This window comes from Variovorax sp. FG153 (assembly GCF_057809595.1).
Window position 1 is genome coordinate 1 of record NZ_JBMDKG010000027.1, and the last position, 55,965, is coordinate 55,965.

Below are 55,965 nucleotides of genomic sequence, written 5' to 3' on the forward strand. Positions count from 1 at the left end.
GGGCGGGGCGCCCCCCCCACCTGGGCGCTGGGCACGCAACTGCTGCGCCACACGCGCATCGGGCTGCCGACGCTCACGCTCTCGTTCTGGATGACGGCGCTCACCGCGGTGGTGATGACGGTGCTGTCGGCGCTGTTCGAACGCGACCAGTGGCGCTGGCCCGGCAGCGTGACCTGGGGTTCGATCCTCTACAACGCGGTGCTGATCTTCGGCTTCGCGCACGCGGCGTGGTTCTATCTCGCGCGCGGGCTGCCGCCCGTGGCCTCCACGCTCAGCGTGATGTTCATCCCGGTGCTCGGCGTGTTCAGCGGCGCCGTGTGGCTCGGCGAGGCGGTGCACTGGCAGGACTGGGTGGCGGTGGCGCTGATGATGGTGGCGATCGCCTCGGTGCTGTGGCCCTCGCGCGCCGCGCGGACCTGAGCGATCGCCGCGCGCGCATGACCCGCGAGGTCATGGACCCGGTGCAGTCGATGCGAGACAGTACGTCCAGGCATCAACCACTGGAGAAAGCACCATGAACGGCTTCAACATCCTCCCCCTCGCGGTCGCCCTGCTGATCGGCATCGCGGCACTGGGTTCGTGCATCGGCATCGCGCTGGTGGGGCAGAAGTTCCTCGAAGGCACGACGCGCCAGCCCGAGATGGTCGACACGCTGCAGACCAAGTTCTTCCTGGTCGCGGGCGTGACCGACGGGGCCTTCATCATCGCCACCGGCATCGGCCTGTGGTTCGCGACGGCCAGCCCCTTCGGCTGATCGGCGCGAGGAAAGCGGCGCACCACGCAGGCGCCGCGCCCTCTTCGAGGGCATCGCAGGCGGCATCGATCCAGGTCGATGCCGCTTCTTTTTTTGGGGACATCGGGGCCGCGCACGAGGCGGCCACTGGCACCATTCGTGCTAGCACCGTTGACACCGAATTGTTTACGGCTAAAGTATTTAGCTATCAACGGTTCGATGCCGTTTCACCCCCATCCCTGCCGGAGAACCCGATGAGCCAACCGTCCCCGAAATCGTCCGCGCTGCCGCGCACCCTGCTTTCGCTGCTGCTGTGCGGCGCCGCGGCCTCGGCCATGGCCGCGCCGGTCAAGGTCGGCCTCGCGCTCGACATCTCGGGCCCGTTCGCGGCGCTGGGCGCCGAGGCGCGCGACGGCTTCGCGCTCGGCATCAAGCAGCTGGGCGGCAAGCTCGGAGGGCAGGAGGTGGAGTTCGTGCAGGCCGACATGGCCGGCAGCCCCGACCAGGCCAAGCAGCTGGTCGACCGCATGATCCAGCGCGACAAGATCGACCTGTTCAGCGGCCCGATCGGCTCCAACGTGGCGCTGGCCGTCGGCCCGACGCTGTTCAACGCCAAGGTGCCCTACCTCTCGGCCAACGCCGGCCCGAGCCAGTTCGCGGGCGCGCAATGCAATGCCTACTTCTTCGGCACCGCCTACCAGAACGACCAGTTCCACGAGGCCGCCGGCAAGTTCGCGCAGGACCGTGCCTTCAAGAAGATCGTGCTGATCGCGCCCAACTATCCCGCGGGCAAGGACGCGCTCGGCGGCTTCAAGCGCCAGTTCAAGGGCCAGGTGGCCGACGAGCTCTACACCAAGCTCGGCCAGATCGACTACGCGGCCGAGCTCGCGCAGCTGCGCGCCTCCAAGCCCGACTCGATCTACTTCTTCCTGCCCGGCGCGATGGGCATCAACTTCATCAAGCAGTTCGTGGGCGCGGGCCTGTCGAAGGACATCACGCTGGTCACCAGCGGCTTCTCGGCCGACGAGGACGTGATCGGCGCCGTGGGCGAGCCGATGCTGGGCCTGTTCAACACCTCGCACTGGGCGCACGACCTCGACAACGCCGCCAACAAGGCCTTCGTGGCCGCGTTCCGCAAGGAATACAACGGCCGCTACCCGTCGGTCTACGCCGCGCAGGCCTACGACGCCATCCTCGCGATGGACGCCGCCGTGAAGCAGGCCGGCGGCAACGCGCAGAACCGCGAGGCCGTGATCGCGGCGCTCAAGAAAGCCAACTACGCCTCGACGCGCGGCAACTTCAAGTACGCCAACAACCACTACCCCATCGAGAACTTCTACCTGCGCGTGATCGGCAAGGATGCGCAGGGCAAGGTCACGAACAAGCTGATCAACACCGTCTTGACCAACTACGGCGACAGCTACGCCGACAAGTGCCCGATGAAGTAAGCGGCGCCCGCGCCATTCGGATTCCCGAACTTCCGGACGCAGAGGACGCGAAGAATCCGCGAAGGACGCGAAAGAGACAGGGGAAAACTTTCGAGGTTTTCTTTCGCGTCCTTCGCGAAACCTTCGCGCCCTTCGCGTACGGCTGCCCGCATTCCACTCTCATCCAATGACCCCCATCCTCGTTCTCGAGCAGCTGCTCAACGGCCTCGGCTACGGCCTGATGCTGTTCCTGCTGGCCGCGGGCCTCACGCTGGTGTTCGGCATCATGGACGTGCTGAACCTCGCGCACGGTTCGCTGTTCATGGCCGGCGCCTACGTCGCGGCAGAGGCGCACACGCGCACCGGCTCGTTCGCCGCGGCCATCGTCATCGCGGTGGCGGTCACCGTGGTGGTGGCGCTGCTGCTCGAGGTGCTGCTGATGCGCCGCCTCTACACGCGCGACCACCTCGCGCAGGTGCTCGCGACCTTCGGCGTGATCCTGGTGGCCGACGACCTGGTCAAGATGATCTGGGGCCCGTCGCCGGTGATGGCGCCGACGCCCGCCGCGCTCTCGGGCCCGGTCGAGCTGATGGACGGCCTGCCCTATCCCTCGTACCGGCTCGTGATCCTGGTCGGCGGCATGCTGGTCGCGCTGGCGCTCTACCTGCTGGTGAACCACACGCGCATCGGCATGCGGGTGCGCGCGGGCGCTTCCGACCGGCCGATGGCCGAACTGATGGGCGTGCGCGTGGGCCGCATCTTCAACGGCGTGTTCCTGCTCGGCGCGGCACTCGCCGCGCTGGCCGGCGCGCTGATGGGCCCGATCGTCGCGGTGCAGGTCGGCATGGGCGAACAGATCCTGATCCCGGCGCTGGTGGTGCTGGTGATCGGCGGCATCGGCTCGGTGCGCGGCGCCTTCGTGGCCGCGCTGCTGGTGGGCATCGTCGACACCATCGGCCGCGCCTTCGTGCCGATGCTGCTGCGCGCCACGCTGCCGCCGGCCACCGCGGCCGACCTCGGCCCGCTGGTGGCAGAGGTCGCGATGTACGCGCTGATGGTGGCGGTCCTTCTCTTCAGGCCCTCGGGCCTCTTCTCGGCACGCGCATGAAAACCCGTCACATCGGCCTCGGGCTGCTCCTGCTGCTGCTCGCGGCCTTTCCCCTGATCGCACCGCTGTTCGGCCTCGAGTTCTACATCGGCTTCGTGCGCCGCGTGCTGATCGTCGCGCTGGCCGCGGCCAGCCTCAACTTCATCCTCGGCTTCGGCGGCATGGTCGCGCTCGGCCATGCGGGCTTCATCGGCGTGGGTGCCTACACGGTGGTGGCTCTCAGCGACGCCGGCACGACCTCGGCCTGGGTGCTGTGGCCCGCGGCCGTGGTGGCCGCCGGCCTGGCCGCCGCGCTGATCGGCACGGTGGCGCTGCGCACGCGCGGCGTCTACTTCATCATGACCACGCTGGCCTTCGCGCAGATGCTGTACTTCGTCGCGGTCTCGCTGCGCAAGTACGGCGGCGACGACGGCTACACGCTGATGAGCCGCCCCACCCTGCTGCCGGGCCTCGACCTCGGCAACGAGAGCAACTTCTACTGGGTGGTGCTGGCGCTGGTGGCGCTCGCGCTGTGGTGGCTGCAGCGCGCCACGCAGTCGCGCTTCGGCCATGCGCTGATGGGCATCCGCGACAACGAGACGCGCATGCGCGCGCTCGGCTACCCGGTGTTCCGGCTGCAGCTCGCGGCCTTCGCGATCGCGGGCGCCATCGCCGGCCTGGCGGGCGCGCTGCTCGCGGGCGGCAACGGCTTCGTGAGCCCGGCCACCATGCACTGGACGCAGTCGGCCACGCTGCTGGTGATGGTCGTGATCGGCGGCCTCGGCCGCAGCTGGGGCGGGCCGGTGGGTGCCGCCGTGTGGCTGCTGCTCGAGGAGGCGCTCAAGCAGCACACCGAACACTGGCACATGCCGCTGGGCCTGCTGCTGATCGCCGTCGCCCTGTGGGCGCCCCAGGGACTGGCCGCGCTGTCGCGCCGCCGCGCACCGCTTGCAAAGGCCACGCCATGAGCCTGTTCAGGATCGAAGGACTGGTCAAGCGCTTCGGCGGCCTGCTGGCGACCGACCATGTGAGCCTCACGGTGGAGCGCGGCGAAGTGCATGCGCTGATCGGCCCCAACGGCGCGGGCAAGACCACGCTGGTGAATCTCATCACCGGCCTGCTCAAGGCCGATGCGGGCCGCATCCTGCTCGACGAGAAGGACATCACCGGCTTCAAGGACCACCAGCGCGTGGCCGCGGGCATGTCGCGCTGCTTCCAGGTCACGCGCGTGTTCGCCAAGGACACGGTGCACGACAACCTGATGCTGGCCGCGCAGGCGCACGCGGGCAGCAGCCTGCGCTTCCTCGCGCCGCGCTCGCGCGAGAAGGACCTGGCCGACCGCGCCGCCGCGCTGGCCGAGCGCGTGGGTCTGGCGCGCGAGCGCGACCGCATCGCCGGCACGCTGCCGCACGGCGCGCAGCGCGCACTCGACGTGGCCCTCGCGCTCGCGGCCGAACCCAAGCTGCTGCTGCTCGACGAGCCGATGGCCGGCATGGGCCCCGACGAGTCGGCTCGCATGGTGGACCTGATCGAGTCGCTGCGCGCCTCGATGGCGATCCTGCTGATCGAGCACGACATGGACGCCGTGTTCCGCCTCGCCAGCCGGCTCACGGTGCTGGTGCAGGGCCGCGTGCTGATGAGCGGCACGGCCGACGAGGTGCGCGGGCATCCCGACGTGCAGGCGGTCTACCTGGGCACCGAAGCGGAAGGTCACGCATGAGTTCGACGACATTGCTCGAGGCCAAGGCCATCGAAGCGGGCTACGGCGCCAGCCAGGTGCTGTTCGGCATCGACCTGCGCATCGGCGCGGGCGAGGTGCTCGCGCTGCTGGGCCGCAACGGCATGGGCAAGAGCACCCTGCTCAAGGTCATCACCGGCATGCTCGCGCCGATGCGCGGCGAGCTGCGCTTCGGCGGCGCGGCCATCGGTGGTCACAAGCCCGACGCCATCGCGCGCCGCGGCGTGGCCATCGTGCCCGAGGGCCGGCACGTGTTCCCCAATCTCAGCGTCGACGAGCACCTGCGCGCCTTCGCGCGCCCGCGCCCCGGCAGCGCGCCGCGCTGGACCGTCGAGGCGCTCTACGGCCTGTTCCCGCGCCTCGCGGAGCGCAAGGCCAACGCGGGCAACCAGCTCTCGGGCGGCGAGCAGCAGATGCTGGCGATCGCGCGCGCGCTGTCCACGCATCCGCGCCTCCTGATCCTCGACGAGGCCACCGAAGGCCTGGCGCCCGTGATCCGCGAGGAGATCTGGCACTGCATCGCCACGCTCAAGTCCGAGGGCGAGGCGATCCTGGTGGTCGACAAGTACGTGCAGCGCCTGCTGCCGCTGGCCGACCGGCACGTGATCCTCGAGCGCGGGCGCGTGGTGTGGCAGGGCGACTCGGCCGCGCTCGATGCCGACCGTTCGCTGTGGACGCGCTACCTGGGCGTGTAGGTCTTCCTTATCCGCGCGGACGGCAGGCCAGGAAGCTGGCCCAGCGCACGTCCTCGCGGCCGATCCACTGCCGCTCCCAATCCAGTCGCAGCCCGGTCGCCGCGAGCTGCGCGGCGAACCGGTCGCGGTCCCAGTACACGGTCTGGTAATCGCCGTTGGTCTCGCCCTCGCCGATGCGCATGCCCGCGAGGAAGACGCCGCCGGGCGCGAGCGCGTCGAACACCTTGCGCAGCACCGGCGCGATCTGCGCGCGATCGACATGGATCAGCACGGCCATCGCGAGAATGGCGTCGTAGGGCCCGCCCAGCGGGTCGGTGACCACGTTGAGCAGCGCGCCCTGCTTGCCGCGCTCGGCCTGCAGGTCGAGAAAGGCCTGCGTGGCATCGGTGCGCCGCACGCTCACGCCCAGGGACTCGACGAAGTCGGCATCGCGCCCCGTGCCCGAGCCGACCTCGAGCACGCTGCCGCCCGCGGGCATGCACGCCACCATGCGGCGCAGCGCGTCCTCGATCTCGGGCGGCGGATGGTCCGCCACGATCGCGTCGTAGTCGCGCGCGGACGCCTCGTAGGACTGGAGGGTGCGCTGCATGCTGTCGAGCACCGGGGCGGGGATGTCCATGGGAGCCTTTCCGGTCCATCGGGCGCCGACGGAACGCGCAAAGGCTAGGCCCAAGGCCGCACCTTGCTCACGGGGCAATCACTTAGAACCCCTGCATGACACCGGGCACGCGCCGCACCGGCGGCAGGGTGCGCAAGGCCAGCGTCAGCACGACCGCCGCGCAGCCGGCGATGCCCACCACCATCGGCAGCGGCGTGCCGTCGGCGAACGGCGCGACCAGCGCCACCATCACCGCGCCGCCCGCGAAGTTCATCGTGCCGATCAATGCCGAGGCCGTGCCCGCGAGCGCGGCATGGCCTTCCATCGCGAGCACGAAGGCCCCGGGCACGATCAGGCCGTTGAGGCCGAAGCCGATCATCAGCAGCGCCACCAGCACGAAGAGCCGGTCCACACCCGCGAGCGTGAGCACCAGCAGCAGCCCGATGGTGGCGGCCTGCGCGATCACCGCGGTGCGCAGCACGCGCCGGATGCCGAAGCGCGCCACCAGCCGGCCGTTGGCCTGCGACAGCGCGAGCAGAGACACGGCATTGAGCGCGAACAGCACCGCGTACATGCGCGGCGAGACGCCGAAGTGCGTGCTCATCACGAAGGGCGAGTTGGCCACGTAGACGAAGAAGCTCGAGACGGTGAACGAGGCCATGAAGGCCAGTGCCATGAAATGGCGGTCGCGCAGCAGCACGCCGTAGCCGGCCATGGCGCTGCGGAAGTTGCTCGACAGCCGCGCGGTGGCGGGCCGGGTCTCGGGCAGCAGGCCCAGCAGCATCGCGAGGCCCGCGAGTCCGACGGCGGCAACGGCGACGAACACGGCGCGCCAGCCCAGGCTCTCGGCCACGAGGCTGCCGGCCAGCGGCGCGAGGATCGGCGACACGCTGTAGACCATCAGCAGCAGCGACATCATCCGCGCCGCCTCGGGCCCGGTGTACAGATCGCGCACCACGGCGCGCGGCGTGACCATGCAGGCGCAGGCGCCGAGCCCCTGCACGAAGCGCAGCGCGACCAGCACGCCCGCGTCGGGCGCGAAGGCGCAGCCGATGCTGGCGAGCATGAACAGCACGAGGCCCGCGACCATCGGCCGGCGGCGGCCGAACATGTCCGACAGCGGGCCCGCGACCAGCTGGCCGGCGCCGACCGCGATGAAGAAAGCCATCAGGCTGGCCTGCATCGCATGCGGATCGGCGCCCAGCGCGCGCCCGATGGCGGGCAGCGCGGGCAGGTACATGTCGATGGCGAAGGGGCCGATGGTGGTGAGCAGGCCCAGCACGACGGCGTGACGGAAAACTGGAGCGTTCGAGGAGGACATGCCCCGATGGTCGCGCGTCGGGCTGAATGATTGAATAATCATCAGCACTCATTTCCTATTCATTCGTACAGAATCATGGATCCCTTGTCCGATGTGCTCGCCATGCTCACGGTGAGCAGCACGCTCTCGTCGCGCTTCGAGGCGCGCGGCCGCTGGGCCTTCCGCTACGGGCACTACGCCTCGCACATCAAGCTGGGCTGCGTGCTCGAGGGGCGCTTCCGCATCCAGGTCGACGGCGCGGCCGCGCCGGTGATGCTGGAGGCCGGCGACTTCTTCCTGCTGACCAACGGCCTGCCCTTCTCGGCCGCGAGCGATCCGCCCGGGCCGCTGCAGGACGGCACGCGCCTGAGCCGCGAGCAGCGCGGCCCCGACGGGGTGCTGCGCCACGACGGGCTGGATGCGAGCGACGCGACGCGCGTGGTGCTCGCGAGCGGGCGCTTCGCGCTCTCGGGCGAGGCCGGCGAACTGCTGCTGCGCCACCTGCCGCCGCTGATCCACCTGCGCGCGAGCGATCCGGGCGCGCGGCCGCTCGTGGGCCTGCTCGACCTGATGGGCTGGGAGACGGCCGAGCTGCGCCCGGGCTCGACGCTGGCGCGCACCAACCTCGCGGCGCTGGTGCTGGTGCAGGCGCTGCGCGTGCATCTCGCGAACGCGCCGCAGCCCGAGGGCTGGCTCGGCGCGATGACCGATGCGCGCATCGGCACCGCGCTGTCGCGCATGCATGCCGACATCGCACAGCCCTGGACGGTGGAGCGCCTGGCGCGGACGGCCAGCATGTCGCGCACGGCCTTCGCGCTGCGCTTCAAGGCGCTGACAGGCTCGACGCCGCTCGACTATCTCGGCGGCTGGCGCATGACGGTGGCGCGCCATGCGCTGCGGCACGGCGACGAGGGCATCGCGCGCATCGCCGAGCGCGTGGGCTACCAGTCGGAGACGGCCTTCAGCGCGGCCTTCCGGCGCGCGGTGGGCGAGAGCCCGGGGCGCTTTCGCAGCCAGGTGCGCGCCGAGGCGGCCGCCGAAGCCTGAGCCGGCTCACTCCGGCGCCGCGTCGAGCCGCAGCACGAGGTCGCGGCTGGCCTGGTTCATGCCGCTCACGTCGACCGCGCTGCCGTGCTTGCGCAGCCGCTCGACCACCTTGCGCAGCGCCGCCACGGCGGTCACGTCCCAGAAGTGGGCCTGCGAGACGTCGATACTCACCGGCGCGCCGTCGATCTCGCGCACGTCGAAGGCATCGACCAGCATGTCGGCCGAGGCGAAGAAGACCTGGCCGCTCACGGCGAAGCGCCAGGCGCCCTCTTCGTCCTGCCGCCCCTGCACCCGCAGCAGCCGCGCCACCTTGAAGGTGAAGAAGACGCCGCTGAGCAGCACGCCGATGCCCACGCCCGCGGCCAGGTTGTCGGTGGCGACGGTGACGGCCACGGTGGCGAGCATCACGACGCTCGACAGGCGCGGATGGCGCACCAGCGTGCGCAGCGAGCCCCAGTCGAAGGTCGAGGCCGAGACCATCACCATGATCGCGACCAGCGCCGCCACCGGCACCTGCGACACCCAGGGCTTGAGCAGCACCATGAGGATCAGCAGGAAGGCCCCGGCGAACAGGGTCGAGAGCCGGCCGCGGCCGCCGTAGCGCACGTTGCTCACGGTCTGGCCGATCATTCCGCAGCCCGCGATGCCGCCGAAGCAGCTGGCCGCCACGTTCGCGAGGCCGAGGCCGCCGCACTCGCGGTTCTTCGAGCTCGGGGTGTCGGTGAGTTCGTCGACCACGCTCGCGGTCATCATCGATTCGAGCAGGCCGACCATCGCGATGGCGAAGGCGGGCAAGGCGATGATGCGCAGCGTCTCGAGGGTCAGCGGCACGGCCGGCAGCGCGAACATGGGCAAGGCATCGGGCAGCTGGCCGAGGTCGGCCACGGTCTTGAGCGGCAGGCCCAGCCACTGGCCCGCGAGCGTGACCACCACGATGCACACCAGCGGCGAGGGCACCGCGGTGGTGAGGCGCGGCAGCAGGTAGATGACCGCGAGCCCGAGGCCGACCATCGCCCAGGTAGCGGCGTTGGCGCCGATGAAGTGCGGCATCTGCGCCGCGAAGATCAGGATCGCGAGGGCGTTGACGAAGCCGGTGCGCACCGACGACGAGACGAAGCGCATCAGCACGCCCAGGCGCAGCAGCCCGAAGACGATCTGCATCGCGCCCGCGAGCAGGCCGGCCGCGAGCAGATAGGCCAGGCCGTGCGCATGCACCAGCGGCGCGGCCACCAGCGCCACCGATCCGGCCGCGGCCGAGACCATGGCGGGGCGCCCGCCGGTGAAGGCGATGACGATGCCGATGACGAAGGAGGCGAACAGGCCCACCGCGGGGTCGACGCCGGCAACGAAGGAAAAGGCGATGACCTCGGGAATGAGCGCGAAGGTGGCGACGGCGCCGGCCATCAGTTCGCGCGGAATGCTCGGGCACCACTCGGTGCGCAGGCGGCTGTAGCGGGAAGACATGGAAAAAAACGGAAAGCAGCCCGCGTGCCGGCAAGGCATCGCGGGACGTTGGAAGGCATCGCGCCGGCTGGCGGCGCAAGGGAGAAAGCGGCGGGCGCTGCCGCCGCGCTTCATTCAATGCGCCAGGCTCAAGGGGGAGTCAGCCGCGAGCAGCCCGATTGCCGGGACTGGCTGTCGCGCGCGATGCGAGCGAGCGCATAGCAGGAGGCGCGCCGGCGGGCATGCCGGCTGAAGAGAAGGACGTCCGCGCGAAGCTTGTTGGGATGGCGGGACGTCCTCGGGCACATGGGCGCCGATTGTAGGCAGCGCCCATGACGGCCTCAGACGGAGCGCGTGATGCCCCCGTCGACGCGCAGGTTCTGGCCGGTGATGTAGCCCGCGCCATCGGAAGCGAGAAAGCCGATGGTGGCGGCGATCTCGTCGCTGCGGCCATAACGTCCCATGGGGATGCGTTCGCGGAACACTTCCTTCTCGGGCAGGCTGTCGATGAAGCCGGGCAGCACGTTGTTCATGCGCACGTTGTGCTCCGCATACTGGTCGGCGAAGAGCTTGGTGAAGGCGGCGAGGCCGGCGCGGAACACGCCCGAGGTCGGAAACACGGGATCGGGTTCGAAGGCGGCGAAGGTCGAGATGTTGATGATGGCGCCGCCCCCCTGCTTGACCATGTGCGGCGTGACGAGGCGGCTGGGGCGCACGGCGCTCAGCAGGTAGACGTCCATGCCGCGGTGCCAGTCGTCGTCGGTGATTTCCAGAATGGGCGCGCGCGGGCCGTGGCCGGCGCTGTTGACGAGCACGTCGATGCGGCCCCACTCGGCGATGACGCGGTCGACGAGTGTCTTGAGGTCGTCGTTCGACTGGTTGGAGCCGGTCACGCCAATGCCGCCCAGCTCCTTCGCGAGGGCCTCGCCCTTGCCCGAGGAGGAGAGGATGGCGACGCGAAAACCGTCCTGCGCGAGCTTGCGGGCCGCGGCGGCGCCCATGCCGCTGCCGCCTGCGGTGACGATGGCTACCTTTTTTTGCTCAGAAGACATTCGGGGTCCTTGGTTTCTTGCGGAGGGTCGCATTTAGCCAAGGAATCTTCGGCTTTGCCAAGCTGGGCTTTTTTTGTTCGGGGCGCGTGCACAGGGCATCGGGTACTTCCCTCCGCGAATGTCCCCCGCCCTTCGGGCTCCTCCTTGATTTCGCTGCGGGAAGCACCCACTGCCCTGTGCACGAGAGGCGCTGCGGTGGTGCCGGCGGTTCAACAACCGCTGCGTCCAGGCGCGCGTCGATGGGGTACTCCCCGCAGCGAAATAAAGGAGGAGCCGAAGGCGGGGGACATTCGCGGAGGGGAGTACCCCATCGGCGTGAGCCCGCCCCACCCGCAAAAAACTCAAGCCGTAGGCAACGTAGCCTGCATCGAAGCCCGCCGATTGAACGCCTCGAACCACTCAGCGCTGCGAGGCGCCTGAGCACGCCAATCCACATCCGGAAACCGGAAGTCCATGTACCCCAGCGCACAGCCGAAGGCGATGGTCCCGATGTCCACACGTTCACCGAATCCGGCCGCTTCCTTCTCGAGCCATTCGAGCCCCGTGCGCACCTTCGCGAGCTGGCCGTCGGTCCAGTCGGCCCAGCGGAATTCCTGCGGACGCAGCACGTTCTCGTAGCGCGCGAGCAGCGCGGCGGCGGTCATGCCGTCGGCCAGCGAGAGTTCGGTGAGGCGTGCCCAGCGCGCCTTGCCCGAGGCGGGGAACAGCGTGCCGCCCTGCTGGTCGTTGAGGTACTCGCAGATCACGCGGCTGTCGAACAGCGCCTGGCCATCGTCGGTGAGGAAGGTCGGCACCTGGCCCAGCGGGTTGGTCGGCAGGATGGTCGCGTCGCGCTTCACCGGGCCGGCCGCGCTCGGCAGGCGCTCGATGCGCTCGGCGATGCCGAGCTCGTGCGCGACGACCATGCATTTGCGCACGAAGGGGGAAGCGGGGGAATAGAAGATCTTCATGATGGATGTGAAGTGGGTGGGGTCAGGCGTGTTCGTCATGGCCATGGGCCAGGTGCATGCCGGCGGCCCAGCCGAAGGTCAGGGCCGGTCCCAGCGTGATGCCGGGCGCAGGATACTCGCCCCCCATCACCGAGTGCATGTCGTTGCCGGCCACGTACAGGCCCGCGATCGGCGTGCCGCGCGCATCGAGCACGCGCGCATGGCCATCGGCGCGCACGCCCAGGGCCGTGCCGATGTCGCCGGGATAGACCTTGACCGCGTAGAACGGCGCCTTCGCGACCGGCGCCACGCAGGCATTGGGCTGGTGCTCGGGGTCGCCGAGGTAGCGGTTGTAGGCCGTGCTGCCCTTGCCGAAGGCCGGGTCCTCGCCGCGCGCGGCCGGTGGGTTGAACGCGGCCACGGTGCGCGCGAGGCCGTCGGGGTCGACATCGGCCTGGCGTGCCAGTGCCTCGAGCGTGTCGGCGCGGTACAGGTAGCCGGCGCGCACCAGGTGCTCGCGCGAGCGCCCGCCCGGCAGCGCGAGGCCCAGGCCCCACTTTTCCATGAAGTCGCTGTCGCACACCAGCAGCGCCGGAACGCTCGTGCCGGCCTCGTTGGCCTGGTACATGCCGCGCACGAACTCGTGGTACGAAGTCGACTCGTTGACGAAGCGCTCGCCGCGCGCATCGACCGCGATCAGCCCGGGCTTGGCGCGGTCCCACACCAGGTGCGGATAGCGCAGCATGCTGCCGTCGGGGCGCTTCATCATCGACACCGGTGCCCACAGCGCCGGGCCCGTGTGGTCGGTGCCGAGCACGCCGCCGGCCTGCCGCGCCATCGCGATGCCCTCGCCGACATTGCCCTGCGGCGACATCGAGTAGGGCCCGGTCGGTGCGGGATAGTGCTCGGCGCGCATCTGCGCATTCCACGGAAAGCCGCCGGTCGCGACCACCACGCCGCGCCGCGCCTGCAGCACGATCTCGCGGCCATCGCGCTTCACGCGCACGCCGGTCACGGCACCGCCCGCATCCTGTTCGAGCGCCAGCGCGGGCGTCTCGATCCAGAACGGGATCTTCTCCTTCAGCAGCCCGTGGAACAGCCGCCCCGCGAGCGCATTGCCCAGCAGCAGCCGCGTGCCGCGGTGGTGGCCGCCCAGGCGGTCGGCGAAGTAGCGCAGCACCAGCTTCATGCCGTGCTTCCACGACGCGAACGAGCGCGTGACCGCGAGCAGGTGCTTCACGTCGGTCATGTTGACCATCATCCCGCCGAGCACGCAGAACTCGGGCAGCGGATCGCGCAGGGTGCGGAAGTGCGGGCCGAGCAGCCGGCCGTCGAACTCGATCGGATCGAGCGAGCGGCCGCCCATCGCGGCGCCCTCGCGGTCGGGGTGGTAGTCGGGCGAGTAGGTGCGCGCGGCGAGCTGCACGTCGGTGCGCTCGCGCAGGTAGCGCAGCGCGCGCGGCCCGGCCTCGAGGAAGGCATGGCGCAGCGCCTCGTCGCCGGCCGCGCCCACCGTGTTGCGCAGGTAGGTCAGCGCCTTCTCGGGCGTGTCGGGATGGCCCGCGGCCTCGGCCTGGTCGTTGAGCGGCACCCACACCGCGCCGCCCGAGATCGCGGTCGAGCCGCCGATGCGGTCGGTCTTCTCGATCACCAGCACGTCGAGGCCCTCGAGCTTCGCCGTCAGCGCGGCCGCGAGCCCGCCCGCGCCGCTGCCGATCACGACCACGTCGTACTCGGTCTTCTCCTGCGATGGCGCCATCACGCCCCCGAGCCGCCGAGCGACTTGCCGCCGTCGACGAACAGCACCTGGCCCGTGACGAAACCGGTGGCCGGCGAGGCGAAGAAGGCCACGGCCTGCGCGATGTCCTCGGGCCGGCCGGCCGCGCCCGTGGGCTGCAGCGCGAGCTGCGCGGCGCGGCGCTCGGGCGTGAGCGCGCGCAGCAGCGGCGTGTCGATCAGGCCCGGCGCGATCGCGTTCACCAGGATGCCGCGCGGCGCGAGCTCCATCGCGCTGGCGCGCGTGTAGCCCACCAGCGCGGCCTTCGAGGCCACGTAGTGCGGATGGTTCTTCGCGCCCAGGTAGGCGCGCGAGGCGATGTTGACGATGCGCGCACCGTCGGCCATCTTGCGCGCGGCCTCCTGCGTGAGCGTGGCCACCGCGAGCAGGTTCACCTCGTACATGCGGCGGAAGTCGGCCGAGCTCACGTCCATGAAGGCGCGCTCGTCGAAGATGCCGGCGTTGTTCACCAGCGCGGCGAGCGGCGGCAGCGACTGCACCATCGCGCGCACCGCGGCCTCGTCGGTCAGGTCGATGGCGCGGTAGTCGACATCGAGGCCGGCGGCGCGCAGCACCTGGGTCTCGCGCTCGGCCAGCGCGCCGTTGTAGTCGGCCATCACCACGCGCCAGCCGTCGCGCGCCAGGCGCTCGACGATGGCGCGGCCCATGCCGCTGGCGCCGCCGGTCACCAGGACCAGCGGCTTGTCTTCTTCACTGCTGTTGTTCATCGTTGTTCCGTCGAAGCGGCGCTCAGGCCGCGAGGTAGCCGCCGTCGACCGGCAGCACCACGCCATTGACGTAGCTGGCCATCGAGGAGGCGAGGAAGACCACCGGCCCGGCGATCTCGTCGGCCTCGCCGTGGCGCTTGGTGAGCACGCGGCTCATGTACCAGTCGGTGCCGTGCTCGGTCTCGCGCTGGCCGGCCGTCATGTCGGTCACCATGAGGCCGGGCGCCACCGCGTTCACGCGCACGCCCCAGGGCGCGAGGTCGCGCGCCAGCACCTGCGTGAGCGAACGCACGCCGCCCTTGGCCACCACGTAGCCGGCCGAGGAGATGCCCGCGCCGAAGGCCACGATCGACGTCAGGTTGACGATGCTGCCGTGCGTGCGCTTGAGCGCGGGCACGAAGGCCTGCGTCACGTTGAACACGCCCTGCAGGTTGACCGACAGCACGCGGTCCCAGGCCTCGCGCGCGCCGGGCTCGTCGAACTTCGAGCGCGCGGAGATGCCGGCGTTGTTCACCAGCACGTCGATGTCGCCATGCGCCGCGGCGATGCGCGCGGCGAGCGCGTCGACCGCCGCCGCGTCGCCGACGTCGACGCTGTCGGCATCGGCGCGCCCGCCCGCGGCGCGGATCGAGGCGGCCACCCGTTGCGCGGGCTCGAGGTCGCGGTCGACCACCAGCACGTGCGCGCCTTCGGCCGCCATGCGGCGCGCGATGGCCTCGCCGAGGCCGCGCGCGGCGCCCGTGACGAGCGAGAGCTTGTCCTTCAGAAGCATGGGAATTCCTTTGCGAAAGCGGCGCCGTTCAGACGCCGAGGTAGGCGCGGCGCACGGCCTCGTCGTTGGCCAGCTGCGCGGCGGGGCCGTGCAGCGAGATCTCGCCGTTCTCGAGGATGTAGCCGTAGCTCGACACCGCGAGCGCGAGCTGCACGTTCTGCTCGACCAGCAGGATGGTGATCTTCTGTTCGCGGTGCAGCCGCTCGATGATCTCGAACATCTGCTCCACCAGCAGCGGCGACAGGCCCATCGAGGGCTCGTCGAACAGCATCACGCGCGGGCGCGCCATCACGGCGCGGCCGATCGCGAGCATCTGCTGCTCGCCGCCCGAGAGCGTGGCCGCCATCTGGCCCTGGCGCTCCTTGAGGCGCGGGAACATCGCGTACACGGCCTCGAGGTCATTGCGGATGCCCGCGCGGTCGCGCCGCAGGTAGGCGCCCAGGTCGAGGTTCTCGCGCACGCTCATGTCGCGGAACACCTGCCGGCCCTCGGGCACCTGCACGATGCCGCGCTGGACCAGCGCGTCGGAGCCCAGCCGGTCGATGCGCTCGCCGGCCAGCCGCACCTCACCCTCGGTGCAGTCGACGATGTTCGAGATGCAGTTGAGCGTGGTGGTCTTGCCCGCGCCGTTGCTGCCGAGCAGCGCGACGATCTCGCCCTCGGGCACGTCGACCGAGACATGGCTCAGCGCCTGGATGCGGCCGTAGGCGGCCGAGATGGCGCGCAACGACAACAGCGATTCAGCCATGCGCGGCCCCCTTTGCACTTCCCTTGCCCAGATAGGCCTCGATCACGCGCGCGTCGCTGCCGATCTGCGCGGGCGTTCCCTCGGCGATCTTCTCGCCGAAGGCCATGACGGTGATGCGGTCCGAGATCGACATCACGAGCTGCATCACGTGCTCGACCAGCAGCACCGTGATGCCGTCGCGCGCCACCAGCTCCTTGAGCAGCCGGTCCAGGCTCTCGATCTCGCGGTTGCGCAGGCCGGCCGCGGGCTCGTCGAGCAGCAGCAGCTTGGGGCGGATGGCCAGCGCGCGCGCCAGCTCGAGCAGCTTCTGGCGGCCGAAGTCGAGGTCGCGCGCGGGCTGGTGACGCTCGTCGGCCAGGCCCACGCGCTCGAGCAGGTGCAGCGCGAAGTCCTCGGTCTCGCGGTCGGGGCGGCGCAGCAGCCGGCCCAGCGTGCCGGTGCCGCGCGCATGGGTGCCGAGCAGCACGTTCTCGAGCACCGAGAGTTCGGCGAACAGTTCCAGGTTCTGGAAGGTGCGCGCGATGCCCAGCGAGGCCATGCGGTAGGGCGACACGCGCGTGAGCTCGCGGCCCTCGAAGACGACGCTGCCGCTGCTGGGCGTGTAGAAGCGCGAGATGCAGTTGAAGGTGGTCGACTTGCCGGCGCCGTTGGGCCCGATCAGCGCATGGATGCGGCCCTGCTCGACCTGGAACGACAGGCCGTTGACCGCCTTGAGGCCGCCGAACACCACGCTGATGTCGCGCACGTCGAGGAAAGCGGTGGCATTGGTCGTGCTCATCGCGCGCCTCCCGCCGGGGCCGCGCGGCGCGTGGCCTTGCGTGCCGCGAACAACGAGGCCATGCCCTTGGGCAGGAACATCATGAACAGCATCAGGATGCCGCCGTAGATGATCTCCTGGTAGGACGGTGCCTGGCGCAGCAGCTCCGAGGCCAGGCCGAACACGATGGCGCCCGCCACCGCGCCGCGCACCGAGCCCAGCCCGCCGACCACCACCATGGTGAGGATCAGGATCGTGGTCTGGAAGCCCAGGCTCTCGGGATGGATGAAGGAGGTGAACAGCGTGTACATGCCGCCGGCCACGCCCGCGAAGGCGGCCGACAGCACGAAGGCCGTGACCTTGACCGCGCGCGTGTTCACGCCCATCGCGATCGCCGCCACGTCGCTCTCGCGCACCGCGCGGAACGACGAGCCCAGCCGCGAGCGCGACAGCGCCACCGTGAGCCACAGCATCAGCGCCGCGATCGCGACCACGAAGGGATAGGCCTGCAGGTCGTTCATCAGCCGCAGGCCGCCGAGCGCGGCCGGCTTCATCTGCAGGCCGTTCGAGCCGTTGGTCACTTGCTCCCAGTTGAGGAACACCCACTGCATCGCCTCGCCGAAGGCGAAGGTGGCGAGCGCCAGGTAGATGTCGCGCATGCGCAGCGCCAAGAGGCCGATGACCCAGCCCAGCGCGGCCGCGAGCAGCGCGCCCGCGAGGATCGACACCACGAACGGCGGCTGCCACTGGTTGTTGATGAGCCCGGCCGTGTAGATGCCGATGCCGAAGAAGGCCGCGTGCGAGAGCGCGAACTGGCCGGTCTCGCCGATCACCAGGTGCATGCCGAGCGCGAGCACGCTGAACACCATCAGCAGGTTGACCACGTACAGCACGTAGCCGCTGGCCGCGAAGGGCAGCACCGCGAGCACCACGGCCATGGCGATCAGCACGCCGCGATCCCACCAGGGAGAAGTCGTCTGCATGCTCATACCTTCTTCACCTGCGGCTTGCCGCCGAACAGGCCCTGCGGCCGCACCAGCAGCACCACCATGATCGCGACGAAGGGTGCGACCACGATGGCGTTGGACGAGATGAACAGCCCCACCAGGTTCTCGACGATGCCGATGACGAAGCCGCCGACCACCGCGCCCGGCAGGCTGGTGAAGCCGCCGACGATGGCGGCCGCGTAGGCCAGGATCGCGATGTGGCCGATGTCGGGCGTGATCAGGATCTTGGGCGTGATCAGCAGCGCCGCGATGGCCGAGAGCAGCCCGGTCAGGGCCCAGATCTTCATGCGGATGGTGCCCAGCTTCACGCCCACGATCTGCGCGCCGCGCGGGTTCATGCCGACCGCGCGCATGGCCTGGCCGGTGCGGGTGCGCGTGAACATCAGGTACAGCAGCACCATCACCACCACGGCGGTGCCGAAGATCGCGAGGTCGAGCAGCGTGAGCGAGGCCTGGCCGATGGTGATCGGGTCCTGCGGCACCAGCGAGGGCAGCGAGCGCGGCGTGTCGCCCAGCCCGGTCTTGCGCACCAGGCCCTTGAGCAGGTAGGCGAAGCCCAGCGTGGCGATCACGAGCTGCACGCCGACGCCGCGCGAGGCGGTCACGCGCTGCATCACCACGCGCTGGAACAGCGCGGCCACGAGCGCCGTGACCGCGAGGCTCGCGAGCACCGCGCCCCAGTAGGGCCAGCCCCACACCACCAGCGGGAACAGCGCGAGGTAGCCGCCGGCCATGAAGATCTCGCCCTGCGAGAAGTTCGGCACGTCGGTGGTCTTGAAGACCATGACGATCGCCACCGCGAGCAGCGCGTAGACGCTGCCGGTGACGATGCCGGACAGCACGCCCTGCTGCACGAACAGCCAGATGTCGGAAAGGCTCATGGGATCGCAGCCGCCCTCAGGGCTTGTACTTCCACACGCTCTTGTAGCTGCCGGGCACGAGCGTCATGTTGGTTGCGTCGAACTTGATGTAGATGGCCGCCTCCTGCGCCGCGCGGTCGTCGGGGCCAAACTCGATCGGCCCGGCCATCACGCCGGAGTCGAACTTCATGGTCGACAACGCCGTGAGCACCTTCTCGCGCGTGGGGCTGGGGCCGGCCGCCTTCAGCGCATTGACCACCGCCATGGCCGAGGGAATGCCGTAGGGCATGTAGGTCTGCGGATAGCCGGGCTTGGCGGCCAGCTCGGGATAGGCCGCCTTGTACATGTCGTAGACCCACTTGAGCTTGGGGCCGCCGGGCACGTCGGCCAGCACTTCCTGGATGTAGACGTTCTTGAAGGCGTCCTTGTTGCCCACGTTCTCCACCAGCTGCTTGAGGTCGGCGGTGGAGTTCACGGCGAGCACGATCGGCTTGTTGAAGCCGAGCTCGAAGGCGCGCTTGACGATCAGGCTCACGGGCCGCGCGTAGGTGGTGAGCAGCAGCACGTCGGGGTTGGCGGCCTTGATCTTGAGCATCGGCGCCGTGACGTCGGTGATGTTCGGGTTGACCGACTGCACCTGCAGGTCGACGCCGCCGAGCGCCTTGGCCTGCGCCTGGGCCGACTCGAGGTTCCAGCCGCCGTAGGCGTCGTCGTGGTTGATGTAGCCGATCTTCTTCGCCTTCAGGTGCTCGCTCGCGAACTGCACCATCGAGCCGCCGACCGCATGCTGCGAGATCGAGAACGCGCCGTAGATGTACTTGGAAGGCGGATACAGCGCGCCGTCGCCCGAGGCGTTGAGCATCACCAGCGGAATCTTCGCGCGCTCGACGTATTCGCGCGCGCCGACCACGGCGGCCGAGCAGGAGCCGCCGTTGAGCAGGAACACCTGGTCCTGCTCGGTGAGCTTCTTGACCGCGGCCAGCAGGTCGTTGGCGTTGCAGCGGTCGTCCTCCACCACGAGCTCGATCTTGCGGCCGTTCACGCCGCCTTCCTTGTTGACCTTGTCGTAGTACATCTTCGCGGCGTTGATGACGTCGAAGCCGTAGTTCATCGACGCACCCGACATCGGCGAGAACATGCCGATCCTGATGGTCTTGTCGGTCAGGCCGGGCTCGGCCTGCGCGGCGGCGGTGCCCGCCAGGGCGCACAGCGCGGCGCCGAATGCCAGGGCGAGGAAGTTCTTCTTCATGACGTGTCTCCGTTGGTATGGGTGAGTGAAAGGCGTCGCCCGGTCGCTGGCGCCGGGCCTTACTGCATGCGGTAGCCGCCGTTGACGTCGATCACGTTGCCCGTGATGTACGCCGCCTGCTCCGAGACCAGGTAGTCGACCGCGCCGGCCACGTCGTCCACCGTGCCGATGCGACCGAGCGGGATGTTGGCGGCCGCGGCCGTCAGCGCGCCGCTGCTCTGCACGGTGCCGCGCAGCATCTCGGTGTCGATCAGGCCCGGCGCGACCGAGTTGACGGTCACGCCCAGGTGCGCCGACTCGCGCGCCATGGCCTTGGTCAGGCCCAGCACCGCGGCCTTGGCGCCGATGTAGGTCGCGCTCGAGCGGTAGCCGCCGAGCTGCGCGGCCACCGAGCCGAAGGTGACGATGCGCCCGTGCGCCACCGGCCGCGCCTCGCGCCGGCGCAGGTAGGCGCGGCCGCAGAGGAACACGCCGCGCGCGTTCACGGCGAAGGTGCGCTCCCAGTCCTCGAGCGAGGTGTCCTTGATCGGCGAGCGTTCGCCGCCGGGCATCAGCAGCAGGCCGGCCACGCAGACCACCACGCCGACCGGGCCGATGCCGGCCTCGATCTCCTCGAAGGCGGCCTCGACCGCGGCCTCGTCGCTCACGTCGAATTGGCGCGCATGGTGGCCCGCGCCGAGCGAGGCGGCCACGGCGCGCGCGTTGTCGCCGTCGATGTCGGCCACGACGACGCGCAGGCCGCTGGCCGCGAGGCGCCGGCACACGGCCTCGCCGATGCCGCGGCCGCCGCCGGTCACGAGGGCCAGCCGGCCGGGGGCTTGTGCATGATGTTCCGCCATGGGATGCGAGGTCTCCGAAGCCGCGTCGGATGCGGCGTGAAAGTGAATCGAGGACCGCATTGTGTATACATGCCAATCTTTGCACGCCCTCGTTTTCCCTTATTCGACGACTATTGAACCAGTTTCCACGGCATCATGTATACCTGACATGGACACACTCTCTCAACAAGTCACCGAGACGCTGCGCACCTGGATCCTGCACGGACGGCTCACGCCGGGCACGCGGGTGGAGGAGGTGCCGATCGCCGAGACCCTCAAGGTGTCGCGCACGCCGGTGCGCGCCGCGCTCGCCGCGCTGGCGATGGAAGGGCTGATCGATCACCAGCCGAAGAAGGGCTATCTGGTGCGCGCCTTCGCGCTCGAGGACATCCTGGCCGCCTACGAGGTGCGCTCGGTGCTCGAGGGCCTGGCCTGCCGGCGCTTCGCGGCGCTCGGCGTGGACGACGCGACCGCCGCGCTGCTGCGCGACTGCCTGCGCACCGGCGACGAGATCCTGGCCAAGGGACAGCTGCTGCTCGACGACCTCGCGCCCTACCAGCAGATGAACGTGACGCTGCACAACGCGCTGATGCAGGGCGCGCGCAACCCGTGGGTGGTGCGCTTCGGCGCGCAGGCACAGGCCGTGCCCTTCGCCTCCGACCGCATCATGCTGTGGCACGACCACGGCGTGATCCTGCGTTCGCACGACGACCACCACCGCATCGTGCAGGCCGTGATCGACGGCGACGCGGCGCGCGCCGAGCAGCTGATGCGCGAGCACGTCTACTACGCGGGCATCCTGCTGCGCGACAACTACCAGCGCGTGCTCGACGAGCGCGCGGGCAGCGCGGTCACGCAGGATCCGCCGCTGGCCCTGAGCAGCGGCGCCTAGGAGGCGCCCGCGTTCACGAGGACTTGGCCGCCGGCTTGCCCAACACCGCGCCCACGCCGTCGAGCAGGCTGGCCACGCTGGCCTGGATCACGGGTTCGATCTCGGGCACCGGCAGGCCGTAGACCCACTGGCGGATGCCGTGGTACTGGATCTTCTCGACCACCGTCTTCGCGAGCTCGATCTCCTGCACCGCGAAAGACTGGCCATCGCGGCCGGCGCCCGTGTACTGGCGCAGCGAGAGCGCGATCGGTTCGTAGACGCGCTGGCGCATGACACGGAAGTACGGCGACATGTCCCAGCCGTGCAGGGCGAAGAACAGCGACAGTCGCACGCGCTCGCGCCGCAAATGCACGCGCGCGAAGTCGCGGTGGAAGTCGAGCAGGCGCTGCGCGACCGCCTGCTCGGGCGCGAGGATCATTTCCTCCCACAGCGGATTCCAGTTCGACAGGAAGGTCTCCTGGAACACGCGCTCGATCAGCGCCTCCTTGTTCTGGAAGTAACGGTAGAGCAGCGGCTGCGCCACGCCGAGCTGACGCGCCAGGCCCGTGGTGTCGCCTGCGAAGCCGACGTCGGCGAAGTACTGGATCGCGCCCTGCACGATCTCGCGCTCGCGGTCGGCGCGCCGCAGGCGCACGACGCCGCCGGTTGCGGGGGCCGCGGAATCCGAAGGGCTGGAGGCGGAAGGAGCGCGTGGCATGCGAGGTCGCTGGGAAGGTGGCCGGTGCCGGTGCGGCGGGAGCCGGCACGATACCAGTTCACCCGGGCGCGCCCGCCGCCTCCGCATGGGCCCGCGTGACCAGGTAGCGGCCGCCGCCGAAGGCCAGGCCCTCGGAGGCCGAGCGCTCGAAACGCTCGATCAGCCCGAGGAACACCGCGTGGTCGCCGCCGGGCCAGGTCGTGACCTTGCGGCATTCGAAATGGGCGCAGCAGTCCGCGAGGACCGGCAGGCCGCCGATGCCCGGGCGGCAATCGACGCCGGCGAACTTGTCGGCGCCCGGAATCGCGAAGCGCTGCGAGAGCTCGAGCTGGTGCTTCGCGAGCACGTTCACGACGAAGCGCTCGTGCCGGCTGAAGGCGGGGAAGCTGCGCGCATTGAGCGCCTGGCTCCAGAGCACCAGCGGCGGATCGAGCGACACCGAGCTGAACGAGTTGGCCGTCACGCCGCAGGGGCGGCCCTCGGCGTCGAGCGTGGTGATGACGGCGACGCCCGTGATGTAGGCGCCGAAGACGTCGCGCAACTGCCGGCGGTCGACGGCGGAAGTGGTGGCTGCATGCATGGCGTGGCGGCTCAGCGGTAGTTGAGTTCGATCGAGATCCCGTTGGGGTCGGTGACGAAGATCTGCCGCAGGTCCAGCGCCGCGACCAGGCGCTCGCGGTACGGCACGCCGAGCGCCCGGCAGCGCGCGATGGTCTCCTCGTAGCCCTCGGCCAGCAACGCCACGTGGTCGATGGCCCCGCTGCCCTGCAGCGAATCGGGATCGCGCGGGCCCAGGTATTCGTCGATCCATGCCAGCCGCTGCGCATCGTTGCGGTCGAAGGCCGTGAGGTGGACCACGGGCACGTCGTCCGCGTCGTAGAGCCAGGCGCCGGTCGCGCGCGGCGGATTGCCGGGCCGCGGCCCGTCGCGCAGCAGCAGCACGCGCGTATAGAAATCCAGCGTGGCCTCGAGCCGTTCGGTGCGGATGTTGAAGTGTTCGAGTCTGCGAATGCCCATGAAGAACTCCCGTGAGTGGCCTGGGGCGCGATTGCCGGCCTCGGGCGATCGTATCGAGCAGCCCGATCTTTCTTTATAGGATTATCACCAAAATTTTCAGCCGCCTTTCGAGGCGCCTGCGGGACGGATGCCTTATCTGAGGGATTAACAATTGATTCAGGATGCGTTGGATGCCCGCACGCATGGTGATAACCCTATCATTAATTGATAGTTCTATCACTAGCATCCGGTCGCAACGACTCACCATCCGGCGCATCCGACCATGCAAACACAGGCTCATCCCCGCACTTCATCCGACACCGCCGCCAGCGAACTGCTGCGGCGCGCACGCGAACTCCAGCCCGTGCTGCGGCAACGCGCCGCGCAGGCCGAACGGTTGCGCCGCGTGCCCGACGAGACCATCGACGACTTCCATCGCGCGGGCCTGTTCCGCGCCCTGCAGCCGGCGCGCGCGGGCGGCGCCGAACTGCACCCGGCCGATTTCTTCGACATCTGCACGGAGATCGCGCAGGGCTGCGCGTCGAGCGCCTGGGTGCTGTCGAACCTGGCCTATCACCACCAGTTCCTCGCGCTCTGGCCGGACGAGGCGCAGCAGGAGGTCTGGGGCCCATCGCCCGACACGCTGGTCGGCTCCTCGTACATCTTCGCGCGCGGCACGGCGCGCCAGGTCGACGGCGGCTACGAGCTCGAGGGCCAGTGGCCGTTCTCCAGCGGCATCGATCCCTGCGGCTGGTGCGTGCTCGGCGCCATGGCCAGCGACGCGCCCGGCGAGCCGCCGCGGCCGCGCTACTTCCTGCTGCCGCGCGAGGACTACGAGGTCATCGACACCTGGCACGTGGTGGGCCTGCGCGCCACCGGCAGCAAGGACGTCGCCGTCGGCAAGGCCCTCGTGCCCGGCTACCGCAGCCTGTCCTTCGACGAGGTCGCCGCCGCGCAGGCGCCGGGCCTGGCCCTCCACGCGGCGCCGCTGTTCCGCGTGACCATGCAGGGCGTCGGCGGCTTCGTGCTGCTGCCCGTGCTGCTCGGTGCCGCGCGCGCGGCGGCCAACGAGTACGTCGAACGCACGCGGCAGCGCAAGACCACGGTCGGCGCGCGCAGCCAGGCCGAGCTGCCGGGCGTGCAGGACCGCGTCGCCCATGTCGAGGCGCTGCTCGACACGGCGCAGCTCGTCGCGCGGCGCAGCTGGTGCGATGCGATGGATTCGCTCGAGAGCCATCCCGCCATCCCCGGCGCCCTCGGCGCGCGCCTGCGCCGCGACTCGGCCTTCTGCGCGCGCCTCGTCACCCAGGCCGTCGACCTGGTGTTCGCGGGCACCGGCGGCGCCGGCCTGCAGGAGGCCGATCCGATCCAGCGCATGTGGCGCGACGTGCATGCCGGCGCCGCGCAGTTCGGCCTGCAGTGGGACGTGTCGGGCCCGGCCTACGGCCGCGTGCGGCTGGGCCTGCCGAGCGGCATGCCGGGGCTGGGCGTCTAGACCGTCGATCCATCGATTCATCCCGACCGGCAGCCTCGATGCGCCGGCAACCACAAGGAGCAGGAGACATGATTTCTTCGACGCAACGCCGGGGCTGGCTTCGCGCCGGTCTCACGGCACTCGCGCTCGGCCTTCCCGCGCTGGGCTGCTGGGCCCAGGCCTACCCGGCCAGGCCCGTGCGGCTGATCCTGCCGTTCCCGGCCGGCGGCACGGCGGACGCGGTCACGCGCCACTTCGCCCACAAGATGAGCCTGGCGCTCGGCAAGCCCTTCGTGGTCGACAACGTGGTCGGCGCGGCCGGCACCATCGGGTTGGCCCAGGGGCTTCGCGCCGCGCCCGATGGCTACACGATCACGCAGATCTCGAACACCAACACGGTGGCGGCGCTGCACATGTTCAAGCGCCTGCCCTTCGATCCGCGCAAGGACATGGTGCCGGTGGCGAGCCTGTTCCAGATACCGTCGGCGGTCGTCACGAATCCGCGAGGCAGTGCGTTCGGCAGCTTCGCCGAGATGCTGGCCCACGCCCGCGCGAACCCGGGGAAGCTGTCGTACGCCTACTCGCATGCCACCGGCGCGGTGGCGGGCGCGAGCGTGAAGCAGGCCGCGGGCATCGACATCGTCGCCGTGCCCTACAAGAGCGGCCCGCAGGCGGTGGTCGAAACCCTCTCGGGCGAGATGCCGCTGCTGTTCACCGACCTCGGCGCGGTGCTGCCGCAGATCCGCGCCGGCAAGCTCAGGGCGCTGGCGGTCACCTCGGCGCGCCGCGCCGCGTTGCTGCCCGAGGTGCCCACCCTGCGCGAAGTGCTGCCCGGCGCCACCGAGTTCACGGGCTGGAGCGGCTTCGTCGTGCCGGTCGGCACGCCCAGGGCCGTGGTCGACAAGCTGCACGAGACGCTGCAGCAGATCCTCGCGAGCGAGGACACCGCGAGCTTCCTGCGCGGCCTCGGCGGCGAGCCGATGCCGATGTCGAGCGACGAGTTCGCCCGCTTCATCCGCGAACAGGAACCGCTGTGGGCCAGGGCACTGGCTGCGGCCGGCATCGCGCCCGAATGAACAACCCCATCCCCCACGAACCCCACCTCGGAGACCTCCATGCATCGCAAGTTCGTCGACCTGTCCATCTACCTCGAGAACGACGTGCTCTCGGACCCGCCCGGCAAGGGTCCGAAGATCGAGTACTTCCACCACCAGAACTCGCACCACCAGCTCACGAACTTCTTTCCCAAGCTGCAGAAGGAAGACCTGCCCGACGGCGAGGCCTGGGCCGTGGAGCGCGTGTCGCTGTCGACGCACAACGGCACGCACCTCGATGCGCCCTATCACTTCCACAGCACGATGGACAAGTCGCTCGGCGAGCCCCGGCCCTCGATCACCATCGACGAGGTGCCGCTCGAGTGGTGCTTCCAGCCGGGCGTGAAGCTCGACTTCCGGCACCTGCCCGACGGCTACGTGGTCCAGCCCCAGGACGTGGAGGCCGAGCTCGCGCGCATCGGCCATGCGCTGCGGCCGCTCGAGATCGTGATGATCAACACGCGCGCAGGTGCGCTTTACGGCGATCCGGTCTACGTGAGTTCGGGCTGCGGCATGGGCTACGAAGCCACCATGTACCTGCTCGAGCGCGGCATCCGGCTCACGGGCACCGACGGCTGGAGCTGGGACGCGCCCTTCGTCCACACCGCGAAGAAGTACGAGGCGACCGGCGACGCGGGCCTGATCTGGGAAGGCCACAAGGCCGGCCGCGACATCGGCTACTGCCACCTCGAGAAGCTGCACAACCTCGAGGCACTGCCCGCCGACGGTTTCCACGTCGCCTGCTTCCCGCACAAGATCCGCAGCGCCTCCGCCGGGTGGACCCGCGCCGTCGCGATCTTCGACGAACGCCTGAACGCGGGCTGATCGTCATCCACGCACCGTCCATCCACTCCAGCGAGGATTCCATGGCACTCGACTTCACCCACGACCCCGCGCGCCGCTGCATCGTCGCGTCCGCGCACGCGCCCGGCTGCGACTTCACCTTGCAGAACCTGCCGTTCGGCGTGTTCCGCCGCAAGGGCGGCAACGGCCCGTTCCAGGGCGGCATCGCGATCGGCGACCAGGCCCTGTGCCTGGCCGAGGCGCAGGCGCGCGGCTGCTTCGACGGCCTGGCCGGCCAGGCCGCGAGCGCCGCGGGCGGCTCGACGCTCGACGAACTGCTCGCGCTGGGTCCGCTCGCGTGGCGCGCGCTGCGCCATGCGCTGGTGCGCCTGCTTGATGCGCAGGAGCCGCATCCGAAGGCGGCGGCGCTGCAGGCCGCGCTCGTTCCGCTCGCTGACATCGAGCATGCGCTGCCGATCAGCGTCGGCGACTTCACCGACTTCTACACCTCGATCCACCATGCCGAGAACGGCGGCCGCCTGCGCAATCCGCCCGCGGCCCTCGCGCCCAACTTCCAGTGGATGCCGATCGCCTATCACGGCCGCAGCTCGTCGCTGGGCGTGAGCGGCGAGCGCATCCATCGCCCGTGGGGCCAGGCCAGGCCCTCTAGCGACGAGCCGCCGGTGCTGCGGCCCTGCGAGATGCTCGACTACGAACTCGAGCTCGGCGTGGTCATCGGCCGGGGCAACGCGCGCGGCACGCCCGTTGCGCTGGCCCATGCGATGGACCATGTGTTCGGCCTCACCCTGCTCAACGACTGGTCGGCGCGCGACGTGCAGGCCTGGGAGATGACGCCGCTGGGCCCGTTCCAGGCCAAGAACTTCGCGACCACGCTCTCGCCCTGGATCGTCACGCTCGATGCGCTGGCGCCGTTCAGCGTGCCCTGGCGCCGGCCGGCCGATCATCCGCAGCCGCTGCCCTATCTCGAGTCGGCGGGCCATCGCGCCGCGGGCGCATTCGACATCGAGCTCGAGGCCTGGCTCGAGCCCGCAGGCAAGCCGGCCTCGCGCCTGAGCCGCACCAACTTCCGCCACCAGTACTGGAGCATCGGCCAGATGATCGCGCACCACACGGTGGGCGGCTGCAACCTGCGCGCGGGCGACCTGATCGGCACCGGCACGATCTCGGGGCCGACCGCGCCCGAGGCCGGCAGCCTGATCGAGCTGAGCCGGCGCGGCCGCGAGCCGGTCGTGCTGGCCGACAGCGGCGAACGGCGCGCCTTCCTGCACGACGGCGACCGCGTGATCCTGCGCGGCTGGTGCGAGGCGCCGGGGCGCGCGCGCGTCGGCTTCGGCGAAGCGGCCGGCACCGTGCTGGCCGCCCATCCGGCGGGGAGCCTCTGACATGGCGCGCTATGCACGCGTGACGCCCGCGGACGGCGTCCTCCAGTGGGCGGTAGAACGCCATGGCGAACTCTGGGGCCTCGGCGCCGAGGTGCCGGCCGGCGCGCACGACACGGCCTGGCAGGACCTCGTGGCCTCGGGCCCGGGCGCGGCCATGCTGTCGCGCGCCACCCTGCTCGACCCCGCGCGGGTGCGCTGGGAAACGCCGGTGGCGCGCCCCGGCAAGGTGATCTGCCTGGGCCTGAACTACGCCGCGCACGCGGCCGAGGGCGGCAATGCCGCGCCCGACTATCCGAGCTTCTTCCTGCGCGGCGCCACCTCGCTGATCGCGCACGAGGCACCGCTGGTGCGCCCGCGCGTGTCCGACAAGCTCGACTTCGAGGCCGAACTGGCCGTGGTCATCGGCCGCCGCGCCCGGCACCTCACGCTCTCGCAAGCACTCGACGCCGTGGCCGGCTACGCCTGCTTCAACGACGGCACGCTGCGCGACTACCAGCGCCGCACCGCGCAATGGACCATCGGCAAGAACTTCGACGGCACTGGTGCCTTCGGCCCGTGGCTGGTGCCGGCCTCGGCGCTGCCGCCCGGCGCGAGCGGGCTGCGGATCGAATCGCGCCTCAACGGCGGCGTCATGCAGAGCGACCGTACCGACCACATGCTCGTGACGGTGGCGCAGGCTCTGGTGCTGCTGAGCGAGGCGCTGACGCTCGAGCCCGGCGACGTGGTGGCCATGGGCACGCCCTCGGGCGTGGGCTATGCGCACAACCCGCCGGTGTGGATGAAGCCCGGCGACCGCATCGAGATCGAGATCGAAGGCGTGGGCCTGCTGTCGAACCCGGTGGCCGCCGAGGCCGCGCCCGGATGAAGGCCCGCGCCTTCCCGAAGCCGGAACCCTAGCGCCGCGCAGGCGCCGCCTTCCCCACCCACGGCCCGCGGGCCGCGAAGAACAGCACCCCAGGGGCCCATCGCCCCTGGGCGGAGCGCTGTCGCCCATTCCACGCCACCCCAAGGAGGAGATCATGAAGTTCGGAGCTTTCCGGTTCGCGCTGCCCTTGTGCGCGGGCCTTGCATCGCAGGCCCATGCGCAGTCGTCGCTCACGCTTTACGGCATCGTCGACGCGGGCTTTCGCCACGTGAGCAACAGCGGCGTCGGCTCGATCGACAGCCTGTCCAGCGGCGGCTACCGCACCAGCCGCCTCGGCATCCGCGGCTCGGAGGACCTCGGCGACGGCCTGCGCGTGGGCATCAAGCTCGAGACCCTGGTCGGCGTCGACACCGGCAATGCCGGCTCGACCAGCATGCCGGGCCAGTTCTGGAACCGCGGCTCCTACGTGGAGATCCTCGGTCCCGGCTGGGGCACGCTGCGCCTGGGCTACGACCTCCATCCGGTCTACGTCACCTGGATGGAGAACGATCCCTGGCTCAACATCGGCATGGGCAGCTCGGGCAACCTCTACGACACGCTGCAGAACGGCCCGCTGCGCTCGGTGTTCGGCCCGCTCTCGAAGAACGACACCACGTTGCATTACGCGCGCAACATGCTGCAGTACTTCAGCCCCAGGGTGAACGGCTTCTCGGGCACGCTCGCCCTTGCCCTGCGCGAGAACGAGGTCGTCGCCACCGGCGCGGCGCGGCTGCGGCAGATCCGGCTCGCCTACAACGCCGGCGGGCCCTTCAGCGCGGCGGTCGCGCACTCGGTCTCGGACGTGCAGCTGCGCGCCGGAACGCCGACGAACCGGCTCGACGATTCGGTCGCCACCCTGGCCTGGGACTTCGGTGCCGTGCGGCTGGCCGGCACCTGGCGCCAGTTCCGCGCGGCCGGCAGCCGGCAGGCGAACTGGATGCTGGCCGCGACGGTGCCGGTCCAGACCGGCAAGGTGCAGCTCTCGCATGGCCGCACGCGGCTGTCGGGCGCGGTCACGACCCAGCTCGCGCCCGGCACCGTGGCCGGTCCCGTCGACGGCAACGGCGGTGCGATGTGGGTGGTGGGCTACGCGCACTCGCTGTCGAAGCGAACCACGCTCTACACCCAGGCGGCGCGCATCGAGAACCGCGGGCGTTCGTTCATGGCGCTGCCCGGCGGGCCCGCGGTCAACGCGGGCAACTTCGCGGGCGGCCGGTCGACGGGCTTCGAGCTCGGCATCGCCCACACCTTCTGAGGCTGGGGTCTACCCCTTCTTCAGCGCCCTGATGCGCAGCATGCCTTCCTGCGCCGTCGAGGCCACGAGCCGGCCGTCGCGCGCGTAGATGCTGCCGCGGCACAGGCCGCGCGCGCCGCTCGCGCTCGGCGAGTCGAGCACGTAGAGCAGCCAGTCGTCGAAACGGAAGTCGCGGTGGAACCACATCGCGTGATCGAGGCTCGCGGGCCGCACCTGGCCGGTCATGAAGCTCAGGCCGTGCGGCAGCATCGCGGCGCGCAGCAAGCCGTGGTCGGAGGCATAGGCCAGCAGCGCGCGGTGCACCATCGGGTCGTCGGGCAACGGCGCGATCGCGCGCATCCAGATCGCGCTGTCGGACGCGGGCCGCGGCACCGGCGCGAGCAGGTCGTCGGGCTGGACCCGGCGGTACTCGATGCCGTGCGGCTCGATCGCCTTGCTGCGCCAGGGCTCGGGCAGCCGGTCGCCGAGCGCGATGCGCTGGTCGAGCTCGCTGACCAGGCCCTCGGGGCCGGCCACCTCGGGCATGTCGATCTGGTGCTCGACGCCCTCGTCCACGGTCTGGAACGAGGCCGACATCTCGAAGATGATGCGCTCCTGCTGGCGCGCCACCACGTGGCGGGTGGTGAAGCTGCGGCCATCGCGCACGCGGTCCACGCTGTACTCGATGGGCGCATGCTCGCCCGGCAGCAGGAAGTAGGCGTGCATCGAATGCACGGGCCGGTCGGCGCCGACCGTGAGGTTGGCCGCCATCAGCGACTGGCCCAGCACCTGCCCGCCGAACACGGCTGGCGTGCCGATGTCCTCGCTCTGCGCCAGGAAGCGGTCGCCGCCCAGCGGTTCGAGCTGCATGTAGGCGACGAGGTCTTGGACGAGGCGGGCGGCGGTGGCGGGATCGGGGGTCATCGGAAGCGGTCTGGACGGGAAAGAACCGCAAACGATAGCAAACATGGGGCCAGGGGGCTGTCGCGCAGGAAGCCCGAAAGCGGGAACCGTACGCAGAGGACGCGAAGGTTTCGCGAAAGACGCGAAAGAACAGCCGAAATGATGTGGGCCGCGCCCGATCGACCGCGGCGCCCCGAGCAAGGCTCGCCTCGAAGGGAGCGCGGCGGCGCCTCGACGACAGCCCACCTTTTTCAGGTTTCTTTTTTGCGTCCTTCGCGAAACCTTCGCGCCCTCTGCGTCCGGCTGTCCGATCCCGCTCCCTCAGCGATCCAAATCGACCCCGTCCGCCGCCAGCTTCGCCTGCAGCGCGGCCACGTCCACGTTCGCAAACGCTCCGCTGCCCAGCGACGCGGCCGCCGTGCCCGCGGCCTGTCCCATCACGAAGCAGCCGCCGCTGGCGCGCGCGGCCGACTGGCCCTCGTGCGTCATCGAGGCGCAGCGGCCCGCCACCAGCAGGTTGGCGACGGTGCGCGGCACCAGCATGCGCCAGGGCAGGTGGTTGTAGGCGTTGTCGGCATCGCGCGGGAAGGCCCACTCGATGCGGCCATCGGCATGCATCTCCATCGGCCAGGCATTGAGGCCGATGGTGTCGTCGAACTTCGCCGACGACAGGATGTCCTCGCGCTCGAGCGCGTACAGGCCCTGGATGCGCCGCGTCTCGCGCAGGCCGACCTGCGGCGCGATCTCGACGATGGCCGACTGCGCGAAGCCCGGCACCTCGGCCTTGAGAAAGCGGAAGTACTCGGCGATCTGGCGCCGGCCCTCGAGCTCGCCCTCGGTGAGCTCGCGCGCATCGACGCCGTTCATCGCGCGGCCCTCGGCATTGCGGATCTGCGTGACGTTGGCGCGCCATTCGCGCGGGTCCTTGTTGGGCCGCAGGATCGCGCCCTCGCGCGGGAAGCGGTAGGCGCCGGGCTTGCTCGCCTCGGCGCGCGCCATGAAGTCGTTGATGGCCTTGAACTCGCCCACGGCCTCGAGCGCGGCCGGCGCGTCGACCTGGCCGATGCGGAACATGGTGGTCGGGAACAGGCCGCTGCCGTGGCCGTCGCCGACCTCGAAGGGCACGCCCGCGAAGGCCGCCACGTCGGCGTCGCCGCTGGCGTCGACGAAGGCATTGGCGCGGATCGCCTGCCGGCCCGACTTGGTCTCGACCACCAGCGCCGCGATGCGCTCGCCCTCGAGGATCACCGAGGCCGCGAAGGCATGGAACAGCAGCTTCACGCCGGCCGCCTCGAGCAACTGGTCGGCCGCGAGCTTGTAGGCCGAGGTGTCGTACGAGCGCACGCGGATGCGCCCGCCCATGCCGTCCTGCGGATCGTTCATGCCGTTGAGCGCGGCGATGCGCTCGACCAGCTCGTCGACCACGCCGCGCACCAGCTGCGTCATCTGGCCGCGCCGCTTGCCGTACAGGCCCGCGAAGTTGGTGACGCCGCCCGCCGTGCCCATGCCGCCGAGGAAGCCGTAGCGCTCCACCAGCAGGGTGCTCGCGCCGTGGCGCGCGGCGCTCACGGCGGCGGCGATGCCGGCGGGACCGCCGCCGACCACCACCACGTCGTAGCTGCCGAACACCGGCAGCGAACGCGACGGCTCGGCCATCGTCATTGCAGCCGTCATTGGAGAGTGATGCCCTTGGTCGAGATGATCTTGGTCATGATCGCGGCCTCGTCGTTGACGCGCGCGCGCATGCCGTCGGGCGAGGTGCCCACGGCCTGCCAGCCCTGCTCGAACAGCTTCTGGCGCACCTCGGGCTGCTTCATCACGGCCTCGAGCTCGCGCCCGATGCGCGCCTGCGCGGTCTTCGAGAGGTTGGCCGGGCCCAGGAGCGCCACCCACACCTCGAGGTTGAAGTCGCGCACGCCGGCGTTGGCCAGCGGCGGCACCTCGGGCACCAGCGCGCTGCGGCCGGCGGTCAGGCCGATGGCCTTGAGCTTGCCGGCCTTGACCTGCGGCATGGCCACGCCGGGCGGGATCAGGCCCATCTGGATCTGGTCGCCGAGCATGCCGGTGATGACCTGCGGATTGCCCTGGTAGGGCACGTGCTCGGGGTTGAAGCCCGGCACGCGGCTCTTGAGCAGCTCCATGCCCAGGTGGCCGACCGAGCCGATGCCCACCGAGCCGTAGTTCCACTTGTTGCCCGCCTTGCGGCCGGCATCGAAGAAGGCCTCGCCCGAGGGCAGGTTGTTCTGCGCCACCAGCACCAGCGGCGCGGTCGCGAGCAGCGAGAGGTAGGTGAAGTCCTTGGCCGGGTCGTAGGGCAGCTTCGGGTAGAGCAGCTTCGACGAGGTCAGGTTGCCGTTGATGACGACGCCCAGCGTGTGGTCGTCGCTGGCCTTGGCCACCGTGTCGGCCGCGATGTTGCCCGAGGCACCGGGCTTGTTGTCGACCACGATCGGCTGGCCCAGCGCCTTCGACAGCGGCTCGGCGATGGTGCGTGCGGCGATGTCGGGCGTGGAGCCCCCGGGGAAGCCCACGAGCAGGCGGATGGGCTTGGTGGGCCAGGCGGGCGTCTGCGCGCTCGCGGCCAGCGGCAGCGAGGCGGCAGCCAGGCCGCAGGCGATCAGAAGGGCTCTCTTGGTGGCGTGCATGGAGGAAGAAATGTCAAAAAGTGTCAAAACAGGCGGGCAGCTTAACTGCCCCAAGCAAGGCACGGGCCGCTATTCGAGGCTGATGTTGCCCCTGCGCACCAGCTCGCCGTAGACCTTGGACTTGGCCTCGGCCTGGCGCTCGATCTCCTCGGGCGACCAGGCCAGCGGCTCGAAGGCGAAGGTGTCGAAGCGGGCGCGGATCTCGGGGTCGGCGATGACCTTCGCCACGTCGGCGTTGATCTTCGCCTTGATGGCCGCCGGCACGCCCTTGGGCGCGAGCAGCGAGACGAAGGAATTGACCTCCAGCCCGGCCGGGCCGCCGGCCTCGGCCATGGTCGGCACATCGGGCATCTGCGGAATGCGCTTGGGCGCGGCCACGGCGATGTAGCGCAGCTTGCCGGCCTTGTAGATGCCCTGGCTCGAGGGGATGCTCGCGAAGGCCCACGGCACCTCGCCGGTGCCCACGTTCGAATACAGCTGCGAGACCTCGCGGTAGGGCGCATGGCGCATGCGGATGCCGCTCAGCGCCTCGAGCTGCTGCGCGCCCAGGTGGCCCGGGCTGCCCACGCCCCAGGAGCCGTAGACGATGGCGTCGGGGTCGGCCTTGGCGGCGGCGATCAGGTCGCCCATGGTCTTCCACTTGGAATCGCTGCCCACGGCCACGAAGAAGGGCGTGCGGAACAGCGAGGCCACCGGATCGAAGTGCTGCAAGGTCACGAAGTTGCGCGACTTGTACAGGTGCGGCAGCGCGGCCACGTGCTCGCTGTCGAGCTGCAGCAGGGTGTAGCCGTCGGGCGCGGCGCGCCGGGCCTGGTCGATGGCGATGAAGCCGCCGCCGCCGGGCCGGTTGTCGATCAGCACGCGCTGGTTCCACAGCCGCGAGAGCTTGTCCGAGACCAGCCGCAGCACCGCGTCGGGGCCGCTGCCGGCCGCGAAGGGCGTGACCAGGGTCACGGGCTTGTTCGGATAGTCGCCGGCCTGGGCCGCCGCGCCGCCGGCCATGGCCAGCGAGGTCAGGGCGAGAAGGCCGGTCAGCAGTGCGCGTGGGAAATTCATGGTCGTTTGTCTCCGTGGGCCTGGGGCCTCGATGGTTGTGGATCTTGAAGGCGTCGGGTGTCAGTGCGGCGAAAGCGCGGTGGCCTGGGGCCGCAGCGCCTCGGGCGCGTCGTCGAGGCAGCGCTCGGGCCGCCAGGCATAGAGCCACTCGACCGCATCGTAGAAGCGCTCGGGCGTGCGGCCCGGCCAGAGGCTGTTGCGCACCAGGCGCTCCACGCCCTTGGCATGGTAGAGCCGGCCCATCTCGCGCACCGACAGCACCACGCGGGCCGTGCGCGCCACGCGCGCCGCCTCGTAGAGCCGGAAGGCGGCCGGCAGGTCGAAGTCGCAGGCCTTCACGGCCTCGCCGAGCGTCACCGCGTCCTCGAGCGCCATGCAGGCGCCCTGCGCCAGGTACTGCATCATCGGATGCGCGGCATCGCCCAGCAGCGTGGCAGCGCCCTCGCTCCAGCGCTCGACCGGGTCGCGGTCGGCGGTGCTCCAGCGGCGCCACGAGGTCGGGCGATCGAGCAGCTGGCGCGGGCGCGCATGCACGCCCTCGAAGTACGACAGCACCTCTTCCTTGCTGCCGTCGGTCACGCCCCATTCCTCGCGCTCGCGGCTGTGGAAGGTGACGACCAGGTTGTATTGCTCGCCATGGCGCAGCGGGTAGTGCACCAGGTGGCAGTTCGGGCCGGCCCAGACCACGGGCGCGTTCCAGCGCAGATCGGCCGGCATGTCGGCCGCCGGCACCACCGCGCGGTAGACCACGTGGCCCGACACGCGCGGCGCGTCGCCGATGAGCGCGGCGCGCACCACCGACTTCACGCCGTCGCAGCCGACGATGGCATCGGCCTGGAAGCGCCGGCCGTCGCGCGTGACCGCGACCACGCCCTGCCCCCGGGTGTCGAGGCTCTCGACCTGCGCCGAGGTGTGGAAGCGGATCAGCGGATGCTGCTTCACGGCCTCGTGGATCGCGCCGTGCAGGTCGGCGCGGTGGCTCACGGCATAGGGGTTGCGAAAGCGCGCGCGGAAGGCCTCGCCGACCGGCACCGAGGCCACCTCCGAGCAGTCGACCGCGTCCATCATCACCAGCCGGTCGGTGAACACCGAGCCCCGGCGCACCGCCTCGCCCACGCCCAGCGCGTCGAGCGCGGCGAAGGCATTGGGGCCGAGCTGCAGGCCGGCGCCGATCTCGCCGATGGCGGCGCTCTGCTCGAGCAGGTCGATCGACACGCCCAGGCGTGCCAGCGCCAGCGCGGCGGCCATGCCGCCGATGCCGCCGCCGACCAGCAGCACGGTGGGGGAAGGGGTCGGGCTCATGCGCGGCTCGCTCAGTCGATGCGAACGCGGAGCGACGGCAGCCGCTCGATGCTGACCTTGATCGTCTGGCCGGCCTTCACGGCGCCCACGCCCTCGGGCGTGCCGGTGAAGATCAGGTCGCCGGGCTGCAGTGCGAACAGGGTCGACAGGTTGGCGATCACTTCGTTGACCGACCAGATCAGGTGCGTGATGTCGCTCTTCTGGCGCACCTCGCCGTCGACCTCGAGGCGGATCTCGCCGGCATCGATCTCGCCCACCTCGGCCAGCGTGCGCAGCGGCGCGATCGGCGCCGAGAAGTCGAAGGCCTTGCCGATCTCCCAGGGCCGGCCCTGCTCGCGCATCTTCATCTGCAGGTCGCGGCGCGTCATGTCGAGGCCGACGGCATAGCCGTGGATGTGGCTCGCGGCCTGTTCCACCGGGATGTCGCGCCCGCCCTTGCCGATGGCGACCACCAGCTCGGCCTCGTAGTGGTAGTTGGCGGTCAGCGCCGGATAGGGAATGGCGCCGGTCGTGCCCTCGGCCACCGGCACCACCGAGGCGTCGTCGTTGGGCTTGCAGAAGAAGAACGGCGGCTCGCGGTCGGGATCGAAGCCCATCTCGCGCGCATGGGCCGCGTAGTTGCGGCCCACGCAGTAGACGCGGCGCACGGGGAACTGCTTGTCGCTGCCGACGATGGGCAGGCCGACGATGGAAGGGGGCGTGAAGACGAAGGACATGAGGGCTCCTGCCGCGTGGGGCGGCAACGGTCGAGGGAAAGGAAAAAAACGAAAAGGGCCGGGACTCAGGCGTTCTCGAGGAAGGCTTCGCGCAGGATCCCCATGGCCTGCTGCACCGGCCGGTCCGAGAAGCTGAAGAGCACGCAGTCGCCGTTGGGCGCGTGCAGCCGCAGCGGCGCCCACGAGGGCACGACGAAGGTGTCGCGCGGCCCGAACTCGAAGCGCTGGCCCGCGATCTCGGCGCTGCCATGGCCCTCGACCACGCTGTAGACCGTGCCGTCGGTGGCACGGTGCGTCTTGCCCGCGAAGCCCTTGGGCAGCAGCTGCAGGTTGGTCGAGATGGTCGGCATCGGCGAGCCGCCGGTCAGCGGATTGATGTAGCGCAGCTTGTGGCCCAGCCAGGCATCGGGCGCTTCCTGCTTCTGCAGTTGCGCCAGCGCCTCGCGGCTGCGTGCATAGGGGTAGTTGAAGATCGGCGAGGTCTGCGACGCGTGGTCGTGCCGCACCGGCACCATGTTGTGGCCGAAGCGCGCGAGGCTGTGGCCCTCGGGCCGCGCCACGTGCTGCACCCTGGCGTCGTCGTTCTCGGCGAAGCCGGCGTCGAAGAAGCGCAGCATCGGGATGTCGAGGCCGTCGAGCCAGACCACCGGCTCCACCACGCCCTCGATCCCCTCGTTGCCATGGTCGTGCCAGGCCCACGAGGGCGTGATGATGAAGTCGCCCGGGTACATGGTGGTGCGCTCGCCGCCCACGGTGGTGTAGGCCCCCTGGCCGTCGACGATGAAGCGCAGCGCCGACTGCACGTGGCGGTGCGAGGGCGCCACCTCGCCCGGCATGATGAGCTGCAGCCCGGCATAGATCGACTGCGTGATCGAGGAGTTGCCGGGCAGCGCCGGGTTCTCGAGCACCAGCACGCGGCGCACGGCCTCCTCGGCGGTGATGAGGTCGGCCGACTCCATCAGCAACGGGCGGATCTCGTCGTAGCGCCACAGCGCGGGCACGCAGGGCGTCTGCGGCTCGCGCGGCACCAGCGCATGCAGCGATTCCCACAGCGGCGTGAGGTGCAGCGGGCGGATGCGGTCGTAGTAGTCGCGGCGCTCATCCGCATTGGAGGGCGCGGCGCGGGCGGTGGAGGGGTTCATGGCGTGTCTCTCGCGGTGCATGGCGCGGCGGCGACCTGGGACGCCGGCCTTTTGGTTAGAACTTCCGAATCAACGGGATCATCCGCCCGCACTACTATTGGCGCAATGGGGGACCGGCGATAGCTCCGATCCTGTTTTTCGATAATGGTGGCCCGCGGGCCGCACACGGCGAGGGCCGCGCCCATGGCACAACTCGATCTGGAATGGCTCTTGGTGTTCGACGAGGTCTACAAGACCGCCAACGTCTCGAGCGCCGCCGAGCGGCTCGGCATCTCGCAGTCGGCCGCGAGCACGGCACTCGCCAGGCTGCGCACCCACTTCGGCGACAAGCTGTTCGTGCGCACCTCGCGCGGCATGGAGCCCACGCCCTATGCGCGCCAGACCCAGCCGCTGGTGCTCGACATCCTCGACCGGCTCAACCGCGCCAAGGGCGGCCGCGCGGTGTTCGACCCCGCCACGGCCGAGCGCAGCTTCCGCATCTGCATGACCGACATCAGCGAGGTGGTGCTGCTGCCGGGCCTGCTCGGCCACCTGCGGCAGGTGGCGCCGGGCGTGCGCATCGAGACCGAGATCATCTCGACCGAGAGCGGCCGCCGGCTCGAGGACGGCGCGGTCGACCTCGCGGTGGGCTTCATGCCGCAGCTCGAGGCCGGCTTCTACCAGCAGACGCTGTTCATGCAGAACTTCGTCTGCCTGGCGGCGCGCAACCATCCGCGCGTGGGCGCCCGGCTGACGCGCAAGCGCTTCGAGGCCGAGGCGCACGCGGTGGTGGCCTCCTCGGGCACCGGCCATGCGATCGTCGACAAGACCATCGCGCGGCTCGGGCTGCGGCGCCACGTGGTGACGCGGCTGTCGAGCTTCCTCAGCGTGGCGCGGATCGTGGCCCACACCGAGCTGCTGGTGGTGGTGCCGCGCATCCTCGGCCAGGTGCTGGCCACGCAGGAACCGGTGCAGCTGCTCGAGCCGCCGTTCGAACTGCCCTCGTACGCGGTCAAGCAGCACTGGCACGAGCGCTTCCATGCCGACGCCGGCAATGCCTGGCTGCGGCGCACGCTGGCGCAGCTGTTCAACGAAGGCGAGGCGGCGGGCCCGGCCTGAGCCGATGGCATGGCGCTTGCAGCCCGGCGGGCATGCCGGGACGACGGGCGGCGGTCGAACCGTCATGCGCGCCCTCGCATAATCGCCTCCCCCCGTTCCGGCCCCCACGGCCCCTTCCGAAAGCAAAAGGCACAGCATGTCTTCCATCACCCTGCGATTCCTCGCCGAGCCCAACACCGTCAACTTCGGCGGCAAGGTCCACGGCGGCACGGTCATGAAGTGGATCGACGAGGCCGGCTACGCCTGCGCCACGAGCTGGGCCAAGCGCTACTGCGTCACCGCCTTCATCGGCAGCATCCGCTTCCACCGCCCGATCATGATCGGCGACCTGGTCGAGGTCGAGGCGCGCATGGCCTACACCGGCAAGACCAGCATGAACATCTCGGTCGAGGTACGCAGCGGCGACATGAAGGGCGGCGCGATGGAGAAGACCACCGAGTGCCTGATCGTCTTCGTCTCGGTCGACTCGCACGGCCGGCCGCTGCCGGTCGAGGCCTACGTGCCGGGCACGCCGGGCGAGATGGCGCTGGCCGAGCGCGCGCGGGCGCACCTCGACGCGAGCCGCGCGGCCTCGGGCAACCCCTGAGCGGTCCGCCAAAGACCTGAATAGGCAAAAGGCTCTAACCGCGCGCGGCCCGCGCGGCTAGAGTTCGGCGGTTTCCGGCAGACCGCCCCTCCCCCTCCCTCCTCCATTCGGACCGCACATGGCCACCCAGGACGACGACCGCTTCGACAAGACCTCCGACCGCATCAAGGATTCCGCGCAGCAGATCTGGCTGGCCGGCCTCGGCGCCTTCGCCAAGATGCAGCAGGAGGGCAGCAAGGCCTTCGAGTCGCTGGTCAAGGACGGCGCCGGCATGCAGAAGCGCACCCAGCAGGCGGCCGAGGAAACCCTGTCGCAGGCCCAGGCCCGCATGGCCGGCTTCGCGAACGAGTTCGGCACCAAGGCCGCGGGCCAGTGGGGCAAGCTCGAGAACATCTTCGAGGAACGCGTGGCGCGCGCGCTCGACAAGCTCGGCATGCCGCCGCCGGCCGAGGTGGCCGCGCTGCAGGCACGCGTGACGGCGCTCGAGGCCGAGCTGGCCGCCCTGCGCGGCGCCGCGAAACCCGCCGCCAGTCCGGCGCGCGGTGCCCGCGCCGCGCGCCACGCCAAGTCGGCCGAGACACCGGCACGCAAGGCCACGGTGCGGCGCAGCAAATCGAGCGGCACCGAATAAAGCCGCTTTCCGGCCTCGAAGCGGCCGATTCCGGCGCCGAATGCGCGAAGAGGCGTAGCACGACGCCATGCGCATGCGGCACTGCACAAACGCAGTGCCTCGCAAATCAATGTCCCCCCGCGCGCTTCGCGCGGCGTTCCTGCGCTAGAGTGTTTCCAAGAGACAACCCGGGAGCACCGACATGGCCAGGAAAGCGCCACGCCGCACTGCACAACGCATTCTCGAAGCCGCGCTGGACCTGTTCAACCGCTTCGGGGAGCCGAACGTCTCCACCACGCTCGTGGCCGGCGAGCTCAACATCAGTCCCGGCAACCTCTACTACCACTACCCGGCCAAGGAAGAGCTGATCAACAAGCTCTACGAGGGCTACGAGACCGAGCTCGGCGAGCTGCTCCATGCGAGCGAGGGCATCCACGACGTGGAGGACGCCTGGTTCTTCATGCACAGCCTGTTCGAGCTGATCTGGCGCCACCGCTTCCTCTACCGCGACCTCAACGACCTGCTGAGCAAGAACCGGCACCTCGAGACCCAGTTCCAGCTCGTGCTCAAGCACAAGGTGCGCGCGATGCGCCAGCTGATCGCCGGCCTGGGCCGCGCCGGCCACCTCGAGATCGACGCCCACGAGGTCGACACGCTCGCGCAGAGCATGGTGGTGGTGCTGACCTACTGGCTCAGCTACGAGTACGTGCGCAACCCGCGCCAGGCGCTCGAGCCGGCCCATGCGCAGGCCGCGCTGCTGCGCGGCGCCCGCCACACCCTGCACCAGCTCGCGCCCTACCTGGGCGCCGAGCAACGGCGCCATTTGCTGACACTGGGCCGGGCCTACGGCGGCGAAGATGCCGCCAGCAGCCCGCCCGCCGCGACCCCCGCCGATCTGGCTGCCTGAACCATGTCCCCCCACGATTTCAAACCGCTCCCGCCGACGTCCGCCGCGCCCGCCGGCGGCGCCTCCGGCCACGCCGGCCCGTGGGCGCCCCTGCCCTACGCCGACGTGCCGCGCTTCGATGCCAGCAGCCTGATCGCGCACTGGAGCCGGCTGCATGCCGGCCACGCGATGCCGGCCCCAGAGCACAACGCGGCACTGGCCGAAGGCTGGGCGCTCTATCACAGCGGCGAATTCGAACGCGCCGCGGCCATCGGCCTGCTGCACGGCGCCGAAGGCCTCGCGCTGGCCAACCAGGCGACCGCGATCTACGCCAACTACCTCGAGCCGCGCGAGGCGGTGCGGCTCTCGATGTTCCGCCAGGTGGTGGAGCGCGCGGGCGCGCGGGCCGCGGCCGAGCCCGACGACTGCCAGGCCCTGTACTGGCAGGCCTATGCGATGGGCCGCTACAGCCAGGGCATCAGCGTGGCGCGCGCGCTCGCGCAGGGCCTGGGCACGCGGCTCAAGGAGGCGCTCGAACGCGTGATCGCGCTCGAGCCGCGCCATGCCGACGCCCATGTCGCGCTGGGCGCCTTCCATGCCGAGGTGATCGACAAGGTCGGCGCGCTGGTCGGCCGCATGACCTATGGCGTGCGCGCCGAGACCGCGGTCGAGCTGTTCGAGCACGGCATCGCGCTGCATCCGCATTCGGCCAGCGCGCTGATGGAGTACGCGCGCGCGCTGCTGATGCTGCATGGCGACGCGCGCATGGGCGAGGCCATGCGGCTCTACGAGAAGGCCGCGGCGCTCCAGCCGGCCGACGCCAAGGAGCGGCTGGACGTGGAGCTCGCGCGCGCCGGGCTCTCCGAATAGGTTGCGGCCACGGGCAGGGGATCCAGTCGGCTCGCTGCCGCGTACTGCCCGGATGACCCGCCTTCCACACCCCCACCCCGAACGCGCCCCCGCGGCGCGCCCCAGGCACCCGCTCGGCTGGCTCGCCCTGTGCGCGTGCGCCGCGCTCACGGCCTGCGCCACGCCGGCACCGACGATCGCGCCGCTGCCGGCGGTCGACATCGCGCGCTTCATGGGCGACTGGTACGTGATCGCGAACATCCCGACCTTTCCGGAGAAGAACGCGTTCAACGCCGTCGAGTCCTACGCGCTGCGGCCCGACGGCCGCATCCAGACCGACTTCCGCTACCGCGACGGCAGCTTCGACGCGCCGGTCAAGACCCTGCATCCGGTGGCCACCGTGCGGCCCGGCACCGGCAACGCGGTCTGGGGCATGCAGTTCATCTGGCCGATCCAGGCCGAGTACCTGATCGCCGACGTCTCGCCCGACTACCAGAGCACCATCGTCGCGCGCAGCAAGCGCGACCACGTCTGGCTGATGGCACGCACGCCCGAGCTCGCGCCCGAGGCCTACGCGCAGGCGCTGCGCAAGATCGAGGCCCTGGGCTACGACCTCGCGAAGCTGCGCCGGGTGCCGCAGCGCTGGCCGGAACGCTGACCCGGCCGTCGGCGCGCCGGGGTTCGCGAGGCCTGGGCACAATCGCGGGCATGCACAGTCCGCTCGTCCCCGGGATCGCCTACAGCGTGCGCAACTACGCGGGCGAATACGCCGGCCACGACCATGCGCACGCGCAGATCATGTTCGCGCTCGACGGCCGCATGGAGCTGGAGATCGGCGGCCGCGCCGCCTTCACCGACACCTCCTGCGGAATGATCATTCCGGCGGGCGTGGCCCACACCTTCATGTCGCCGCGCGGCGTGCGCATGGTGGTCATCGACACGCCCCCCGCCACGGGCGTCGACCGCATCCGGCGCTTCGCGGTCACGGCCGCCTGCAGGAACGACGTCGATCCGGCCCGGGCCGCGCAGCACCTGGCGCACGTGCTCGAGGCGCCCTCCATCCTCGCGCGCCGCAGCATCGACCTGGCACGGCTCGACACCGCCATCGGCGGCGCGCTGCACGAGCCCTGGAACACCGCGCGCATGGCGGCCCTGTTCTTCCTGAGCCCGCAGCGCTTCCATGCGCGGCTGCTCGAACTGACGGGGCTGTCGCCGCAGGCCTACCTGCGCGCGCGCCGGCTCGACGCCGCCCAGCGCCTGCTGCGCGGCGGCCTGCCGCTCGAAGCGACGGCCCTGCGCACGGGCTATCGCTCGGCCAGCGCCCTCGGCTTCGCGCTGCGACGCGATCGCCAGTCGGGCGCCCGGCACGCGCGCGCGGGCTGACGAGGTCGAGAGTCTCTCGACAGTTGCCGCGGTCGCGGCGCTGGAGGATGCGCGCATGACAAAGCACGCTTCCCTCACCGGCGCCGCCATGGTGCTTGCCGCCGCCGCGCTCTGGGGCACGACCGGCACCGCCCAGAGCTTCGCGCCCCTGGACACGTCGCCCTTCTGGATCGGCACGCTGCGCATGGCGATCGCCACGCTGTTCTTCGCGGCCTTCATCGGCTGGCGACGGCAGCGCGGCGAGCGCGTCGCGCTGTCGATGGCGCGGCCGACGTGGCGCTGGGTGCTGCTCGCGGGCCTGTGCATGGCCGGCTACAACCTGAGCTTCTTCGCGGGCGTCAGGGCCACGGGCGTGGCCATCGGCACCGCGATCGCCGTGGGCAGCGGGCCTGCCTGGGCCGGATTGCTGCAGGCGCTCGTGTCTCGCACACCGCCCGCGCCGGCCTGGTGGGCGGGCACCCTGCTCGCGATCGGCGGTGGCGGGCTGATGGTGATGTCGGGATCAGGCGACGGCCCGCGCGCCGACCTCGCCGGCCTGGCGCTGTGCCTGGGCTCGGGGCTCTGCTACGCGACCTACACGCTGGTCAGCCAGCGCCTGGTGCGCCAGTCGCCGCCGGCGACGGTCACGCTGTGGGTGTTCTCGGTGGCCTCCGTGGCGGCCATGCCGGCTGCGCTGCTGATCTCCGGCCCCTTCTCGGCCACGCCCGCGGGCTGGGTCCTCGTGGCCTACCTGGGCCTCGTGTCGACCGGCATCGCCTACCTGCTGTTCAGCCATGCGCTGCGGCACATCTCCGGCGCCTCGGGCGTCACGCTGGCACTGGCCGAGCCCGTCACGGCCTTCGGGCTCGCCCTGGTCGTGCTGCACGAGCGCCCGGGCCCCTGGGCCTTCGCGGGGCTCGCGATGGTGCTGGCCGGCCTGCTGATCGTGGTGTGGACCGAAGCGCGCAGGGTGCGGTAACACCGCCCCCGCGCGCTACCGGCCGCCCGCTCAAGGCAGCTGGGTCCAGTTCTGGTTGTTGCCCCCGTTGCAGGTCCAGGTGATCAGCGCCGTGTCCTGCGTGGTGGATCCGTTCGGGACGTCGAGGCAGGATCCGGAGGCGCGGTTGCGCAGGGTCGAGCCGACCACCGTCCACTGCGTCGCGTTGCCGGCCGTGCAGGCCAGCTGCACCACCGCCGCGTTGGTGGTCGCGTTGCCGCTCTGCGCCAGACACAGGCCGCTGTGCTGCGCCACGAACTGCACGTAGCCGCCGCTGTTGGTCACGGTGAACTTCTCGTTGGCGTCGTTGCCGCAGGGCCACTGCACCGCGGTGGCGCCGCTGGCGGTCGACACGCCCTTGATGTTCACGCACAGGTTGCTGCTGTCCGAGCGGATGCGCGCGACCAGCGGCGGCGCGGTGTCGAGCGAACGCACGTACTCGCGCAGCGCCACCACGTCGGCCGGCGGCAGGCCGTTGGCGTTGCCGTGGCCGCTGTCGAGCACCGCCTGCAGCGAGGCGGCCTGGCCGTTGTGGAAGAACGAGGTCACGCTCCAGGTGCCCGACAGCGTCGGCGTGTCGAAGCCCACGCCCGCCAGCGGCTGGTTGCTTCCCTTGCCCGACGAGAGCTGGATCGTGCCCACGTCGTGCCGCTGGCCGTCGCGGAAGGTGCCGCCGGTGTGGCAGGTCGCGCACTGCGCGGTGTTGAACACCGTCTGGCCGCGCGCGGCCTCCACGCTGAGGTTGCCGTCGGCCGTGCGGGCCGGGCTGCGCATGAACTTGTCGAGCGACGACAGGTAGGCCGCGAGGTCGTCGAGCTGCGCGTTGCGTCCGGCCTTGGGCGTGCCCAGCGGATTGGAGGTGGCCGCGTAGTCGGCATTGCTCAGGAAGCCGGTGCCGCCGAACTCGTTGCGGATGTCGTTCTCGAAGTCCTGCACCTCGTCGAAGTTGGCCGTCCAGTGCAGCTTGCCGTGGCTCGTGCCGCGCCGCCCCTGCAGGCTGATGGTGCGACGCAGGCCCTCGCCGCGCTGGGTGAAGTCCCACACCATGCCGTCGTCGCCGCCATCGGCATGGCAGCTCGCGCACGAGATGTAGTTGTCCTTGCTCATGCGCCGGTCGGCCGCGTTGTAGAACACCTGCTTGCCGCGCAGCGCGGCCGCGGCCAGCGGCTCGGTTGCCACGGTCTGCACATTGCGCAGAAAGGTCGCCGCGTTGCTCTCCGAGGCCAGCACCGCCGCCACGTCGTGCACCGACACCGAGCGCGCGAGGAAGTTGTTGACGTAGAGGCGCTTGCGCGCGGCATCGAGGAACAGCCCGTGCGGCGCGCTGCTGGTGTCGATCTCGCCGCGCACCGAGCGCGTGTAGGAATCGACGATCGCGACCCGGTTGCCTTCCATCTGCGCCACGAAGATGTAGTCGCCCGCGGGCGAGAACAGCGCGGCGCGCGCCGGCGCGCGGTCGTCGAAGTCGATCTGCTCGCCGGCCACGTGGGCCGCCGACTGCAGGTCGACCTGCGACAGGATCGAGCGCACGGTCTGGTCGTGCACCAGGTCCTTCCCGTCGCGGAAGCGGCCGCGCACGATGTTGTCCTTCTTCGAGGGCAGGATGGCGCGCTTGCCGTCGGGCGAGATCACGACCTGGCTCAGGTAGTTGGCCACGCCGCGCGCGCCGGCCTCGGTGTCGATGGTGGTGGTGTCCACCGGCAGCGCGATGGTCGGCAGCGTGCTCATCGAGGCCAGGTTGACCTTGTAGAGCTCGCCGCCGGTCATCTTCGACTTGAAGCGCGTGACGTAGGCGATCTGCGCATCGCCCGTGACCGCGATGCCGCGCACCGTGCCGTCGAGCGGCAGGGTGGCCGTGACCGCGCCGGTGGAGGGATTGAAGCTCACGAGGCGCGACTTGCTCTCCAGCGTCAGCAGGCCCTTGGTGCCGTCGGGCGTGAAGACCACGCCGTAGGGACCGCTGCCGTAGTCGAAGGGCACGGTGACCGAGACGCTGCCGTCGGCGGCGTTGAGCGCCACCAGCTTGTCCTCGCCCTGCACCGCGACCCAGACCCGGCCGTCGGGACCGAGCGCCAGCGTCTTGGCCTCGCTGCCCACCGACACCTCCCACAGCTTGGCCAGGCTCTGGGCGTCGATCGCCGCCACCGTGCCGCTGTCGGGATTGACCGCATAGACCCGGTTCGCGTCGCCCGCGATGTTGCCGGTGTGCCGCGGCGCGCTCGCGGTGACGGGCGCGATGATGGTCACGTTGTAGGTGTAGTAGGTCTCGCGGCCCGCGCTGTCCTTCACCGTCAGGGTCACGGTGTAGTGGCCGGGCGTGGTGTAGGTGTAGCTGTAGCCGGCCTGGCTCGAGAAGGCCGTGACGGTGCCGTTGCCGAAGTTCCAGCGGAACTGCGCGCCGCCGCTGCCGAGCGTTGCCGGGTTGAAGTTCAGCGCGCCGTTGACCACCTTGGGCCCGCTGCCGATGCCGGGGTCGCCGATGACCGCCTGGCCGCGCAGGGTCGCGACCTCGGCGTCGCCGAGCACGCGGCTGAACACCCGCACGTCGGCCAGCGTGCCCTTGAAGAAGTCGGCATTGCCCTGGATCTGGCCCAGCCACTGGAACTTGTTCGCGAGGCCCTTCACGCCGGTGAGGCCGGTCGAGCTGGTCTTGGCGCCGTCGATGTACATGGTCTGCGCGCCCGAGCCCGCGTCGCGCGTGAGCACCACGTGGTGCCAGTTGCCGTCGTTGACCGGCGAGGTCGAGCGCGTGCCCGGGTTGTTGGTGGCCGCGTTGGCCACCGACAGGTTGAGCCGGCCCGTGTTGTCGAGCCAGCCCCAGAACACGTCGTCGGCGCCGCCCGACTGGTCGCGCCCGAAGATGCCGGGCGCGGTCCAGGCGTTGGCGCTGCCGTTCTGCGTGGTCTTCATGTAGAAGCTCAGCGAGGCGGTGCCGCCCAGCACGGTGGCCACGCTGTCGTTCTTGAGCTGCACGCCGCCCGCGCGGTTCGCGAAGTTCAGGCCGATGCTCTCGAAGGCGTCGCCGGATGCGGGCGTGCCGTCGTTGTTCGAGATCGGGTCGCTGAGCTTGCCGTTGAGCGCCCAGTGGTAGCTCAGGCCCACCTCGGCCGCGTTGCCGGTGTTGAAGGTGGACTTGAAGTCGGCGCCGATGGCGTTGCCCGCATAGTCCTTCACGCCGTTGGCCGGCAGGAACACCTCGTAGCTGGTGCCCGGCTGCAGCGGCTGCGTCGGATGGAAGTTGATGATGCCGAGCTGCACGCTGTACGTGCCGGCCAGCGTGTTGCCGCCCACGGGCCGCACGATGAAGGTGTTGGCGTTGACGCTCTCGGGCCGGATGTTGTCGGTCATGCCCAGGCCGATGCGCGAGGTCAGCGCCTGCTGCTTCGCGCCGTTGGCGGGGGAGACCTGCTTGACCTCGGGCCGGGTGGTGTCGGGGTCGACCTGGTGCACGACGAATCCGCTGCCCGAGCCGTGGTCGTTGCCCACGAACACGAGGTTGCCGAACATCGCGACCTGGCCGTTGTCCGAATGCGAGAAGTTCGGATCGTCCTCGCGCAGGATGCTGCCGCGGCCCACCTCCACGTGATTGAGCGGATTGCTCACGTCGACCTTGTGGATGCGCGTCTGCGCGCCCTGGATCACGTAGTGGTCCTGCGTGGCGCAGTACAGCTGCTCGTCGATGACCAGGCGGTTGTCCTCGGCCACGAATTTCGAGCGGTCGCTCAGGTCGTAGCTGTACATCTTCGCGCCGCTGTTGCGGGTGGAGACATGCAGGTTCCGGCCGTCGAAGCAGGTCGCGTAGTAGAACGGCGTGCTGCCCACGATGGAGTCGAGCACCTTGGGATTGAGCGGATCGGAGATATCGAGGCTCGCGAAGCCGCCGTTGCTCTCCATCGCGGTCAGCACCATGTGGTTGCCCATCGTGAAGATCGGGCCGATGCGAAAGCCGCCGAGTTCGCCGGTGGACACCGGGTTGGACTTGCCGGCGCCGCGGTTGGCGAGCACGGCGTTCGCGGGGTCGGCGGCATCGACGATGAAGATGCCCCGGCCCGCCGAAGCCACGTACAGATAGGGCGCCTGCCACCAGAGCTGCCAGGCGACGTTCTCGTAGTCGCCGCCATTCACGCCGGGCAGCGCCAGCTTCTTCACCTGCTTGATGTCGTTGACGTCGGTGAAGTCCCAGAACTCCACGCCGTTGATGCTGGGCAGCACCACGTAGGTCTTGTCGCCGATCTTCGCGGTGCCGAAGGAGTGGGTTTCGCGGAACTCCTTGGTGCGGGCCTCGGGCTCGTAGATCTTCTTGACGAGCTTGATCTGCCGCGGGTTCGACACGTCGTACAGCAGGAAGCCGCCCGGGCCGAGGCCGCTGTCGGGAGCGAAGGACGTGAGGAAATAGCCGTTGACCATGATGCCGGCGTTCATGCCGTAGTCCTTGCGGCCCGGGTAGGTGGCGGGCACCTCGCGCGACTCGTAGGCGTTGCTGTGCGCGGGGTCGAGCGGATGCGCGGGGCTGGTGATCATCGACACCGGCTTGAACAGTTCCTCCGAGGTGTAGGTGAGGTTGCCCAGCCCCGGCCCCTGCAGCGGGAGGGGATCGGCGACGGCCTCGGACACCGCGGTCGCCATGTTGCCGAGGGTCGTCATCGGACTGACCCCGGTGATCGCCGCGTGCGTCAACAGGGTGACGAACGGCACCATCAATGCCATCAGGTAATACCGGATCTTCATCGTTTGCCTCCAAGTGTTGTTGGAAGTTCGCAGGGGAATCTGCTGGCTCGTTCTTCTCTGGCTCGAATCACGACATGCGCGCGCAGCGCGCACCCCGGCGGGCGACGGGCATCGCCTGCCGTGGCAAAAAAACCTGTTCGCCGGAAGCCGCGCGAAAGCCGCGCAGCTTTTGCGCTATGGGCTTCGCGCCGCGCCGCCCGATTCGTACAGGGCCCAGGCCGCTTCCGCGCTGGCGCCCTCGTGGATCATCGCCATCAGCGCGCTCACCACCGCGGACGGATTGGCGTGCTGGTAGACGTTGCGCCCGTAGACCATGCCCACCGCGCCCTGGTCAAGGAGCACGCGCGAGCGCGCGAACACCTGCTGCAGGTCCTCGCGGCCGCCGCCGCGCACCAGCACCGGGCAGCGCGCGGCCTGCACCACGCGGTGGAAGTCCCTGGGGTCGCTGGTCGGGTCGGCCTTGACGATGTCGGCGCCCATCTCGCGCGCGAGCCGCACCAGGGTCACGATCTTCTCGGCGTCGCCGTCGACCATGTAGCCGCCGCGGCCCGCGCCGTGCGCCTGCATCACCAGCGGCTCGATCATCAGCGGCATGCCGTAGCGGTCGCAGTCGGCGCGCACGCGCGCGATGTTCTGCACGCACTGGCGGAACAGCTCGGGCTCGTCGGGCAGCATGAACAGGTTGACGACCACGCAGGCCGCGTCCATCTGCACCGCGGGCAGCACGGGGTCGTGCTCGTTCTGCAGCACGGCCCACATCGAGCGGTGGCGCGTGGCGTTGTAGGGATTGCCCATGTCCAGCCGCATCACGAGCGCCGGCCGCTCGCGGCCCGGGCGCAGCTGCAGCAGGTCGGCCTGGCCGTAGTTGAGCTGGATCGCATCGGGCGCCGCGGCCACCAGGCGGTCGATGACGCCCGGCATGTCCTCAAGCCCGTCGAGGAAGCTGGGCTCGTTGCACACGCCGTGATCGAGCGCGATGTCCAGGCCGCGGCCGGCCTTCAGCAGGCGGGCGATGCGGACCTCTTTGCCTTTCGACATACGAAAGAACTCCTTGAAGGTGGAAGATGGTTCGAGGGGGCGGGACGCGTCTCAGCCGAGCGCACCAAGGTGCCGCTTCGCGGCGGTATCGATCTGCAGCAGCGCGTCGGCGCCGAGCGCGAGCGTGCCGGCCGCGGCGTTCTGGATCGCCTGCTGCCGGTTGCGCGCGCCGCACAGCGACAGCGAGACGGCGCCGTGCTCGAGCGTCCAGGCGATCATCATTTCGGAGAACGAGCAGCCCAGCGCGGCGCGCAGCGGTTCGAGGTCGGCGAAGAAGGCCGCGAGCCGCGCGCGGTTGTCGGCGCTGAAGCGCGGATTGCTCGCGCGCTGGTCGTCGCCCGTGAAGGCGCGCGCGGGATCGATCGGCCCCGCGAGCAGGCCCAGCGCGAGCGAGGAATAGCCCATCACCGCCACGCCATGCTCCTTGCACAGCGGCACCAGCGTGGCCTCGATCTCGCGGTCGATCAGGCTGTAGCGCTCCTGCGCCGCGTCGACCGGGCCGTGGCGCAGGTACTCGGCGAGCGTGGCGGCATCGACGTTGCTCACGCCGATCGCGCGGATCTTGCCCTGCTTCTTCAGGTCGAGCAGCGCGCCCATGGTCTCGGCCACCGGCGTGGTGGCGTCCTGCCAGTGCGTGATGTAGAGGTCGATGTAGTCGGTCTGCAGGTTCGCGAGGCTCTGCTCCACTTCGTACGCGATCGCATCGCGGCCGAGGTAACGGTAGACGGGGTGGCCGTCCTCCTCGAAGAAGTGCGTGCCCTTCTGCGTATGCCACACCAGGCCGCACTTGGTGGCGATCACGGCCTCGTGGCGCCGGCCCTTGAGAGCGGTGCCCACCAGCCGCTCGGAGCGGCCCAGGCCGTAGGCCGGCGCGGTGTCGATCAGCGTCACGCCCGCGTCGAGCGAGGCCTGGATCGCCAGCGTCGCGCCCGCGTTGTCGCCGCCGCCCCACATCCATCCGCCCATGGCCCAGGTTCCCAGGCCGATCGCCGAGCAGCGTATGCCCGACGGTCCCAGCGTCGTCGTCTTCATCTCTTGGTCTTCCTCACGTTGAGCAGGTGGTCGATGGTCACGGCCACGAGCAGGATCAGTCCCTTGATCACGTCCTGCCAGTAGGGCGAGACGTCGAGCAGGATCAGCGAGCTCGTCACCACCGACAGCAGCGCCAGGCCGAGCACCGCGCCGAGCACGGTGCCCGAGCCGCCCTTGAGGCTGGCGCCGCCGATCACGGCGGCGGCGATCACGTTGAGTTCCATGCCCATGCCGAAGGTGGGCGTGGCGGCGCCGAAGCGCGCGGTGTAGATCACGCCGGCCAGGCCGGCCGAGGCCGAGCACAGCACCGTGACCCAGAACTTCACGCGGCCCACGCGGATGCCCGAATAGAGCGCGGCCTTCTCGTTGCTGCCGACGTAGAACACCTTGCGCAGCAGGGTGGCGCGGCGCAGCACGAAGTCGCTGATGGCGACGATCGCGACGAAGATCAGGATCACGGCCGGGATGCCGAACAGCGTGCCCTGGCCGATGAACTTGAACTCGGCCGGCAGCGAGAACAGCGACTGCGGCGTGCCCTGCGTGAAGGCCAGGCACAGGCCGCGCACGATCACCATGAAGGCCAGCGAGGCGATGAAGTGGTTCAGCCCGATGCGCGTGACGCAGCCGCCGATCATGGCGCCGATCATCGCGCTGGCGCCGATCGCCATCGCGCTCGCGAGCCACGGGTCGACGCCCATGAGGAACAGCTTGCCGGTGATCACCATCGCGAGGCACACCACCGAGCCCACCGAGAGGTCGATGCCGCCCACGATCAGCAGGATGGTCATGCCGACCACCACGATGCCCTCGATCGAGAACGACAGCAGCATCGCGCGGATGTTCTCCCAGGTGAGGAAGTACGGCGACGCGAAGCTCATGCCCACGCACAGCACCGCGATGATCAGCAGCAGGCCGGCCTCGCGCATGCTGCCGAGTCGGAAGGGTAGGTTCACGGCGTCTCCTTTGGCCCCCGCCGCCGCGCCGGTGCCGGCGGTGCTCGCGGGGTTGGTGCCGTCCATTCTGAATTGGTAGCTCACTGCATCTCCTGTTCGCCCAGTCCCGAGGCCAGCCGCAGCAGGCCCTCTTCCGTCATCTCGGCCGTGCCGAGCTCGCCGGCCAGCCGGCCTTCGCGGATCACCAGCGCGCGGTCGCACAGGCCGATGATTTCCGGCAGTTCCGACGAGATCACGATCACCCCCACGCCCTGGTTCGCGAGCGCGCGCAGGATGTGGTGGATCTCGGATTTCGCGCCCACGTCGACGCCGCGCGTGGGTTCGTCCATCAGCAGCACCGATGGCTTCGTGGCCAGCAGCTTGGCGATCGCCACCTTCTGCTGGTTGCCGCCCGACAGGCTCGCGACCTCGATCGCCACGCCGTCGGACTTGAGGTTGAGCTGCGCGCCGAGGTCCTGCGCCAGCTTGCGCTCGGCCGCGCGTTCCATCAGGCCGAAGCGCGAGCTCACGCGCCGCAACGCCATCGCGCAGACGTTCTGCGCGATCGGCAGGTCGAGGAACACGCCCGCGGCCTTGCGGTCCTCGCTGAGGTAGGCGATGCCGTGGCGCAGCGCGTCGGCGTACTTGCGGATCGCGAGCGTCTTGCCGCGCAGGCGCACGCTGCCGCGCCGCGCGGGCCGCAGCCCGCACACCGTTTCGGCCAGCTCGCTGCGCCCGGCGCCCATGAGGCCCGCGATGCCGAGGATCTCGCCGCGCCTGAGCGCGAAGGAGATGCCCTGCACGCGCTCGCCGTCGGCGATGTCGTCGACCTGCAGCAGCGTCTCGGGCGCCTCGGGCAGCGTGGCGCGCGGCGGGTAGTAGTTGCCGAGGTCGCGGCCCACCATGCGGCGCACCAGCTCGTCGGGCGTGGTGCCCGCGAGCGGGCCGCAGTGCACGTTGCGCCCGTCGCGCAGCACGGTGGCGCGGTCGCAGTTGGCGAAGATCTCGGCCATGCGGTGGCTGATGTAGATGATGCCGATGCCCTGCGCCTTGAGGTCGTGCAGCACGCGGAACAGCGCGGCCGACTCGAGCTCGGTGAGCGCGGCCGTGGGCTCGTCGAGGATCAGCACCTTGCAGTCGAGCGTGAGCGCCTTCGCGATCTCCACCAGCTGCTGGCTCGAGATGCCGAGCTCGTCGACGCGCGCGGCCGGGTCGATGTCCTGGCCGAGCCGGCGCAGCACCTTGGCGGCGCGCGCGTTGAGGCCGCCGTAGTCCATGAAGGCGCGGCCGCCCGCGTTGATCTCGGGCATGAAGATGTTCTCGGCGACGGTGGCGTCGCCGCACAGCGCGATCTCCTGGTGCACCAGGCCGATGCCCAGCCTCATGGCATGGGCCGGGCCGTCGATGCGCACATCCAGGCCGTCGAGCGCGATCGTGCCCTCGTCGGGCTGGTGGATGCCGTCGATGATGTTCATCAGCGTCGACTTGCCGGCGCCGTTCTCGCCGCACAGGGCGTGGATCTCGCCGGCACGCAGCGAGAAGTCCACGCCCGAGAGCGCGCGCGAAGCGCCGAAGCGCTTGCTGATGCCGCGCAGCGAGAGCAGCGGCTTCGGGTCGTCGCTCACTCGCCGATTCCCTTGGTGCCGCGGCGCGCCAGGTACTTGTCCCAGTAGAAGTCGTCGGCGTTGGCCTTGCTCACCACCGACAGGCCGTTGTCGAGGAAGGGCACCGACATCGGGTTGGTGCCGTTGCGCTTGGCGTCGTTCATCGGGTCGATGAGCTGCGGGTTCTTGGCCAGGAACAGCATCATCATCCCCATGTAGCCCTGCATGCCCTGGTTGGGATTGATGGCGCCGAACACGTCGCCGGCCTTGATCATGTCGAGGATCTTGGCGTTGACGTCGCAGCACATCACGCGGATGTTCTTCTTCGACTCGATCTTGGCCTGCGCCGCGCCGAGCGCCGAGTTGGCCTCGGGCATGAACAGCGCGCCCAGGTTCGGGTTGGCCTGTGCCAGGCTCAGCACCGCCTGGTAGGCCTTGCTCGGGTCCTGGTTGCTGGCCGCGCGGCCCGCGAGCTTCATGCCCGGGTGCTTGGTCTTCATGCGGTTGACGAAGGCGGCGATGCGGCGGTCGTGGTTGTCCTGGCCCGGGTTCTCGAGCACCGCGTACTCGCCCTTGCCGCCGAGCGCGGCGGCGATCGCGTCGGCCGCCTGCGTGCCCTCGCGGTCGTTGTCGGAGGTGATGAACGAGGCGCGCTTGGAGTTCGGCGAGTCGGCCGCGAAGGTCACGACCGGGATGCCCGCCGCCACCGCGCGGTTGATCGGCTCGATGAACGGATCGGGGTTCATCGGGTGCAGCAGGATGCCCGCGGGCTTGCGCGCGAGTTCCTGCTCGAAGGACGCGAGCTGCTTGTTCACGTCGTACTCGGGCGTGCCGGTGTAGCGGGTGCGCACGCCCAGCGTGCGGCCCAGCTGTTTCATCATTTCGTAGACCGGAAACCAGTACTCGACGCCCGAGACCATCACGTTCATCACGTAGACGTCGTTCGGGTTGCCGCGCAGGCCGGTGGCGGCCGGTGCGGCGGGCTGCTGGGCGAAGGCGCTGGAGCCGGCCAGGCCCAGGCCGGTGGTGGCTGCGGCGGCCGCCGCGGACTTCAGGAAATCTCTTCTCACTTCTGTCTCCTCGTGTTGCTCTGACCTGGCAGATGGGCCGCCTTGGCGGGTGGCTTTGGATCTCTAGTCGTCATGCACGTTGTCATGACAGGTGAGAATGTATGCGGCTCGTTTTGCCCGGAATACTAGGGGAAACGCTACTGCGATCTGAACCAAATTGCCCGAAGCTGTTATGACATGACAACGAACATCTACCTGGGTATAGACATGGGGTCGAGCAGCCTGAAGGCGCTCGCGCTCGATGCCGACAGCGGCCGCACGGTGGCGCTGGCGCGCGCCGCGCTGCCGCACGACCGGCGCCCCGGCGGCGGTTGCGAGGTGGCCGAGGCGGCGATCCATGCGGCGCTGGGCCGCGTGCTCGGCGCCATCGCGGGCCAGCTCGGCCCGCTGGCCGCCGCGGTGCGCGCCATCGGCTGCACCGGCCACGGCGCCGGCCTCTATGCGCTCGACGCGGCCGGCCGGCTGGTCGGCGGCAGCGCGGTCGCCTCCACCGACCAGCGCGCCACCGCCCGCGCCCTGAAGCTCGCACGCAGCCACGGCGCGGCGCTGTTCGACGACGTGGGCTGCGGGCCCTGGCCCGGACAGCCGACGCTGATCGCGGCCGAGCTGTTCGGCCACGACGCGGTGCAGCGCGGCGAGCTGCAGCGCCTGCTGTTCGCCAAGGACTACCTGGGCTTGCTGCTGACCGGCGAGGCCGCCACCGACCTCAGCGATGCGAGCACCGCCGGGCTGGTCTCGCTGGCCAGCGGCCGCTGGTCGCAGCAGGCCTTCGACGCAGCGGGCCTGTCGGACCTGTCGCCGCGCACGCTCGGGCGCATCGTGCCCAGCGGCGAGGTGTACGGCCGGCTGCTGCCCGCGCAGGCCGCGGCCTGCGGCCTGCCCGCGGGCGTGCCGGTGGCCATGGGCGCGATCGACCTGCTGGCCTCGATGACCGCGATCCGCGCCGAGGCGCGCGGCCATGCGGTGGCGGTGTTCGGCACCTGGAGCGTGAACGCCGCGATCGGCCCGGCCACGCCCGCGGGCGCGCCCAAGCCGCCGGTGGCCGCGGTGGTGAACTTCGGGCCGGCCGAGCGCCGGCTCTACATGGAGAACAGCCCCTCGTCGATGGCCAACATCGCCTGGGCCGCCGAGGCGCTGGGCTTCGGCAGCGAGCAGGCCGTGATCGAT

54 protein-coding genes (1 of these 54 only partly in view) are annotated in these 55,965 nt (G+C 70.3%); 24 read left to right on the top strand and 30 right to left on the bottom strand.

All coding sequences use genetic code 11. From position 1 onward, the window contains the following. The 7 genes from ACODT0_RS25440 to ACODT0_RS25470 form a co-directional block, all read left to right on the top strand. Positions 1-420 (top strand): EamA family transporter (locus tag ACODT0_RS25440; protein ID WP_489042595.1); only part of this gene is annotated, 420 nt, incomplete at its 5' end. 94 nt (positions 421-514) lie between these two features. Next, positions 515-754, top strand: coding sequence for a F0F1 ATP synthase subunit C (atpE, locus tag ACODT0_RS25445; protein ID WP_057594681.1), 240 nt, complete (start codon positions 515-517; stop codon positions 752-754). A gap of 233 nt (positions 755-987) precedes the next feature. Beyond that, positions 988-2,181 (top strand): ABC transporter substrate-binding protein, encoded by a 1,194-nt coding sequence (locus ACODT0_RS25450; RefSeq protein ID WP_261212392.1) that lies wholly within the window; start codon positions 988-990, stop codon positions 2,179-2,181. Positions 2,182-2,347: 166 nt separating this feature from the next. After that, positions 2,348-3,268, top strand: coding sequence for a branched-chain amino acid ABC transporter permease (locus ACODT0_RS25455; protein WP_057594683.1), 921 nt, complete (start codon positions 2,348-2,350; stop codon positions 3,266-3,268). Further along, the gene (locus tag ACODT0_RS25460) at positions 3,265-4,215 is read left to right on the top strand and encodes a branched-chain amino acid ABC transporter permease (protein ID WP_489042596.1); all 951 of its coding nucleotides are present in this window, start codon (positions 3,265-3,267) and stop codon (positions 4,213-4,215) included. The genes ACODT0_RS25455 and ACODT0_RS25460 overlap by 4 nt, the downstream gene beginning before the upstream one ends. Beyond that, the gene (locus tag ACODT0_RS25465) at positions 4,212-4,967 is read left to right on the top strand and encodes an ABC transporter ATP-binding protein (RefSeq protein ID WP_057594685.1); all 756 of its coding nucleotides are present in this window, start codon (positions 4,212-4,214) and stop codon (positions 4,965-4,967) included. Before ACODT0_RS25460 ends, ACODT0_RS25465 begins: the two co-directional genes overlap by 4 nt. 11 nt (positions 4,968-4,978) lie before the next feature. After that, a complete protein-coding gene (locus ACODT0_RS25470; RefSeq protein WP_057594686.1) occupies positions 4,979-5,680 on the top strand; it encodes an ABC transporter ATP-binding protein in 702 nt (233 codons plus the stop codon). A 7-nt stretch (positions 5,681-5,687) separates the two neighbouring features. Here ACODT0_RS25470 and ACODT0_RS25475 read toward each other — a convergent pair whose 3' ends face one another. Together ACODT0_RS25475 and ACODT0_RS25480 are read right to left on the bottom strand one after the other, a co-directional pair. Next, positions 5,688-6,299, bottom strand: coding sequence for a class I SAM-dependent DNA methyltransferase (locus ACODT0_RS25475; RefSeq protein ID WP_479670984.1), 612 nt, complete (start codon positions 6,297-6,299; stop codon positions 5,688-5,690). Positions 6,300-6,381: 82 nt separating this feature from the next. Beyond that, positions 6,382-7,599, bottom strand: a complete 1,218-nt coding sequence (locus tag ACODT0_RS25480; protein ID WP_489042597.1) for a multidrug effflux MFS transporter — start codon at positions 7,597-7,599, stop codon at positions 6,382-6,384. A 75-nt stretch (positions 7,600-7,674) separates the two neighbouring features. Between ACODT0_RS25480 and ACODT0_RS25485 the strand changes: the two genes are divergently transcribed. Then, positions 7,675-8,625 carry a cupin domain-containing protein gene (locus ACODT0_RS25485; RefSeq protein ID WP_489042598.1) on the top strand — a complete coding sequence of 317 codons (951 nt, stop codon included), beginning with the start codon at positions 7,675-7,677 and terminating at the stop codon, positions 8,623-8,625. 6 nt (positions 8,626-8,631) lie between these two features. Here the strand turns inward: ACODT0_RS25485 and ACODT0_RS25490 are convergent, their stop codons facing one another. The 12 genes from ACODT0_RS25490 to ACODT0_RS25545 all read right to left on the bottom strand — a co-directional run bounded on the left by ACODT0_RS25490 (position 8,632) and on the right by ACODT0_RS25545 (position 20,786). Beyond that, on the bottom strand, positions 8,632-10,089 hold the full coding sequence (locus ACODT0_RS25490) for a SulP family inorganic anion transporter (protein WP_489042599.1): 1,458 nt from the start codon (positions 10,087-10,089) through the stop codon (positions 8,632-8,634). 320 nt (positions 10,090-10,409) lie between these two features. Continuing rightward, positions 10,410-11,120, bottom strand: a complete 711-nt coding sequence (locus ACODT0_RS25495; RefSeq protein WP_057594690.1) for an SDR family oxidoreductase — start codon at positions 11,118-11,120, stop codon at positions 10,410-10,412. 341 nt (positions 11,121-11,461) lie between these two features. Then, a complete protein-coding gene (locus tag ACODT0_RS25500; protein WP_057594709.1) occupies positions 11,462-12,070 on the bottom strand; it encodes a glutathione S-transferase in 609 nt (202 codons plus the stop codon). A gap of 22 nt (positions 12,071-12,092) precedes the next feature. Next, a complete protein-coding gene (locus ACODT0_RS25505; RefSeq protein ID WP_489042600.1) occupies positions 12,093-13,808 on the bottom strand; it encodes an FAD-dependent oxidoreductase in 1,716 nt (571 codons plus the stop codon). After that, positions 13,808-14,554 (bottom strand): SDR family NAD(P)-dependent oxidoreductase, encoded by a 747-nt coding sequence (locus tag ACODT0_RS25510; protein ID WP_296739599.1) that lies wholly within the window; start codon positions 14,552-14,554, stop codon positions 13,808-13,810. The genes ACODT0_RS25505 and ACODT0_RS25510 overlap by 1 nt, the downstream gene beginning before the upstream one ends. A 22-nt stretch (positions 14,555-14,576) precedes the next feature. After that, positions 14,577-15,326: an SDR family NAD(P)-dependent oxidoreductase gene (locus ACODT0_RS25515; RefSeq protein WP_489042601.1), complete on the bottom strand. Its 750-nt coding sequence runs from the start codon at positions 15,324-15,326 to the stop codon at positions 14,577-14,579. Between the two features lie 28 nt (positions 15,327-15,354). Beyond that, complete coding sequence (locus ACODT0_RS25520; protein WP_057594693.1) at positions 15,355-16,074, bottom strand: ABC transporter ATP-binding protein; 720 nt, start codon at positions 16,072-16,074, stop codon at positions 15,355-15,357. Beyond that, positions 16,067-16,852 carry an ABC transporter ATP-binding protein gene (locus ACODT0_RS25525; protein WP_296739604.1) on the bottom strand — a complete coding sequence of 262 codons (786 nt, stop codon included), beginning with the start codon at positions 16,850-16,852 and terminating at the stop codon, positions 16,067-16,069. The genes ACODT0_RS25520 and ACODT0_RS25525 overlap by 8 nt, the downstream gene beginning before the upstream one ends. Beyond that, positions 16,849-17,814: a branched-chain amino acid ABC transporter permease gene (locus ACODT0_RS25530; RefSeq protein WP_057594711.1), complete on the bottom strand. Its 966-nt coding sequence runs from the start codon at positions 17,812-17,814 to the stop codon at positions 16,849-16,851. The genes ACODT0_RS25525 and ACODT0_RS25530 overlap by 4 nt, the downstream gene beginning before the upstream one ends. 2 nt (positions 17,815-17,816) lie before the next feature. Next, the gene (locus ACODT0_RS25535) at positions 17,817-18,719 is read right to left on the bottom strand and encodes a branched-chain amino acid ABC transporter permease (protein WP_057594695.1); all 903 of its coding nucleotides are present in this window, start codon (positions 18,717-18,719) and stop codon (positions 17,817-17,819) included. A 16-nt stretch (positions 18,720-18,735) separates the two neighbouring features. Next, a complete protein-coding gene (locus ACODT0_RS25540) occupies positions 18,736-19,947 on the bottom strand; it encodes an ABC transporter substrate-binding protein (protein WP_489042602.1) in 1,212 nt (403 codons plus the stop codon). Positions 19,948-20,006: 59 nt separating this feature from the next. Beyond that, positions 20,007-20,786: an SDR family NAD(P)-dependent oxidoreductase gene (locus ACODT0_RS25545; RefSeq protein ID WP_057594697.1), complete on the bottom strand. Its 780-nt coding sequence runs from the start codon at positions 20,784-20,786 to the stop codon at positions 20,007-20,009. 148 nt (positions 20,787-20,934) lie between these two features. Here ACODT0_RS25545 and ACODT0_RS25550 point away from each other — a divergent pair, with 148 nt between their 5' ends. Continuing rightward, entirely contained in the window at positions 20,935-21,657 is a 723-nt protein-coding gene (locus ACODT0_RS25550) for a GntR family transcriptional regulator (protein ID WP_261212370.1), read from the top strand. A gap of 13 nt (positions 21,658-21,670) precedes the next feature. Here ACODT0_RS25550 and ACODT0_RS25555 read toward each other — a convergent pair whose 3' ends face one another. Genes ACODT0_RS25555 through ACODT0_RS25565 form a run of 3 tightly spaced genes read right to left on the bottom strand, consistent with a single transcriptional unit; the run spans position 21,671 to position 23,371 of the window. Further along, on the bottom strand, positions 21,671-22,354 hold the full coding sequence (locus ACODT0_RS25555; RefSeq protein ID WP_261212369.1) for a TetR/AcrR family transcriptional regulator: 684 nt from the start codon (positions 22,352-22,354) through the stop codon (positions 21,671-21,673). Positions 22,355-22,412: 58 nt separating this feature from the next. After that, complete coding sequence (locus ACODT0_RS25560; RefSeq protein ID WP_261212367.1) at positions 22,413-22,934, bottom strand: flavin reductase family protein; 522 nt, start codon at positions 22,932-22,934, stop codon at positions 22,413-22,415. A gap of 11 nt (positions 22,935-22,945) precedes the next feature. Next, positions 22,946-23,371 carry a VOC family protein gene (locus ACODT0_RS25565; RefSeq protein ID WP_489042603.1) on the bottom strand — a complete coding sequence of 142 codons (426 nt, stop codon included), beginning with the start codon at positions 23,369-23,371 and terminating at the stop codon, positions 22,946-22,948. Between the two features lie 262 nt (positions 23,372-23,633). Here ACODT0_RS25565 and ACODT0_RS25570 point away from each other — a divergent pair, with 262 nt between their 5' ends. From ACODT0_RS25570 to ACODT0_RS25595, 6 genes are all read left to right on the top strand, one after another. Next, the gene (locus ACODT0_RS25570; RefSeq protein ID WP_489042604.1) at positions 23,634-24,845 is read left to right on the top strand and encodes an acyl-CoA dehydrogenase family protein; all 1,212 of its coding nucleotides are present in this window, start codon (positions 23,634-23,636) and stop codon (positions 24,843-24,845) included. Positions 24,846-24,913: 68 nt separating this feature from the next. Beyond that, positions 24,914-25,900, top strand: coding sequence for a Bug family tripartite tricarboxylate transporter substrate binding protein (locus tag ACODT0_RS25575; RefSeq protein ID WP_489042605.1), 987 nt, complete (start codon positions 24,914-24,916; stop codon positions 25,898-25,900). Between the two features lie 39 nt (positions 25,901-25,939). After that, positions 25,940-26,743 (top strand): cyclase family protein, encoded by an 804-nt coding sequence (locus ACODT0_RS25580; RefSeq protein ID WP_093354286.1) that lies wholly within the window; start codon positions 25,940-25,942, stop codon positions 26,741-26,743. 41 nt (positions 26,744-26,784) lie between these two features. Continuing rightward, complete coding sequence (fahA, locus tag ACODT0_RS25585; RefSeq protein WP_489042606.1) at positions 26,785-28,104, top strand: fumarylacetoacetase; 1,320 nt, start codon at positions 26,785-26,787, stop codon at positions 28,102-28,104. Between the two features lies 1 nt (position 28,105). After that, positions 28,106-28,969 carry a fumarylacetoacetate hydrolase family protein gene (locus tag ACODT0_RS25590; RefSeq protein WP_489042607.1) on the top strand — a complete coding sequence of 288 codons (864 nt, stop codon included), beginning with the start codon at positions 28,106-28,108 and terminating at the stop codon, positions 28,967-28,969. A 154-nt stretch (positions 28,970-29,123) separates the two neighbouring features. Further along, positions 29,124-30,263 (top strand): porin, encoded by a 1,140-nt coding sequence (locus ACODT0_RS25595; RefSeq protein ID WP_261212360.1) that lies wholly within the window; start codon positions 29,124-29,126, stop codon positions 30,261-30,263. Positions 30,264-30,272: 9 nt separating this feature from the next. Here the strand turns inward: ACODT0_RS25595 and ACODT0_RS25600 are convergent, their stop codons facing one another. From ACODT0_RS25600 to gtdA, 7 genes are all read right to left on the bottom strand, one after another. Beyond that, a complete protein-coding gene (locus ACODT0_RS25600; RefSeq protein ID WP_489042608.1) occupies positions 30,273-31,166 on the bottom strand; it encodes an acyl-CoA thioesterase in 894 nt (297 codons plus the stop codon). Positions 31,167-31,466: 300 nt separating this feature from the next. Continuing rightward, entirely contained in the window at positions 31,467-32,819 is a 1,353-nt protein-coding gene (locus tag ACODT0_RS25605) for an FAD-dependent oxidoreductase (RefSeq protein WP_261212358.1), read from the bottom strand. Beyond that, on the bottom strand, positions 32,816-33,790 hold the full coding sequence (locus tag ACODT0_RS25610) for a Bug family tripartite tricarboxylate transporter substrate binding protein (protein ID WP_261212357.1): 975 nt from the start codon (positions 33,788-33,790) through the stop codon (positions 32,816-32,818). The genes ACODT0_RS25605 and ACODT0_RS25610 overlap by 4 nt, the downstream gene beginning before the upstream one ends. A gap of 69 nt (positions 33,791-33,859) precedes the next feature. Further along, positions 33,860-34,846, bottom strand: coding sequence for a Bug family tripartite tricarboxylate transporter substrate binding protein (locus ACODT0_RS25615; protein WP_261212355.1), 987 nt, complete (start codon positions 34,844-34,846; stop codon positions 33,860-33,862). Between the two features lie 60 nt (positions 34,847-34,906). Then, entirely contained in the window at positions 34,907-36,148 is a 1,242-nt protein-coding gene (locus ACODT0_RS25620; RefSeq protein WP_413762155.1) for a 3-hydroxybenzoate 6-monooxygenase, read from the bottom strand. A gap of 11 nt (positions 36,149-36,159) precedes the next feature. After that, a complete protein-coding gene (locus ACODT0_RS25625; protein ID WP_489042609.1) occupies positions 36,160-36,864 on the bottom strand; it encodes a fumarylacetoacetate hydrolase family protein in 705 nt (234 codons plus the stop codon). Between the two features lie 65 nt (positions 36,865-36,929). Further along, on the bottom strand, positions 36,930-38,006 hold the full coding sequence (gtdA, locus tag ACODT0_RS25630) for a gentisate 1,2-dioxygenase (RefSeq protein ID WP_479670996.1): 1,077 nt from the start codon (positions 38,004-38,006) through the stop codon (positions 36,930-36,932). Between the two features lie 183 nt (positions 38,007-38,189). Between gtdA and ACODT0_RS25635 the strand changes: the two genes are divergently transcribed. The 8 genes from ACODT0_RS25635 (at position 38,190) to ACODT0_RS25670 (ending at position 44,376) form a co-directional block, all read left to right on the top strand. Beyond that, positions 38,190-39,104 (top strand): LysR family transcriptional regulator, encoded by a 915-nt coding sequence (locus ACODT0_RS25635; RefSeq protein ID WP_057594712.1) that lies wholly within the window; start codon positions 38,190-38,192, stop codon positions 39,102-39,104. A 136-nt stretch (positions 39,105-39,240) separates the two neighbouring features. Next, positions 39,241-39,690: an acyl-CoA thioesterase gene (locus ACODT0_RS25640; RefSeq protein ID WP_203203155.1), complete on the top strand. Its 450-nt coding sequence runs from the start codon at positions 39,241-39,243 to the stop codon at positions 39,688-39,690. A 118-nt stretch (positions 39,691-39,808) separates the two neighbouring features. Beyond that, positions 39,809-40,321 (top strand): phasin family protein, encoded by a 513-nt coding sequence (locus tag ACODT0_RS25645; protein WP_057594706.1) that lies wholly within the window; start codon positions 39,809-39,811, stop codon positions 40,319-40,321. 181 nt (positions 40,322-40,502) lie between these two features. Next, positions 40,503-41,207, top strand: coding sequence for a TetR/AcrR family transcriptional regulator (locus ACODT0_RS25650; RefSeq protein ID WP_489042610.1), 705 nt, complete (start codon positions 40,503-40,505; stop codon positions 41,205-41,207). 3 nt (positions 41,208-41,210) lie between these two features. Next, a complete protein-coding gene (locus tag ACODT0_RS25655; protein ID WP_489042612.1) occupies positions 41,211-42,056 on the top strand; it encodes a hypothetical protein in 846 nt (281 codons plus the stop codon). Positions 42,057-42,108: 52 nt separating this feature from the next. Then, complete coding sequence (locus ACODT0_RS25660) at positions 42,109-42,693, top strand: lipocalin family protein (RefSeq protein WP_296739645.1); 585 nt, start codon at positions 42,109-42,111, stop codon at positions 42,691-42,693. A 50-nt stretch (positions 42,694-42,743) separates the two neighbouring features. Further along, positions 42,744-43,418 (top strand): helix-turn-helix domain-containing protein, encoded by a 675-nt coding sequence (locus ACODT0_RS25665; RefSeq protein WP_489042613.1) that lies wholly within the window; start codon positions 42,744-42,746, stop codon positions 43,416-43,418. 55 nt (positions 43,419-43,473) lie between these two features. Continuing rightward, entirely contained in the window at positions 43,474-44,376 is a 903-nt protein-coding gene (locus ACODT0_RS25670) for a DMT family transporter (protein WP_489042614.1), read from the top strand. 30 nt (positions 44,377-44,406) lie between these two features. On the opposite strand, the gene ACODT0_RS25675 is transcribed toward ACODT0_RS25670, so the two are convergent. The 6 genes from ACODT0_RS25675 to ACODT0_RS25700 all read right to left on the bottom strand — a co-directional run bounded on the left by ACODT0_RS25675 (position 44,407) and on the right by ACODT0_RS25700 (position 54,798). Further along, entirely contained in the window at positions 44,407-49,122 is a 4,716-nt protein-coding gene (locus ACODT0_RS25675) for a LamG-like jellyroll fold domain-containing protein (RefSeq protein ID WP_489042615.1), read from the bottom strand. Between the two features lie 174 nt (positions 49,123-49,296). Further along, positions 49,297-50,160 (bottom strand): class I fructose-bisphosphate aldolase, encoded by an 864-nt coding sequence (locus tag ACODT0_RS25680; RefSeq protein WP_057592538.1) that lies wholly within the window; start codon positions 50,158-50,160, stop codon positions 49,297-49,299. Between the two features lie 51 nt (positions 50,161-50,211). Continuing rightward, complete coding sequence (locus ACODT0_RS25685) at positions 50,212-51,192, bottom strand: aldo/keto reductase (protein WP_057592539.1); 981 nt, start codon at positions 51,190-51,192, stop codon at positions 50,212-50,214. Then, on the bottom strand, positions 51,189-52,118 hold the full coding sequence (locus ACODT0_RS25690; protein WP_208509805.1) for an ABC transporter permease: 930 nt from the start codon (positions 52,116-52,118) through the stop codon (positions 51,189-51,191). Before ACODT0_RS25690 ends, ACODT0_RS25685 begins: the two co-directional genes overlap by 4 nt. Before the next feature lie 107 nt (positions 52,119-52,225). After that, a complete protein-coding gene (locus ACODT0_RS25695; RefSeq protein ID WP_489042616.1) occupies positions 52,226-53,749 on the bottom strand; it encodes a sugar ABC transporter ATP-binding protein in 1,524 nt (507 codons plus the stop codon). Next, entirely contained in the window at positions 53,746-54,798 is a 1,053-nt protein-coding gene (locus ACODT0_RS25700; protein ID WP_057592540.1) for a substrate-binding domain-containing protein, read from the bottom strand. The genes ACODT0_RS25695 and ACODT0_RS25700 overlap by 4 nt, the downstream gene beginning before the upstream one ends. A gap of 177 nt (positions 54,799-54,975) precedes the next feature. On the opposite strand from ACODT0_RS25700, the gene ACODT0_RS25705 reads away from it, so the two are divergent. Beyond that, positions 54,976-55,965 carry the 5' portion of an FGGY family carbohydrate kinase gene (locus ACODT0_RS25705; protein WP_489042617.1) on the top strand. Its footprint extends 537 nt past the window's final position, so 990 of the gene's 1,527 nt are visible here — the first part of the coding sequence; the start codon lies at positions 54,976-54,978; its stop codon lies off the right edge, out of view.

Coding starts and splice junctions, on each gene's coding strand:
- atpE (WP_057594681.1), top strand. CDS start 515: ATGAACGGCTTCAACATCCTCCCCCTCGCGGTCGCCCTGCTGATCGGC.
- ACODT0_RS25450 (WP_261212392.1), top strand. CDS start 988: ATGAGCCAACCGTCCCCGAAATCGTCCGCGCTGCCGCGCACCCTGCTT.
- ACODT0_RS25455 (WP_057594683.1), top strand. CDS start 2,348: ATGACCCCCATCCTCGTTCTCGAGCAGCTGCTCAACGGCCTCGGCTAC.
- ACODT0_RS25460 (WP_489042596.1), top strand. CDS start 3,265: ATGAAAACCCGTCACATCGGCCTCGGGCTGCTCCTGCTGCTGCTCGCG.
- ACODT0_RS25465 (WP_057594685.1), top strand. CDS start 4,212: ATGAGCCTGTTCAGGATCGAAGGACTGGTCAAGCGCTTCGGCGGCCTG.
- ACODT0_RS25475 (WP_479670984.1), bottom strand. CDS start 6,299: ATGGACATCCCCGCCCCGGTGCTCGACAGCATGCAGCGCACCCTCCAG.
- ACODT0_RS25480 (WP_489042597.1), bottom strand. CDS start 7,599: ATGTCCTCCTCGAACGCTCCAGTTTTCCGTCACGCCGTCGTGCTGGGC.
- ACODT0_RS25485 (WP_489042598.1), top strand. CDS start 7,675: ATGGATCCCTTGTCCGATGTGCTCGCCATGCTCACGGTGAGCAGCACG.
- ACODT0_RS25490 (WP_489042599.1), bottom strand. CDS start 10,089: ATGTCTTCCCGCTACAGCCGCCTGCGCACCGAGTGGTGCCCGAGCATT.
- ACODT0_RS25495 (WP_057594690.1), bottom strand. CDS start 11,120: ATGTCTTCTGAGCAAAAAAAGGTAGCCATCGTCACCGCAGGCGGCAGC.
- ACODT0_RS25500 (WP_057594709.1), bottom strand. CDS start 12,070: ATGAAGATCTTCTATTCCCCCGCTTCCCCCTTCGTGCGCAAATGCATG.
- ACODT0_RS25505 (WP_489042600.1), bottom strand. CDS start 13,808: ATGGCGCCATCGCAGGAGAAGACCGAGTACGACGTGGTCGTGATCGGC.
- ACODT0_RS25510 (WP_296739599.1), bottom strand. CDS start 14,554: ATGAACAACAGCAGTGAAGAAGACAAGCCGCTGGTCCTGGTGACCGGC.
- ACODT0_RS25515 (WP_489042601.1), bottom strand. CDS start 15,326: ATGCTTCTGAAGGACAAGCTCTCGCTCGTCACGGGCGCCGCGCGCGGC.
- ACODT0_RS25520 (WP_057594693.1), bottom strand. CDS start 16,074: ATGGCTGAATCGCTGTTGTCGTTGCGCGCCATCTCGGCCGCCTACGGC.
- ACODT0_RS25525 (WP_296739604.1), bottom strand. CDS start 16,852: ATGAGCACGACCAATGCCACCGCTTTCCTCGACGTGCGCGACATCAGC.
- ACODT0_RS25530 (WP_057594711.1), bottom strand. CDS start 17,814: ATGCAGACGACTTCTCCCTGGTGGGATCGCGGCGTGCTGATCGCCATG.
- ACODT0_RS25535 (WP_057594695.1), bottom strand. CDS start 18,719: ATGAGCCTTTCCGACATCTGGCTGTTCGTGCAGCAGGGCGTGCTGTCC.
- ACODT0_RS25540 (WP_489042602.1), bottom strand. CDS start 19,947: ATGAAGAAGAACTTCCTCGCCCTGGCATTCGGCGCCGCGCTGTGCGCC.
- ACODT0_RS25545 (WP_057594697.1), bottom strand. CDS start 20,786: ATGGCGGAACATCATGCACAAGCCCCCGGCCGGCTGGCCCTCGTGACC.
- ACODT0_RS25550 (WP_261212370.1), top strand. CDS start 20,935: ATGGACACACTCTCTCAACAAGTCACCGAGACGCTGCGCACCTGGATC.
- ACODT0_RS25555 (WP_261212369.1), bottom strand. CDS start 22,354: ATGCCACGCGCTCCTTCCGCCTCCAGCCCTTCGGATTCCGCGGCCCCC.
- ACODT0_RS25560 (WP_261212367.1), bottom strand. CDS start 22,934: ATGCATGCAGCCACCACTTCCGCCGTCGACCGCCGGCAGTTGCGCGAC.
- ACODT0_RS25565 (WP_489042603.1), bottom strand. CDS start 23,371: ATGGGCATTCGCAGACTCGAACACTTCAACATCCGCACCGAACGGCTC.
- ACODT0_RS25570 (WP_489042604.1), top strand. CDS start 23,634: ATGCAAACACAGGCTCATCCCCGCACTTCATCCGACACCGCCGCCAGC.
- ACODT0_RS25575 (WP_489042605.1), top strand. CDS start 24,914: ATGATTTCTTCGACGCAACGCCGGGGCTGGCTTCGCGCCGGTCTCACG.
- ACODT0_RS25580 (WP_093354286.1), top strand. CDS start 25,940: ATGCATCGCAAGTTCGTCGACCTGTCCATCTACCTCGAGAACGACGTG.
- fahA (WP_489042606.1), top strand. CDS start 26,785: ATGGCACTCGACTTCACCCACGACCCCGCGCGCCGCTGCATCGTCGCG.
- ACODT0_RS25590 (WP_489042607.1), top strand. CDS start 28,106: ATGGCGCGCTATGCACGCGTGACGCCCGCGGACGGCGTCCTCCAGTGG.
- ACODT0_RS25595 (WP_261212360.1), top strand. CDS start 29,124: ATGAAGTTCGGAGCTTTCCGGTTCGCGCTGCCCTTGTGCGCGGGCCTT.
- ACODT0_RS25600 (WP_489042608.1), bottom strand. CDS start 31,166: ATGACCCCCGATCCCGCCACCGCCGCCCGCCTCGTCCAAGACCTCGTC.
- ACODT0_RS25605 (WP_261212358.1), bottom strand. CDS start 32,819: ATGACGGCTGCAATGACGATGGCCGAGCCGTCGCGTTCGCTGCCGGTG.
- ACODT0_RS25610 (WP_261212357.1), bottom strand. CDS start 33,790: ATGCACGCCACCAAGAGAGCCCTTCTGATCGCCTGCGGCCTGGCTGCC.
- ACODT0_RS25615 (WP_261212355.1), bottom strand. CDS start 34,846: ATGAATTTCCCACGCGCACTGCTGACCGGCCTTCTCGCCCTGACCTCG.
- ACODT0_RS25620 (WP_413762155.1), bottom strand. CDS start 36,148: ATGAGCCCGACCCCTTCCCCCACCGTGCTGCTGGTCGGCGGCGGCATC.
- ACODT0_RS25625 (WP_489042609.1), bottom strand. CDS start 36,864: ATGTCCTTCGTCTTCACGCCCCCTTCCATCGTCGGCCTGCCCATCGTC.
- gtdA (WP_479670996.1), bottom strand. CDS start 38,006: ATGAACCCCTCCACCGCCCGCGCCGCGCCCTCCAATGCGGATGAGCGC.
- ACODT0_RS25635 (WP_057594712.1), top strand. CDS start 38,190: ATGGCACAACTCGATCTGGAATGGCTCTTGGTGTTCGACGAGGTCTAC.
- ACODT0_RS25640 (WP_203203155.1), top strand. CDS start 39,241: ATGTCTTCCATCACCCTGCGATTCCTCGCCGAGCCCAACACCGTCAAC.
- ACODT0_RS25645 (WP_057594706.1), top strand. CDS start 39,809: ATGGCCACCCAGGACGACGACCGCTTCGACAAGACCTCCGACCGCATC.
- ACODT0_RS25650 (WP_489042610.1), top strand. CDS start 40,503: ATGGCCAGGAAAGCGCCACGCCGCACTGCACAACGCATTCTCGAAGCC.
- ACODT0_RS25655 (WP_489042612.1), top strand. CDS start 41,211: ATGTCCCCCCACGATTTCAAACCGCTCCCGCCGACGTCCGCCGCGCCC.
- ACODT0_RS25660 (WP_296739645.1), top strand. CDS start 42,109: ATGACCCGCCTTCCACACCCCCACCCCGAACGCGCCCCCGCGGCGCGC.
- ACODT0_RS25665 (WP_489042613.1), top strand. CDS start 42,744: ATGCACAGTCCGCTCGTCCCCGGGATCGCCTACAGCGTGCGCAACTAC.
- ACODT0_RS25670 (WP_489042614.1), top strand. CDS start 43,474: ATGACAAAGCACGCTTCCCTCACCGGCGCCGCCATGGTGCTTGCCGCC.
- ACODT0_RS25675 (WP_489042615.1), bottom strand. CDS start 49,122: ATGAAGATCCGGTATTACCTGATGGCATTGATGGTGCCGTTCGTCACC.
- ACODT0_RS25680 (WP_057592538.1), bottom strand. CDS start 50,160: ATGTCGAAAGGCAAAGAGGTCCGCATCGCCCGCCTGCTGAAGGCCGGC.
- ACODT0_RS25685 (WP_057592539.1), bottom strand. CDS start 51,192: ATGAAGACGACGACGCTGGGACCGTCGGGCATACGCTGCTCGGCGATC.
- ACODT0_RS25690 (WP_208509805.1), bottom strand. CDS start 52,118: ATGCGCGAGGCCGGCCTGCTGCTGATCATCGCGGTGCTGTGCGTGGGC.